The sequence below is a fragment of the Bacteroides sp. GM023 genome (genome assembly GCF_014750685.1).
Taxonomy (GTDB): domain Bacteria; phylum Bacteroidota; class Bacteroidia; order Bacteroidales; family Bacteroidaceae; genus Bacteroides.
Genome location: NZ_JAAXGE010000014.1, coordinates 288,357 through 346,027 on the forward strand (window position 1 = coordinate 288,357; position 57,671 = coordinate 346,027).

A 57,671-nucleotide genomic window follows, 5' to 3' on the forward strand; every position below is an offset into this window, starting at 1 on the left:
TGTGCAGTCTCCGATCCCCAATGAGGCTCTGTCGCCCAAAAAGGACGTTCTCCTATCAGAGACAATTCAAACCTTAACTTCTCAAAATAACGATGCTCCGGATAATAATGTGTGCCATAAATATCAATCCGATCTCCCCAGCCGCTATCAAGAAACTTTTTCCACCAACCATTTTCCACGTCTCCCATTGGCTCATACCGTTCCGGACCTACAATCAACGGCATCTTAAAATTCAGTTTCGTAGACTGCTCTTTCAGATAATCCACTATCTGCATATGTTTTTGAGGAGTTATATTTCCTTCATTGAAGTTAATCTCATTATCAATACCCAGCACATTGACTACGATATCTTGGTCTCTCATATATAAGATATAATCAACCAGCATCTGACCATATTTCTCGGGAATCACCCCATTCTTATCCTTTACCCAGTCTGGGAATGAGTTTTTCCCGTCCAGTTTTTTACTGGCAAAGATAGTCAGTCCCCTATCCCCTCTTGCTATTTTAGCCCTATTAATCGAAGCAATCATCTTTGTATAGTACGATTCCTCTATCTTTCCCGGTTCGGGATGAGCCGGTCTTGTCGCATCTCCATAAATAGAAATACGTACGCCATTCATATCATCTTCTATAAAAAATTCGTTAGCCTTGGCAAGGGTATTAATCGCGCCGGCATTTAACTTCAAATCGTAAAAGAAATCTTTGATTTGTCTCCCGTAATATTTTTCCGGTGAGATCACAGCATCTCCCAAGTCTTCCTCCTCTTTCTCATTATCCGCCAAAATAACGATGTAGAGCTGCTGTCTCCCGTTCTGAGTTATAATAAAACGTTCCTCATTTTGCCATTCATGAAGCCAAGTTTCAGGTTTGGGATAGACTGTTGCATTTTCCGCCAATTCATAATCAACTCCCACAATCAGACTACCATCCCGAATACCTTTTATTATTATTTCACCTGCTGATTCATCAATTGTACTACTTATATATTCATTGTCCACTTTCACTTGGAATGACTTTATTAAAGACTCGCGACGATTGTCGTCTTGACTACCGTCACAACCACATAAAGTTATAGACATAAGACACAAAATCAGTATCTTCCGAAATTCATCACAGAAACCAGGAAACTCTTTCATTATATAGCAATTTAAAGTTAATTATTCAAATAAAAAAGCGGGATAAACAATGTCTACTCCACAAAGTTCTATCCCGCTGTAGCCCTAAAACACTGTTCCTGACCCTAAATAATTCTAAAAACCAATCCTATACCTAAAACTAAACATTTGTTTCAATAGACTACGCAAAGTTCGGTTTTGTTTGTTCAAAAGAGGTATATAAATCATTCAAAGTATACCTAGAAATTGTTCATTATCGTGCTGGTAGGAAGTAATTGTTCACTTGTCAACCGTTTATAGTCATCCTGCAGTTCATTAAAGGATACCATGTGGTTCATTAAGAGATAGTATATAAATCCCGGTTAAATTGAATGTACGAGATGAGCATCCCGTACACCACCAGATGAGCATGTCATACATGACGGGATGAGCATCCCGTACATTCAATCTTATAATCATCGACATGTCATCTCTATATATTCCAATTGTTATGTCTTAATAGTCTGAACATTACATCTTAATATATGTGTACCAGTATATGTAAGTTCGAGTTGATTCTAAACCGTGGTTCAACGCTTGAGTGTTTTTCCTGTTATTCTATCTGAAGTATCTTGTTTCAATTTGCTTTCATCAAAAACATCACCAATGCTCATTTGCCAAGTTTCCAGAATCAGATTAAGTTTCTCTTTCATTTTTCTCATGGATTTTTTATTTGCTATATTATTCAAGCAATGTATATCTTTAATAGTATAAAAGAGTTCTTCTTCCGGACGTGGGGAGATAAAACAGTCTTGTTGAACAACAGGCAGTTCACCTTTTTCATAGGCTGACAACATCGTTTTATACGAAGGTTCGGTCATCACTTCGACCACAACAGGATTAGATAATTGTGGCAACCAATTTCGTATGTATATATATTCTTTAGTAATTAAAGCCCGTTCATAAGCTTTAAATACATGCCAATTATGTTCTGCAAAAGCGTATTTCCGAACTTCTGCTTCGGGTTCTTTCAATACAGGCAGTAAACTTACTCCTTGTAGTCCTGCTGCTCTTTTCACTTTTGCTATATCCAGTAGAGTAGGAGCAATATCGACCGCACTAGCCAAGCTCTCTGTCACTACGCCCTGTTTTATCAACGGAGGATAATATACTATAAAAGGTGACTTTATCCCTTGCATATTAACTCTTGTCTTCGATTGTTGAAAAGCACGACCATTATCTGACATTACAATAATAAATGTATTCTCCAATTCACCTTCTTCCCTCAATAGTTTCAATACTTGTCCCACATGATTATCAAAACGAGATATTTCATTGTAGTAGTCGGCAAGTTCTTCTCTCATCTCCGGCGAATCCTGCAAATAGGGAGGAACGACAACTTCATCGGGTAAATATGGTTTCTCATACTCTCCCTGTTTGAATGGTCTATGCGGATCAATAGAAGCGGCAAACATAAAGAAAGGTTTATCCTTAGGACGTTGTTTCAATGCATCTTTCCATAAATCAACCATTGTCCAAGGCTTAGACCAATCAATAAATGAACCATAATCAAAGCGTTTCTGTACAGCAGGCAAATTTGTACCGTGTGTTTTTCCTACAAGCATAGTGTAATACCCTTTCTCATGAAGTCTGTCAGGAAACATGTTTATATAGGCCGGCATATTTTCATGCAGATTTCTTGCTCCGGTACAACTAGGATACATTCCTGTAAAAATAGAAGAACGGCTTGGGCTACTGGAACTTGCTGTCAGATAGAAATTATCAAAACGCATTCCTTGAGAAGCCAACCAATCTATATTAGGTGTTTTCACAACAGGATGTCCGTATGCACCTACTTCTTCCCAACCTAAATCATCTGCTATAAATATCAATATATTCGGCTTCTTCTCATCAGCAGCCATTGAGAAAGTATTACTCATCAATAAGACACTGGAAGCTAAAATCAATGTATTCTGTTTCATTTTATTTCATTCTAGAAGTTATGTTTATGTCAATTGTGGCATTCTTTTCGAACAGGAATCCAAACTTTCATCTTGCAAGTATCACGATTAGCCCATAAGAAATAAGGAATCAATTTTAGTTCATCATTCTGCGACAACACCGGCATTTTAGGAACAATCGAAAAACCGGTAGTTATCGAATGACAAGAGAATGGTTCGGATAAAGATAATTCCAATTTATCCCAATCCGTTACATTGTCTATTTCTTCTGCACAATACACAAATGGACCATAAGTAAGTGCAGCACAATTCTCATTTTGTAAAACAGCAAAATGTGAAGCTATGCGCTGAGGCTGCATAAACAATTCCAACCTGATAACATCTCCTTTAGCCCACTTTCGGTTAATTCTAATATAACCTTTTTCAATTTGATAGTCAATTTCTTCTCCATTTACCCAAACATTCGGGCGTTCATTTGTTTTATCCTGTTCATATACACGATAAAGAGTTCCTGGAAGCGGCTGATTCAGACACCACCCCGGTATTCGTAGACATAAACTAAAAGTTTGTTTCTTATCCGGATTGATCGTCAGGCGAACATCACCTTCCCAAGGATAATCCGTTTCTTGCAGTAAATGCACGTTAGCCCCGTTCACCTCCATATCTGCCTGATTTTCCGCATACATATTTACATATAGCCTATCACCTTTCACACCATACACTCTACTTCCCATAGATGCAACATACCGAGCCAAATTAGGAGGACAACATGCACAACTGTTCCACTCTGTACGTTTTTTATTTCCTTTTGACTCTAAAGGATTCTTATAATAAAAATGTGTTCCATCCTGTGATATACCAGAAAGAATACCATTATAAGTTGCTCTCTCTATTACATCATAATATTTTGAATCTTGATCGAAAGCAAACATTCTTTCTGCCCAATACACCAAACCTATAGCAGCACAAGTTTCCGTATAGGCGTGAAGATTATCCAAATGATAGGGTAATCCAAAAGCCTCTCCTAATTGTTGATTACCAATACCACTGGTTATATAAATTTTCTTCTCCATTACATCACTCCAAATAGAGTCTAAAGCGAGCTTATATTTTTCGTTGTTGGTCAAGGTAACAATATCGGCCATAGCAGCATACATGTATACAGCTCTCACTGCATGCCCCACCGCCTCCCTCTGTTCCGAAACCGGGAGATGATCCTGATGATATTCTTTAAAAAATTCATCTGTATAAGGAAGACGTTCGGAATATTTTCCACGTGCTTCAAGAAAATAATAAGCCATCTCAAGATAAGATGGATTATTGGTTAACTTATATAATTTTATTAAAGCTAATTCTATTTCCTGATGTCCGGGAGGATAGGTCAGTTTCCCCTCGCCAAAAGTAGTAACAATTAAATCAGCAGCCTTTATTGCCACATTCAAGAAACGGTTGTTACCCGTCAACTCATAATGAGCAATGGCAGCTTCTATCATATGCCCCATATTATATAGTTCATGGCTGAAATGTCCCATATTTGTCCAGCGTTCTTCTCCCATAAATTTCATAACCCGGGGATGAGTCGCATGGGTGGTCCGTGCCGTATAAAGGTATCCATCTTTTTCTTGTGCTTTAATTATAGTATCGACAATAGAGTCTGTTTCCTGAAGTAGTTTTTCATTCGGATACTTCATCATTGAATAAAAAGCAGCTTCCAAAGCTTTATACATATCACTATCAAGCCATGTATTATCACTTAGATAATCACCACTAATTTGTCCTGCCGCTAACTGAAAGTTATGTAAACATCCCGATTTCGTACAACGTTCAACGCAATAAGGAACAGTCACCTTTGCATTCTGACCGGCATATTGACTCCAAAATCCTTTTTCAAACGTTACATTTCTCAAAGGTAGAGATGTATAGTCAAAAGCCTTTTCATTTTCCTGACAAGCCAAACAACTAAAAGCCAATACGATAAGAAGTAAAGAAATAGTCTTTTTATTCATTTTATTATGTTTTTTATATTTACGGCATAGACAAATTACCACATCTATGCCGTATTTAATTAAGTGTTCTTATTTTATTGCTCCTTGACCTGCAATGGTAGGCCATCCCGGATTCTGATAAATAGGAGAATCAGAATAATCACTAACACTGGAGGTCAATAAGAAATGATTAACTGCTATAGGATGCCAATAATGTGCCATAGCCCAGCGATAACCATTGTAAACCAGCTCCTTACCTGTACGGGAGAATGGGCGTAAATAGTCGGATTGAGCCGGATCAGACACGGTGGCAGTTGAACTTCCCCAAGTAAGATTAGAATTCCAATTCCCTGCTCCATCCTGATACCATGTTGAAATGGTCGAATTGTATAATTTAAACCCCTCAATATGGTATGGAATTTCAATCATTTGGTCTTTTGCTCTCCATCGTCCCAAATCCATATCTCTCAATCCTTCAGCCATTAGCTCACAACGACGTTCGCGACGGATATTATAAAGAGTAGGATCTATTAATCTCCCGGCAGAATATGCTCCCCAGTCTTTTAACGCTTCCTTTTCCATACGGGTAGCAGCTATCGTTTTATCATAATCCTCATCGACTTTCGCCCGATGCCTTATAGCTTTCCAATATTTATCGGCAGTAGCATCAATCACTCCATTCTTTTCATAAGAAGCTTCGATATAATTCAAATAAGCTTCAACAGCCCGGAATACTATTGAACCGACAGTAGAGATCCCATTACCAGACACTTGTAATCCATCAAAGCTTGTACCTTTACGTAATAAATATCCTGTTACAGAGCCTGATGTGCCTAACAAAATCTCAGGATACCCCTGAACTAGTTTAGCATGAGTCACAGCATCCATATTTATTAATATATTCTTCTGTCCTGGTACTCGCAAAAATAATCTCAAACGGCTATCTCTATCTTTCCTTTGACTTTCCAATTCATCATCTCCTCCCCAAAAAGCTTGGGAATCATAAATCGGCAGTCCATTTTGCATCAAAAAAGATTCCATTAATCCTCTTGTCGCTCCAGTATCTCCATTAGAACCGCTTGCCGCAACTTCAATTGCATGGGTTATTTTCAATCCCTGATCATATTTTCTCCATAGCAACACCTCCGGATATACAGACATATCAACACTACCAAACATCATTAAATAAGGATTTGGAGTTGCGTAATCTTCAGCCGTTTGTGGCAGAATACCGGTATTTTCCGTTAACGGAATTTTATCTGCAACAATCTTTGAGGCCGCCATACTTTGATCTAACAACCATTCTATTTCCTGTTCAATTCCTCCTGCCTGATATTGATAGCCTTGATTATAATCTTTCTTCTTTCCCGGCCAGTCAGCCCCATCAGGAACAAAAGCTGTGTTCTTAAAGTATTTCAACCAAGTAGCCTCATATAAAGCAACCCGGGATTTGAATAACAATGCACAAATCCCCGACAAGCGATTATTCTTACCATCAGGAGCATTTTCCATCATTAATTCAATAGCTCTATCCAAATCTTTCAAAATAAACCTGACAACTTCAGGATGAGGCATTCTTTTGCTAGCTTGTGTCAATATATCCCTGTCATTCGGGAAAGTCTCTGTTATTATCGGAAAATCACCCAAACTCATAACTCGGGTAAAATATTCATAAGCACGCAGCATATATACCTCACCCAAATAGTGCTTGATTTTTGTTATATCCCCTCTGATCTCTCCCTTTTCATATTTCTCCTGAACTATATTCAGGAAATAGTTACATTCAAAGATTTTCTCAAAATTCCATTCACCATCTTTGTCCGGAACGCGCCATTGACCGGGAGTATATTTTTCGGCAGCTAAAGTCCCTGCCTGGTTATCAGTATCTTTATCAAGACCAAAAGTCCCATATGAAAAGTTTTCATGGGTAGGAAATATTTCATATAAATTTATAGCATAACTTGCTAATTGAGACTCTTCCGTCAAATAATTGTCCGGAGTTAACTCAGCTTTCGGTTCTCTATCCAAAAAATTATCTAAACATGCTGTATTCAATAATAAAGAAAATGCAGCAATGACGTATATTTTATAGTTCATCATTCCATTATTTTAAAAGTTAACACTAATCCCCATTGATAAGGTCCTGGAAAGTGGGTAAGCGTTTCCATTATACCCTTTTCCTAAAAGTTCAGGATCAAATATGGAACTGAGTTTTGTTCCTGTCCATAAATTCTCTCCCGAAAAATAAACACGTAGATTCTGTATGTTGATTTTTTGAACAATACGGGCTGGAATAGTATATCCTATCTGCAAATTCTTTAGCCTAATATAAGAAGCATCCTGCAAATAACGACTTTGAACCTGTTTGTTCTTTTCTGTTCCAAAAATAGGACGGGGATAATATGACGTCAGATTCTGTCCTAAAGGATGACTTTCATCCAATCGAAAATAATCCTTATGTTCTGTGAAACCAGTAGACCACCATACATTCTTATCATTTCCCCAAAAATAATAACCATTCTGAAAATAATCCCGTTTCATTACTCCCTGGAAAAACACACGTATATCAAATCCTTTCCAATCCGCAGATAAATTAATTGCAAAATTGTATCGTGGCGTCTCATTTCCTATAATCATCAAATCTCCATGATTGGTTTCTGTGTTTGCTCCTGAATCAATTTTACCATCCCCATTCAAATCAGCATACATAATATCACCTGCATTCCAGTTATTTCCTAATGCATCTTGCCCGCCATGAGGTAATGAGGCTAAGTGTGTGTCCATTTCTTCCTGGCTTCTGGCAATTCCTATGGTTTTATATCCCCAAATTTCACCATACATTTGTCCGGTTCTATAAAGTTTTGAGTCCAGATTCAGTGCTTCATTAGGATAGGACAAGATCTTAGTTTTAGCATCCGACAAATGAAATGAAACGCTATAGCCCAAACCATTCCTCAAACGATCTCTCCATTTCAAACTCAGTTCCCAACCATAGGTGGATAAATCTGTATTATTTTCCATCGGGACATCTGTTCCTAACACAACAGGCAATTCACGGGCAGGCCCTACCATATCATAAGTAGAACGATTAAAATAATCAAAAGAACCTGTTAATCGATTTTCAAAACAACCAAAATCAACACCAATATTCCAGCTTTTTATCGTTTCCCATGTCAAATTACTGGACACCAAAGCCGGTGCAGAACTTATATTAGGCTTCAAACCACCCACCAACCAGTTACCAGCTCCCATTTCTGTATTCATAATCGGGAATGTAGGATAATAATTAGTTGTCAGTTGATTTCCCAGTGTACCATAAGAACCGCGTAATTTAAAGGAACCTATATATTTAGATAAATTACCCCAAAAGTTCTCATGAGCCAAGTTCCACCCTAAAGAAAAAGAAGGAAACAATGCCCATCGGTCATTAGCTCTAAAACGGGATGAGCCATCATAGCGCATATTAACCTCTGCCAGATATCGTCCCTCATAATCGTAGTTTATTCTTCCGAAAAAGCCGGCTGTAGCCCAATCGACAAAACCACCTCCGACCACCGGAGCAACAGCATTTCCATTGTAATCATATCCATTAGTTGTATCCAAATAAGGCGATTCGGGAACCATTATGCCATTTTTATATGCCTTGATATTTTTCTTATTTTCTTCTTCTATCTGAAAACCTACCATTAATTTCAGATTATGCTTTTTACTGATAGAAGTGGCATATTCTCCATATATATTCAGATTCATATAGTTCTCACGGTAATAACTTTCATTCAAACCCGAAACCTGCGAAAAAGCATAGGGTTCACCTTTCACATTGTGATTATAAGTAATCAGTTCCGAGTAATTTTCTTGAAAGTTCGTCGTACGATAATTAAATTCAGAGAAGATCTTAAATGACTTTACAGGTTCTATAGTCAATTGGATTTGATGATAATTCAAGTCGACTTGTCGATTTAAATCTCCGCCATCCCTGATATTTAATGCAGGCGATGGTGCCGCAAACATATAACCATTAGGATCATAGACTGGTAGGTTTGGCCATCCTTGGCGTGCCAACGCCTGAAAATAGTTATTATTCAGATAGGTAGGACGCTTGAATTCATTTCTTACAAATCTTTCATTCACCGACAGAGTCATCCAATCAGTTAACTTCGCAGAAAACTTGGCATTAAGTGAATATCGTTTTGAGAAATCTGCATTAAAGTTCATGAACCCATCCCTGTGATTATAATTCCCTGACGCATAATAATTAATTCTATCACTACCACCAGATACGCTTAAGTTGTGTTCCTGCGAAAAAGCAACATCTTTATACATGACATCGTACCAATCCACATTTGCATTAGCATCTTTATAGGATCCCCACACATTCGGATTTTTGGGGTCAGGTATTGTGGTTGTAGTTATTTTTCCGTTTTGATAATCCAATACCCGCTGAAGCACATCCTCTTGAAAAAAATTCCCCTTACCTTGATTTACCTGGGCATCATTCAAAAAAGTCATAAACGTATATGAATCCATCATTGATGGCAGGTTTGTAGGAGAACTCCAACGCAGATTGGCTGTATAATTTATATTAGTACGTCCTTGAGTTCCTTCCTTTGTTTTTATTAAAATCACACCAAAAGGAGCACGGGAACCATATATTGAAGAAGCCGCCGCATCTTTCAATACAGATACACTTTCTATGTCTTGTGGGTTAAGAGTATTTATATCCCCCTCCATTCCATCAATCAATACCAAGGGACTTCCTTCCGAACCTTTTCCAATCGTGCCAAGACCACGGATATTCAAATCCGGATTACTATCAAGACCACCGCCATTAGTATGCACATTTAACCCCGGAAGCTCCCCTTGTAACATCTCGGTGGCCGATGAATTTGCCCTTGAAATAAAGGCATCACTACTCACCATGGCTACCGCTCCTGTCAGATTCTCTTTCTTTTGAGTTCCAAAACCAACTACCACAACTTCTTCCAGGGCTTGAGTATCTTCTTTTAATACAATTCGATACTCAGAACTTGTTCCCACAATAAAGTCTGTTGTTTGATAACCAATATAAGAGATCTCTACTTTATTCCCCAAACTCACAGTTATAGTAAACTTTCCCTCGAAATCAGTAATTGTTCCGTGGTCAGCACCATACACTTTAACAGTTGCACCTATCACTCCAGTTCCAGTATTGTCGACAACAATACCGGTTATTCTTTTCGTTCTGGTCTGTAATATATTCTGTTTCAAAGGTCTTTTCATAATCATGATATTGTTACCTTCCATATCATAAATTAAGTCAGTACCATCAAAAGCTTCTTTAAGAACTGTGGAAACAGAATGATTTGAGCTGCTTATTTGTACTTTACGATTTATATCTATCTCATTTTTGTCATACACAAAAAGATACTTAGTCTGACTCTCGATCGTTCTAATCAGTTGCAACGTAGTCATACTACTTACGGGGATATTCACTTTTGCATTCTGTGAGTTTACATCATTAGCAAACAAACTTGAAGCAAACAAGATGGTTAACAATAAACATAGTTTCATAATTCGAAGAAAATATTTTAGATTATAAGGCACAGTACATATCTTGTACAAATTATTTTTCATATATTTGCAATGGTTTTAGTTTAGTACTTAGATTGTTAGTTGACTTCAAAGGCTATTCAAAACCTCTAAGCCGGAACAATGTTAGCGCATTAGCCGGCTTTTTTCATACATTTTTCATTTATCCATAGGCTATTTCTATTTAATGATGATGATTTTTTTATCAATAATATTCTGATAAGTGAATCGGTGCCTTAATTGGAGTACCTTTAAAATATGTTCCACTCCATCTATTGTTCTGAATTTACCTGTAAATTTATAATTCAGCAGTTCTTTGTTATAAACTTCGATCTTTATATTATAATACAACTCTAGTTTAGCAAAAATTTCATTAACAGTTTCATGATTAAAGCTCATAATTCCATCCTTCCACATAAAATGATCTATGTTTGCAATCATTCCTTTATAATTTTTTCCTTCTTTACTGTATATCCTCATTTTAGGCTTCAAAGCAACACGCTCCTTTGAGGGAGTTGTTACCATCACTTCACCTTTTAGCAAGGATGTCTCAAAAAAATCGGATTGGTTATAAGCGATTATATTAAATTCGGTACCTAACACTTCCACATTATATCCTTTAGCCTGTACTATAAAAGGATGTGTTTCATTCCGCGTTACAGAGAAAAAAGCCTCTCCTTCTAAAGTAACTATTCTATTTTTAGAGTCAAAATGAACAGGATAAGTCAAACGGGAATTTGCATTAAGCCACACACGGGTTCCGTCAGATAGTTTCAACTCGGCCCTTTGTCCTTCAGGCGTATAATAAGTCTGATATTCACTTTCCTTACTTGATGGATAATATTTTAAACTCAACAATGTAATAACTACAATCGCAGCTATCTTCAGGAATTCCAATACGATTTTCTTCATTGTACCTGCACGGTGAGCATTCATATGACCAACTGAAGATATTTCTTCCTTTTTTTTGTACCAAAGACTGAGGTCATGTAGTTTACGCAAAGCAAGAAACTCTTTCATATGATTAGGATCAGCTTCTAACCAACGGGTTATCTCCCCTTTCTCATCCAAAGAAACTTCTCCTTTAATATAGTTATATAATTTCTCCTTTTCCATTTTATCAGATTTAATATGTCTATCCTTCTTATATATAAAACGATTCATATCTTCAACACCCTAAACGAAAGAAGAAATTTATAACTTTTCCCCTCAAAAAATGTTTTCTTAGAATAGACTCATTATTATAATAAAAGGCAGATAGTCTTTCAAACTGATTCGAAGGGTTTTCAAAGACTTCGTAATATGATACTCAACTGATTTCACTGAAAGTTTCATACTAGATGCGATTTCCTGATTTGTTTTATTTGAAAAGCGGCTCAACTCAAAAATAATACGAGTTTGCTCAGGTAATGTTTGTAATGTTTTGGTTATAATGTCATGAATTTCCATAGATAATAACTCGTCAGAGTCACATGCTTCCAAAGTAGATATACGTATCTGAAGCTCCCTTTGGTAAACATCAGCCATATTTCTCAAAAAATCTTCTTTTACTATTGCATGTTTCAAGTAGTCCAGTGAACGGTTCTTAAGCATAGTCAACAACATTCCTTCAAAAGAATCAATGGAACGCTCCTTCAATATTTCCCATAGCTTTATCAATACATCTGAAACAATATCCTCCGCTATCATTTCATCATGTACATATGACTTTGTAAATAGAAAAGCCTTTTTATAATATGTAGTATATATACTATTAAAATCCATCCCTTCCAACTCACTTCCTGTTAGTATTCATACTTCAACATTCTAAAATCACCATTTGGTGGGATATAGTGAATGTCACGAATCTATTGCTATCTACCTTAGCTATTTTTTAGCTCCTGTTTGTACTATCAGGAGCATCATCAAGTAGAACTGGATCTCTTGAAAAAGAAGCGGGGTAACCATCTAAGAAATAGCAGTTGTATAAGCATGTGTATATTTATAAGTATCACTTACGTTTCTATCCACTCTACCCTTATTCTGCATCCACTAACCCTGCTCTCAAACAAACATTGACAAAAGCTGATGCAGACCAAAGTTGCCTTCCTGAGCCTCCTGGTTCTTTAGTTTTCCAATTCACAACTTCATGAAAAGATCCCCCTTTCACACAAGTACGAGCCAACAAGGCCGCATTTTGAGAAGCATAACTTTTATGTCCGGCAAGCTCCTTTGCCCACAAGAAGAAGGTATCTACAAATGGCCAAGATGTGTTATTATGATAACTTTTTGCCCATGGATAGAAAGGATGAAATAAAGGAACTCCTGCCCATGTTACCGGATAATCAGATAGGCATACTTTGGCATCTTTCCCTTTTACAATTCCAGTAATTACAGCCAATGCACTTCCAAGAGCATCTCGACGGGATTCCAGTTCACCATTCATGTATTTAAAATAAGAAAACGTACCATCCTTAAAACGAAGATTGGACAGAATGGAATTTTTTAAATGTTTAGCCCTCATCTCCCATTCTATTCCTTCCGTCTTTCTGCCTGTTTTCCGACAGGCCATAGCCATCGTCTGCAACCCTTCATAATATAAGCAATTAGTAGATAAGGCTTTAATAGATACACAATCGGCTATGGAAAAGTCTTGAGGATAGCCAGTTGCCTTTGATTGTTCAAAATGAATATCTATAAAAGAAGCCTGACCTCTATACAGACCATCTGATTCATCATAAAAAGGCGAATAAAGTTTATCAAAACATTTTTTCCCTACTTCATATAACCATTGCCATTCGGCCAAATTCTCATTTTTCTCAAATAAATCTCGTGTCGCCCACAGCCATACAACATCATCCGTTCTTCTCGTATATGAATTGGTATTATACTTATTCAGGTATGTTTTCTCATCAAACGATTCTTCCATCCAATCTCCACCTATTCCTGGGACAAGATAATCCTTAGCTACACGCAGCCCTAATTTTAACCGGACATCTCTACTCGTTTTCAATGAACTTAGCATTTCTTCCGGGTAAAGTACATTTAACCCCAGTATTCCTGAAAAACTTATATCCCTAGTATATATTCGTAATCCGAAATTTTTCCCGGCACCAAAGTATCTTCCATTATTTGTCTGAACAATATTAGATTCAATATCCGAAAGAGCTACCTTCCAAAGCTTATGCATTATCGGCGTACCTTTAGATAATTCAGTCATGTTAGCAGGCTCTACAGAAGGGAGCATTTGCATATCAATCGTACGTAAAGAATCCAAGACAAAACGCTCTGTTAATTTCAAATTAGCAGCTTCATAATATACCTTTTGAGCGCTGCATCCAATTGTCAATAAAAGACAACAAAACAATAACTTCAACAATTTATCCATTGTATAATATTTTAATATTTATATTTCATCAAGCTCTCCTTATCTGCCAAAATAACCTTTGGCTGACGCTTGTATGCATCTATTTTCATCCACCCAGCGACCACGATACCAAGAACAAGGCTTAAATTTATCATTCAGTTCTTTCATTTTAAAAGCCATTTGTTCTCTCTTTTCTATTAATGTTCTAGCAAATTTCGGTTCTGCAACCAAATTCCTAGTCTGCTTGGGATCATTTATGTTATCAAACAGAAGCTCTTTGCCATCTACTAAATATTTGGCATATGTATACTGTTTATCACGCACAGATCTCCATTCATGCCCGTCTTTCCATTGGAACGTATGTCCCATCCCTTGCATAAATGCAAAATCCGGTTCTTTACACTTTCTCCCAAAAGCCAAAGGAGACAGATCCATGCCTTCTACAGCTTCTGGAATCGGCAACTGCATCATGCCTAACAAAGTCGGCATAATATCCGGTGTATTCAAACAAGCTTCAATCTCCTGTCCTGGTAGTATTTTACCTTTCCAACGTATCATAAAAGGTACCTTAGCCGCACTATCATAAAATATCATTTTGAATATACGCCCGTTTTCTCCAAACATTTCTCCATGATCGGAAAAGAATACGATAATCGTATTTTCATCTAGTCCCAGTTTACTAACTTTATCCATCAACTCACCCATATAATCATCAATACTGGATACCATAGAATAATACACCCGTTTCATTTCAGGAATATTCTGCTTCCAATAAGTTATCCATTTTACAGGATTTGCATTCCGATCCATATATTTGTCGGGGACATCACTCCAATTGGAAGGTAATATAAAAGGAACTTCTTTGTATCGGTTATAATATTTCTCAGGCACATTATCTTTTGTCCATGGATCATGGGGAACCCCTATTGACAGAAACAATGCAAAAGGCTTCTTTTCTTTACAAAGACGTTCCAAAGAACAGCTTGCCATTTTAAATTGTTCTTCAGGTTCATATGTCCCTTCACCATAATAAATTTTCTCTTTTTTATCTTCATAGTAATAAGAATTCATATTGTTATGATGGAAGTTATACGCCTTCCACTCTCCATCAAACCCCAAACGATCGGGACCTTTCGGAATGAAGGCACACTCATCTTGATGGTGATCTGAACACGTTCCATACAAATGCCATTTACCGATATATGAAGTGTTGTAGCCATTTTCTGTCAAGACATGTCCCCAAGCACGTTGGTTTGGGTTTAACCGTAATTCATTAATCACCATCCCTGTACTTGAAGTATATTTTCCTGTAAAAAGAGACGCTCTTGCCGCAGCTGACACAGGAGTGACAGCGACAGCATTAGTAAAGTCCGCGCTTTCAGATTTAAAGCGGTCGATATTGGGTGTCCTCGCTATTTCGTCTCCACGACATCCGAATACATCATTCCTAAGCTGGTCCGTTATCACAAAAATCAGATTAGGATGTTTTTGTTGTTTTTCCCGGGCAGCCATTGGTAATGCAGTTATCAATGTCAAACCGATAATTATATTTTCTCTCATACTACAAATCTAAAGTTATCCATTTGTATTATAGTCAGTCGAACTCTCCTCTTTTTCCTTATATATCTTATCAGGTTCCTCTATCAATAAAAGAGCCATTGGTGAAGTTCCACGATTTTCCCACATAAAATATGGTACAGCCTTAAATTGAACATGCTCACCATCTAATAATCCTATGCCTTCCAATGTCATTATCCCCCCCAATATTTCTTTTGAATAAATGGCATTTACCTTACTTTCTACCGGCAACATCATAGAAAGAATGTCAAAAGCATTATCTATCCCTTCTAAACAGTATAATAAAGGCCCCCTCATCATCGCCACTCGTCCTTGATTTGCTTTAATTTTGTCATTCGTATATATCCTACGAATACTCATATCAAAAATTACATCTACCGTATCACCCTTTTTCCAATTTCGCTCCAAGGTAAGATATCCCTTCTTATTTGCTGGTACAACATACTCCTCACCATTGATCTGTAACACATACCCCTTTTGCATTTCATCGCCATAATAATAATAAGGAGAGTTCGGAATATGTTCCTTTGCCAACCATTGCGGAATACGGATATGTAGAGCAAAACAGCCACTCGTTTCTATTTGAAGTTTTGTTTTTCCCTGGTAAGCATAATCCGAAAATTGCCGTAAGCATACTGCTTTTCCTTTCAACTTCGTTTTCAGCTGACTTCCTATAAATTGATTAACATATATACCATTATCATCCTTAGCATATATCCAGCGCCCAATTCCCGTTATAAAACCGGGCAATTTTGAAGGGCAACAAAACAGGTAGGTTTCCCTAATCCCTGAATGCTTGTTTTTTCGTTTTCGATTGTTTATATTAATTTTATTTGAATAAAAAAACTTTTTTCCATCCAAACTGATACCTGATAAAGCACTGTTAAACATTTCCAATTCAACTAAGCCTGCATATCTGGCATCACCAGACAAAAGATTCAATCGATGATTCCATTGCGCCTGCGCAATATTCGCACAACACTCACTATAAGTAGGAAAAATAGGTAAATCATACATATCCCCATGCTGTTCCGCTTTAGTACCATTGCCTGTTCCACCATGTATGTACATTTTCCCTTTTACAATACTTTCCCAAAGTTTAAATAGGCTTTCTTTCAAATCTTCAGCACCAGTAGCACGTACCACATCTGTTGCACCAGTATATATATAGGCCGTCCGTACACAATGTCCAAACGCACAAGACTGCTTATGCAGAGGTTTGGAATTTTCCTCCTTATTAATATCTACCGGACGAGAGAAATTTATATATCGACTCATCAAGTCTGCCATATAAAGATATTTAGCATCCCCCGTTATCTCATATATTTTCATCAATCCAATTTCAACTTCCGGATGGTCAGCATACATTTTAATTTTATCCTCATCAAAATCTTTACAAATTAAATCTGCAAAACGGATTGCAGCATTTAGCAGCCTTTTTTTACCTGTCCCTCGATAATATGCGACTCCCGCCTCCATCATATGTCCTGCACAATAAAGTTGACTATAAGCAAAAGGCCAATTAGTTTTCAGAGATTTCCAACGATTAGAAGGACCAAAACCAAATGTATTGACATTAGGCAGATCTGGTTGCGGAGCTGCCGGATGAGCAAAATCAAGCATATACTGTGTGTGCAGGTATCCGGTGCTATCTTGCGCAGCAACGATATCATCAATTATAGAGTCACAAACAGTCTCCAAAGTCAGGTTACGACAGAAACTCATTGAATAGCCTGCCGCTTCCAATAATTTATAAACGTCTGAATCCGGAGCATTATAAAGCCTTAATTTTCCCTGTTTTCTACCGGAAACAATTCGAAAATTATCAATTTTTCCCTGTTTCTCCGCCAACTGGAATAACAAAGGAAGTGTCACATCCTGGATGACTTTAATACGTTCATTCCAAAAGGGATCATCTACCTTTACTTCATTAAATTCAACCGCAACCAAATCTGAATTAGGATAAGAACGATTCTTTGCGGACACACTTATGGAAGGTAACATATATAAAAATAGTATGCCACATAAATATTTCCATTTACAAACATGTTTTCTCACTGGTGTATAGCTTAAAATTATTAAAAGCAAAATTATGCCATTTCAGACCTATACACCGGATAAAAATCAGTCAAACACTGGGGAAAAATCAGTCATCGGATTAACGCCCTAACGATTCCATATACTTTGTGGGAGACATACCTTTTTCTTTTTTAAATATCAAACTAAAATATTTAGGGTCAGTAAATCCTACCATATACGCTACATCGGACACTTGTAAATCGGAACGTTGCAATAGCATACATGCTTTTTTTATTCGTACATCACGTATAAATTCATTCGGTGACATTCCTGTCAATGATTTCAGCTTCCTATATAAAGTAGACTGTGTCATATTCATCATGCGACAAAATACATCATTAGAAAATTCACTATCTTCCATTTGTTGCTCTACAATTGATATAGCTTTATCAAGAAACTCCTGGTCCAATTGAGAAAGCCCCAACTCCTGTACATTCAAATTGTCTTGCTGACGAAACTTTTGAACTAAAATCCTTCTATTGGTAATCAGCGCTTTTAACTGTGCAATCAATATTGCCATTTCTACAGGTTTAGTTATATAAACATCAGCCCCTGCATCATATCCTTCCAAATGATATTCAGCCTGCGTCTTGGCTGTCAGCATAACAACCGGCAAATGATTCAGAGCAATATCTTCCCTGATTTCCCGACATAATTCAATACCGTTCATCTCAGGCATTACATAATCAGTAACTACTATTTCTATCTGATCCGATTCTTTCAATACGGCTAACGCCTCTTTACCATTAACAGCTGTACTGATTCTAAAATGCTTCTCCAGCACCTTTGTCATCACAGTCAATAAGTCAATATCATCTTCCACCAGCAACACATGAATTTGCCTGTCAGGCATGTTGCTATTCACAGCATCCATACCAGCATTCTGATTTTCGTTCTCTGTTATTTCTGCCACATGAGCAGATTTATAAAGTTCTTTATTCTGTTCTTCTTGAGATTCAACTTCCTCATCCAGTTGTTCATCAGTATAGTTCTCTTTGTCTGCCGGAACAATGATTGTAAACAAGGTTGTTTCTCCCGGTATACTCTGTACGGTAATTGTCCCCTTATGCAACTCCACCAAATCCTTGGTTAAGGAAAGTCCTATGCCTGTTCCTTTTGTTTTAAATTTACGATAATCTCCTTCATAAAATCTTTTAAAAAGCAACGGTATTTTGTTTTCAGGTATTCCATCACCAGTATTTTCAACCTTTAACACCAAATATCTTTTTTCTTCTTGAACAACCTGAGCTACAGAAACCGATACCATACCATCCTGATAGTTATATTTCAATGCATTAGACAATAAATTATAAATAATCTTATCCAATTTGTCCACATCAAAATAAGCCATTATCACTTCTTCCTCCGCCTGAAACTTCAATGTTATATTTTTCGCTTGCAATAGAGGATAAAAATTCTCTTCGCATAGGTTTCTTACAAACACTACAATATTATTATAACTTACCTTCAATTTCAAGTTGCCACTCTCTGCTTTCCTAAACTCCATAATCTGTTGTAACAAACGTTGAAGTCTCTTTAAATTAATTTTCATTATATTCAACATTTGTCCATCCGTCTGCCCGTCTTGTTTAAGGCTTTCAATAGAACATTGTAGAACACTGAGAGGTGTAAACAGTTCATGAGAAATATTTGTAAAGAACTTCAGTTTTGCTTGGTTGACTTCTTCTGATTTCTTATGTTCAATCTGTTCTATTTTTAATGCATTCTGCAGAAGTATTCGCCGTCTGATAGTACGAATCACAATATACGTTCCTATAACAAACAATAATACATAAACCAAATATGCCCACCAAGTTAGCCAGGGAGCTGGCAATATAGCAATTTTCAGTTCTGTCGGGTCAGACCAAATACTATTCTCATTACAGGACTTCACTTGAAATATATAATTCCCTTTAGCCAAATTATTATAAGAAATATATCTTTTATTAGCATCTACGTATATCCATTCTTTATCGACTCCTATCATTCGGTAAGCATAACGATTAGCATAGGGATTAGAATACGAAATGCTACTAAAGTTAAGCATCACATTATTCTGATCATAGCCTAAAGTCAATTGTTTTGTATAAGGAGGAAGTTCACATTCTTTGATTTCCTTTTTATCTATTAATTCCTGCAAAGGTACATTCATAATTGACACATCCACAATCACCGTTTTAGGAGCAACAGAATCAATACGGTTTTGGTGAGGCACATAACAGTCTATCCCATTATATCCTCCAAAAAGTATTTCTGAATCAGAGAGTACGAGTGAAGCCCCCGTCACAAATTGAGTATTGACAATGCCATCACTCTGTGTATATAAAAGTACATGATCTTTTTGTTTCAAATTCATACGAACAAGTCCCTTGCCTGTAGCCAACCACAAGTTTTCTTGTTTATCCTCAACAATAGAGTAAATCGCATTATCTGAGAACATCCGGATAGCTTCCAACATTTCAAAGCTATCAGTTTGCTTATTATACCTGCTCAGCCCACCACCTTGAGTTCCAATCCATATTCTGCCTTTAGAGTCACGGCAAAAGCATAAGACGTTATCATAATTAAGTTTCTTATTTTCTAAATCATATTTAGTCAATTCTTCATTTGCCGACAAATGGAGAGCACCATAATTCTTTGTCCCTATCCATATGCCATCCTCATCATATAATAAGGTCTGTACGCATTCATTCATTATCTCGGCATTAACCTTTTCAACAGGTTCAATGCTATACTTTTCCTTATCAACGGATTTTCCAATAAATAATCCCTGCTCCGTGCCAATCCAGACTCTTCCAACCGAATCTTGTATCAAAACATTTATATTCTTCAACGTTGGATACTCATCCCGTAACCGCTTCAATGAAACAGCTTTTCCATCTTGATAATTAAGTACATATAATCCGTCATAACGAGTTCCTAACCAAATACTTCCAGTTATACGGTGCTTCATTATTGCCTGAATAGCATTACTCTCCCTATTCAAATCGCGAAGTATATCTATATCTTTATATGAATACTGCTTACCTGTTTTCCTGTCCCATAACAACAAAATATCCAAGCGTACTCCCATCCAAACGATAGCATCCGAATCTTCATACAAAGAAGTAACGATTCCACTTCCAGACCTTTTAATTGCTAATGGATTATGAACAAAAGAGACATATCTTCTCACCATTTTGTTTACACCTCCACCTAAAGCAGATGTCCAAATTATATTCTTGTCATTTCTAAACAAAGTCCAAATTTCACTACTGCCCAATACATCCGCCCCGTAAATGGTAAAACCTTCAGTATTTTCCAAATCATTCAAAACAGCTAATCCCTTGGCAGTACCAACCCAAATTTCATCATTTTCATCATCATAAATCAATTTATACAAGACTCCACTAGGCAAGCTACCTTCACGTTCAGACGATGGGTACAGTTTATAATTCTCAAATTTCTGTTCAAATGGTTTATCCAATCTCAACAGCCCACCACTATCCCAAGTAGCAATCCACATTCTATGCTTTTCATCCTCAACAAAGCTTGTTACGTTAAGAGGTTTTCCTTGAAAACTTGTGACTGATTCAATTATCTCCAAATTTTCCGGATTAAAAGTAAAAAAGCCACTTCCCCATGTTCCTGCCCAAATGATACCTCTAGAATCTTCATACAAAGAACGTACATAGGCTTTCTTTTGTAAAATAAACTCGTTTGAAACTATATTATATTTATAAATTCCACTAGTTGTACCTAAAAAAATTTCTCCTTTACGGGTAATCAATATACTTTTAATCTTATTCAATAGATTATTCTCTACGGGAACAGAAGTGGTGCGTCCTGTCATAGGATTAAATATAACCACTTCTTTGGTTGTAACAACCCACAAATTCCCATCGTTGTCTTTATCTAAAAGAAGAACATGATTCGAAACAAAAAGTGAAGGAAACAAATAGTCCGAACGGTAATTCTTAAATAGATAACCATCATAGCGACAAAGTCCATTTGTCGTACCAAACCACATAAATCCCAAATCATCTTGAATAATACAAGTGACTTCATTACTTGACAAACCTGAATTTACATTCAAATTTGTAATATCGACTTGCGGCTGAAATTTGCCTGTATTAGAAAAAACTTGTGAAGCTATAAAAAGCAATAAAGAAATAAGAATTGTGCGTTTCATATCATTAATTCATTTTTTGAAGTGATCTTTATGTCACACTCACCAAAAACGAAAGCAAATATAGAATTTATTCTAGAATATTCATCCCTTTGCAACAAGCTTAACACTCATAAACGAGTTAGCTTTCTCATAAATTCTACTTTTTTTTCAACAAAAAGCAAAATATAAGCAGATTAACATTTTACAATTCAAAAAGTTACATGCTTAGTTTTCCACTACTATTCATATTTACATAGTGCTAAAATTATAAGTAATCAGATACTAAGTTACACCGCTTTACAATTCTATTAGTTTATAGAAAGTATTGAGCAGAGCCCCCACTTTCTCTGATTATATCAGTTTCAATCCTACAATCGAAATAATCAAAGTCGTCATAAAGAACAATCGTCCCAAAGTGGCAGGTTCATGGAAGAACAGAATTCCGACCAACACTGTCCCCACTGCTCCTATACCTGTCCAAACAGGGTATGCAGTACCTATCGGTAATGTCTGTGTCGCCTTTGCCAAAAGCAACATACTCAATGTTACAGATACAACAAATCCTGTCCCCCACAAATAGTATTCAGGTCCCACTGTTCCTTTTATTTTACCCAGACAATAAGTAAAACAGACTTCAAACAGTCCGGCAATAATCAATATTATCCAATTCATATCTTCCTCCTTTTAAATTAGATTGCTAAATTAGTCCGATTGCCGGAGCTTTCACTTTACATTTGATAAGAAATGACTGCATAAGAGGATGAATTAATCTTCTTTTTCTATCGTAACTTTTCGTATTTTTGCAGAAAATGATTGGATGCTATTAATGATTGGATACAATTATGGATATACACGAAATTATAAATAAGATATACCTTATGCCGGAGACTTCTACGGATAAGTTGGTAGAACGTCTGTCAAGAGTGAATTATCCTAAAGGGTATCATATCTTGGAAGCCGGTAAAACCGAGACAAATATCTATTTCATTAGAAAGGGGATTGTCAGGGCTTATATTCCTGTGGATGGTAAAGAGGTTACCTTTTGGATTGGAAAGGAAGGTTCTACCATTGTCTCGTTAAAAAGTTATGTGAATAATCAACAAGGATATGAGTCTATGGAACTTATGGAAGACTCTGAGTTGTATCTATTAAAGCGTAAAGACTTACACGGATTATTTGAGAAAGATATTCATATTGCCAATTGGGGACGTAAGTTTGCAGAGTCAGAGTTTCTGCAAACAGAGGAAAGGCTTATCTCTCTACTGTTTACGACAGCATCGGAACGATACATGAAACTAATACAGGATAACCCTGAATTATTGCAGAGAATGCCACTTGAATGTCTTGCTTCTTATTTAGGAATGACTCCGGTAAGCCTGAGCCGGATAAGGGCGAAGTTGAAACGGATGCTTTGACAGCATAACTAAACTTCCCGTATAACCCGGCAAGGATTTCCGACTGCCAGGCTATTCGCCGGAATATCTTTAGTTACCACACTTCCGGCTCCAATAGTCACATTATCACCAATAGTAACTCCCGGCAAGACAACGGAGCTACCGCCAATCCATACGTTATTTCCTATTGTAACCGGAGCAGTGAGTGACTTCCAAAACTGGCTGTTTTGAGATAGTCGTTCCGTCGGATTCACAGGATGAGTGACTGCGTAGATGTGGACGCCAGGACCTATACCGCAATTGTCTCCAATCGTAATGCGATTGCAATCCAAAAAGACACAGTTCATATTTATCTCAACATGACTGCCTATATGTATATTCTCTCCATAATCGACAAAGAAGGGTGCCGAAATCCAAACATTATCTCCATGCGAGCCTAATAATTCATCCAAAATAGCAGATAATTCTTCACTGTTCCGGCTATCCGTATTATTATATCGGAGCTGAAGTTCCTTTGCATAATGCCAACGTTGGAGTAATTCCGAATCGCCGCAATCATATATTTCTCCGGCAAGCATTTTTTCTTTTTCTGTCATAAGATTAATCTTTTATATGTAGAAGAATTCTACTATCATGTATTTATAAATCCATCTATTCAAAATCAACGAATCAGTTTTTATAATTTCCACCCCGTTCTACTGTATATTCCTGTCCGGGTTCAGTCATTATATCATATTCATATACCTTATACAAAGCAGGGTATTGCGGGTTTATTTCTTTCGAGATTAACGGACTTTTGATAGTCGCTTCTTTATAAAGAGGATTCGGATTTTTCCCTTCCGCTTCCTTCAAGCCAACACCATGTAATGGAACGTAGGAACGTAAGCGCAAATTCCCTCCTAAACGGGAATGAATAACAGCCTTATTCAACTGTACGCCGTCCCATTCCATATCTACGACAAAACCGCCACGGGCTACTAATCCCTTTACGCTTCCCTTTGACCAAACATCCGGTAAAGCGGGTAATAGATGAACCGCTCCATCATGACTTTGGAGTAACATCTCTGCGACTCCGGCAGTATATCCGAAATTACCATCAATTTGGAAAGGCGGATGCGCATCAAATAGATTCGGATAAGTACGTCCTTGCGGATATTCTTTCCTTAAATCATCATTAGGCAACAGTTTCAACAGATTACTAATCATACGGAAAGCATGATTTCCATCCAACAATCTCGCCCAAAGATTGATTTTCCAGCCAATAGACCAACCTGTTGCTTCATCTCCGCGTTGCAACAATGTATTCCTGGCAGCCTGAAAAAGAAGGGGATGGGAATAAGGTGAAACCTGATTGCTTGGAAATAATCCATATACATGAGATATATGGCGATGATGGTCTTTCGGATTATCCATATCTTCCAGCCATTCCTGCAATTGGTTATACTTACCGATCTGCATAGGAGCCAAACGGTCAAGCATCGATTTCAAAGAATCCTGATAAGCAACCGGAGCATTTAATATTTTGGAAGCTTCCAAGGTATTGCTCAATACATCAAACACAATTTGATTATCCATCGTACATCCGGCAACAATGGTAGAAGCCTTTTGCGTATCTTCTCCACCCGGGCCATGCTCCGGTGACATGGAAGGCGCGCTTACCATCCATCCGTACTGAGGATGCTTCACTAAAAATGTAAGATAGAAATCTGCCGCACCTTTCAAAGCAGGATATACTTCAGCTAAAAATGCCTGATTGCCTGTGTATAAATAATGTTGCCACAAATGAGTTGTCAACCAGGCTCCGCCATTCGGCCATGTACCATAGAAAGCACTATCTACCGGCCCCGTAGCACGCCAAAGGTCTGTATTATGATGAGTTACCCATCCTTTTGCACCATACATTGTACGCGCTGTCTCCTGTCCGGTCACGGCCAGTTCTTTCACCATTTCAAATAAAGGTTGATGTGTTTCACTCAAATTAGTGACTTCAGCAGACCAGTAGTTCATTTCTGTGTTAATATTGATTGTGTATTTTCCATCCCAAGGAGCTAATAGTTTGTGATTCCATATGCCTTGAAGGTTGGCTGGTTGTCCACCCGGTTGTGAGGAAGAAATCAATAAGTAACGACCAAATTGGAACATCAATGCTGCCAAAGAAACATCTTTTCCTTCATTGAAGCGAGCCACACGTTCTGTGGTTTCATTCTCCGCAGCCTTACTTGTTCCTAAATCAAGTTTCACACGGTCGAACTGTTTTTTATATAATGCGGTATGTTCAGCCAGTGCTTTTTGATAAGGACGTTTCATTGCAGTTTTCAGATAGTTCGCAGCCCTCTTGCTTTCATTGGCTTTCACACTCTGATAATTTACAAAGTTGGTAGCAGCCGAAATATATAAAGTAGCAGTTGTTGCTCCTTCCACAACAATCCGTTGATTATCTACTGTCATTTTTCCACCTTCCACATCTGCCTGTGTTTGTGTTTCCATACAGATAGCTCCTTCGACACCTTCATGCGCCTGCCCGTTTCCTGTCAATATCAGTTTCTTTCCTTTCCGCACTACCCTATTCTCCAAAGGAGATTCATAGCTTGCCGTAAAGTTTAATCTCCCGGACTGGTCTGCCGTCAAACGGACAATTACTACATTATCAGCAAAAGAAGTGAAAACTTCCCGTTGAAAAGTTACGCCATCTACTTTATAGCGGGTAGTCGCCACAGCACGTTCTAGGTCCAAATCACGATAGTAATCTGTTACCTGATCATGCCCCGGACTACTAATTATCAGGCTTCCTATAGTTTGATATGGCATTCCGTTTTTTCCCGTGTAGAATGTCTTTTGGATAAGTTGCTGTGCATCCGCATTTCTGTTAGCAAATATCAATGCACGTACTTCTTCCAAATGTTTTAAAGCTTCGGGATTATCATTCCGGTAGGGACTACCTCCCCATACCGTTTCTTCGTTCAACTGCAATTCTTCACGAGCAGTGCCTCCGTAAACCATTACTCCCATCCGGGAGTTTCCTAATGGCAAGGCTTCCACCCAAGTTTTTGCCGGTTGTTTATACCAAAGTTTTAAATCATTCGCTCTTATCACGAAAGAGAAAGACAATAAAAGACCAAGCAGAAATACCTGTTTTCTCATAATATTATAATTTATATTGCCGGAATATAACCTTCATTCCGGCATGCATTTTATTGAACCAGTAGATTATACGGAGCAAACATACACAAAAATCTTCAAATTTTATGTATGTTTGTCTTTTGAAAAAGGATAAAGGGAGAAACCATGAATATCGAAGAATATAGAGAATATTGCTTATCAGTCAAGGGAGCAACAGAATGTATGCCATTTGGTGAAAACACTTTAGTTTTTAAAGTTATGGACAAAATGTTCACCTTTGCTACATTACGACCGAAGGATGGAAGATTTTGGGCTGACATGAAATGTGCTCCTGAAAAGTCAGAAGAATTAATAGAGCAATACGAGGACATTTTTTGGGGACCTTTTTCTGATAAGAAACATTGGATTACTGTTTATTTAGAAGGGGATGTATCTGATAAGCTTATAAAAGAGTTGATTAGTCATTCGGTAGAGGAAGTCATAAAAAAGCTACCTAAGAAAAAGCAGGAAGAATATCGCTCAATGATTTGACATTTTAACTACAACTATCCGGCTTCACAATCAGTATTGATAGCAAAGCCGGATAAGACATCTGTTCTTTAGAAACGTATATCCCAAATTCCACAAGACTTTTCAAGCTCTACCAATGACGTAACATATCCTTTCATTGTTTCAAGATACTCCTGTTGCACTTCATTATAGGTACGTTGCGCCACTAATACATCCAAAATATTAGTTTCGCCACGTTTGTATTTATATACCATTCCATCCAGTACCTTTTGAGAATCTTCAAGCATTCCCGATTTAAATTGAGCCACTTTCTTTTTCTCCGCTTCATAGCCGAACCATGCCTGAGTAATCTCCGCCTGTATTTGTAATTCCAAATCTTTTTCAATTATTTCAGATTGGGTAATACGAAATTTTGCTGCTTTGATAGCCCCCTTATTTATATTTGAAAAGGTGAGAGGAACAGATATTCCCGCAGTGGCAGAACGGGCCGGGGGAAGAAAACCGTTCCAGTCCCTTTCATAAGAGACAGACAGACCGATATTCGGACGACGTTCCGCCTTCGTCAACCTATACTCCCGGGTAGTGACTTCTGTACTTTTCTGAACAGCAAGTAAGTCTATGCGATTATTCAAACCGACTTTAACCAGTTCCGGCAAATCAAACTCACGGCTTAATTCATCCCAATTACCAAACGGAATATGGAGAGTATCCGCAGCAACTCCCATATGCCTGTTCAACATAACTAATGCAGATTGATACGCTGCTTCCTGTCCATAAACCGTATTGAGCAAAGTGACAGCTTCCAGTTTCGACTGGCGTGCGTCATTCTCCGTAATCTCTCCGGCCACATAACGCAAACTGTCCGACTGGCTCAATTTCAACATATATTCGTAGGAGCTTTGCTGTACTTTGAGTAGCTCCCTTTGTAGAATCGCTTCCAGGAAAAGATTGGCAGCCTCCGCCCTCAGCTCCTGGAATCCCTGTTCTAAAGTCAATTTTTCAAGCTCGGCCTGACTTCGTGCTAACTGGATACGTGCTCCCCGTTTATTTCCCAGTTCCAAGGAATAAGAAAGTCCCAATGAGAAAGTTTCATTACCGGCTTCAAATCCCAGTTCCGGGTCGGGGAATACTTTCTTAGCAACCATCTCCGCGTCGGCTATACTCACATTCAACTTTTCCGCCAAATAGTTCAGATTATTCTTCCCCACCCTGTTCAGATATTCTTCGAAAGAAATATCCTGGTGGGAAGTTTTCACAGGAAGTTGCGCAAAAGCAGAGATACACATTGCTTCCACAATCAACAAGAGAAATACAATATTAGAGCGTATATTCTTTTTCATCATCCTTCTTTTTATTTAAAACATTCTTCTCAATCAGATAATAGAAAACCGGAAGCACAAACATGGAAATGAGTGTTGAGAACATTAATCCATATACGATAACCGTCGCTAAAGGACGTTGTACGTCGCTGCCGATTCCGGTTGCCAAAGATGCAGGGAATAACCCAAGCGCTGTGGTGACGGAAGTCATCAGAATGGGACGGAAACGTTGGCGTGCCCCTTCAATAACAGACTTCTTCAGTTCCATTCCACCTTTACGTAAACTGTTTATTTGAGATACCATAATAATACCGTTCTGTATGGAAAGCCCGAACATTGCGATGAAACCGACCGCAGAAGATACATTCAATGTCATCCCGCGTACATTAAGGGCAAGCATCCCTCCGAAAAGAGCTAATGGCACAATGGATAATACCAACCCCGCCTGGCGGAACTTCCCGAATGTAGCATAGAGCAAGATAAACATACACATCAACGTCAAGGGAAGAATAATGGAAAGGCGGGTATAAGCCCTGTTCTGATTCTCAAAAGCTCCTCCCCATTTCACTGTATATTTACTTTTATCATAGTTCACCCTTTCATGGATAGCATTCTGCGCTTCTTTCAGGAAAGATGCCAGGTCGCGTCCACGCAAATTCAATTTTACCGTCAGATGACGCCTGTTCATTTCACGGGTAATCGTACTTTCGCCAACACTTAGTTTCACATCGGCAACCTGTGAAAGAGGAATTTTAGCTCCTGTAGAAGAAGTCAGCATCAGTCCGGCTATCTTTTCAGGAGTATCCCGTGCTTCTTCTTTATATTTACAGGTAATATCATACTGCCTATCTCCTTGATGAAGTTGCGCGATAGCCTTCCCACCGATTGCTACTTCTATCAAATCAGCGACATCCGACACATTCAGCCCGTACCGGGCAATCGCGTCCCGGTTCATGATAATTTGCAGTTGAGGTAATGGCGGTTCCTGGTCAATATCCAAATCAACAGCCCCTTTCACTGTTCCCAGTACTCGTGTTATTTCCTCTGCGATGCGGCGTGTTTCCCGGAAATCTTCTCCATACACTTTTACGACCAATTCACTATGTGCACCGGCAATCTTATCCATCACGCCGTCTATCATCGGTTGACTGAATCCTACTCTAAAGCCGGGCAGTGTCTTGTACTCTTCTTCCAGTTCATCAATCAAATTCTTCTTGGTCTTTCCTTTCGGCCATTCATCATAAGGCTTTATACCGATAGAAACTTCAAAATGCGAAGGGGTGAACGGGTCGGTACCATCATCATTTCTCCCTGCCTGAACCATGATATAAGTTACTTCGGGATATTTCATCGTGCGGGCACGAAGGGTATCGGACATCTCTCTCGATTTCTCCACGGAAATGCCGGGTGGAAGATTCACCTGCAACCAAATAGAACCTTCATCCAACTCCGGCAGAAAATCTTTCCCTACAACGGCACTCAATACGATGCCTGCTATCAGAACCAGGCTTGAAGGTACAATTGCCTTCATGGGGTTCTCTACCAATTTCGCTATCACACCGGTATACTTCTCTTTCAGTTTCTCCAGCCATTTATTCTTATAAATCTTGCGCGGCTTGCGATAAATAGCATAAGCAAGTCCCGGAATCAACAAAAGAGCAACCATCAGAGCGCCAATCATCGCATAACTCATCGTAAATGCCATTGGAGTGAAAAGTTTGCGCTCGACACGTTCGAAAGCGAATAAGGGCAAATAGGCTGTTATGATAACAATGGTTGAAAAAAGAATAGGGCGGCCTACTTCTTTGGCACGCTGCGCAATGCTTTTTTCTTCTATGTACTGTCCGGGATTATCTTCCCGTTTCTTGAGAATAGTCTCCAGCATAACGATAGCCCCATCTACAATTATTCCAAAGTCAATGGCTCCGAGCGACAAAAGATTGGCAGGAATATCCGTGAGATGCATAAGGATAAAAGCAATAAGCAAGGATACGGGAATCGTGACAGAAACCAGCAGTGCCCCACGCCAGTTACCCAAAAACAGGATAAGCACAATAATCACCAAAGCCATTCCCATCAGGAGAGTATGGGATACTGTATCCAAAGTTGTATCTACCAGGTTCGTACGGTCAAGAAAAGTATGTATTTGCACACCTTCCGGCAGGGTTTCATTATTCAATTCATCCACTGTCGCATGAATACCATCCAGCACTTTGGACGGATTTTCATGTTTCAGAAGAAGCACAATCCCTTCCAGGCTTTCGGAATAATTGCGGGTACGGTCTGTATATCCCAATACCCCTTTCCGTTCCAAATTACCGTACTTCAAAGAACCTATATCATTCAAAAAAACAGGAACACCAGACGTCGTGCTCACTACGATATGTCCTAAATCGTCCAAATTCTCAATCAATCCGATACCTCGTACCACATACCCCAAGTCTCCCCTGCTCAAAACACTACCACCTACATTGGCATTGTTATTTTCGATAGCTTCGATAACCTGGTTAAGCGACAGATTATATTGTTCCAGTTTATGGGGATTGATTTCCACCTGGAACTGTGTAGTGATGCCACCGAAATTTGTTACGTCCGCCACTCCCGACACTTCTTTGATACGGGGAATAATCACCCAGTTCTGAAGGTCTGTCAGTTCACGAAGCGAATGGCGGTCACTTTCTATAATATAACGGTAGACCTCTCCCACAGGTGAGGTTAGCGGGTCGAGCCCCGGAACCGCTCCATAAGGTAATTCTACTTCGTTCAGTCTTTCCTGTACCCGCTGGCGACTCCAATAATCTTCCGTTCCGTCCTTGAACACAATCGTAATCATAGACAGCCCGAATGTGCTTTTACTACGCATGACGTGCATACCCGGCAGACCGTTGATAGCACGTTCCAAAGGAATAGTAATCTGTTGTTCCACTTCTTCGGCGGCCAGTCCCGGCACCTGGGTGACAACCTGCGACGTGACATCTGCAATATCAGGATAGGCTTCTATGGAAAGCTGTGTCCATGAATAGTATCCGAAAATACTCATCATCACGAACAAACAAAGCATCACCCATCTTTTCTGTATAACTGAAAGCATTAAATCCTTCTTCATAATCTTCTACTTTAAATAATATCCACCTTCACTGATTACTTTGTCTCCCGGGTGCAACCCGCTACTGATTACAGCTATTCCGCCTTTGGTAGCTTCCACTTCCACCGCTGTTCTCACAAAGACTTCAGGAGCGACCCGCACATATACATAACTGGCTTTCTCTCCCTGCAACAAAGCCTTCTCCGAAATCTGTACCTGCTCAATGGGGGCACTAAGAAAATGTACAGTAGTGTACATACCCAATTTTAAATGTCTCTTCGAATTCTCACAAACAGAAAGTACCTTTATAGACCTGGTTTCTTCGTCAACTGCTTCCTCAACATGATAGACACTGCCTTTAATCACCGTGCCGGGCAATGCCGACACTTCAATATCCAGGCTACTACCCGCATTGATAAAACGAATATCTTTTTCTTTCACCTGCGCCGTAATCCAAACTTCGGACAAGTCGGCAACTATCGCGATAGGTTCGGCATCATCTTTCAGATATTGTCCGGTCACGATGTTATTCTCTATGATTTCTCCCGAAATAGGAGAACGAACCACAAGAGGTTGTCCGAGTGTCATATGCTCCGGCTGTTCCACCTGATATACTTCCAATGCGGCAGAAGCATTTTCAAACTCTTTATCAGCCATCAATAAAGCATTCTGCGCTTCTTCCAGTTCTTTCTGCGAGCTAACCCCGTTTCTTATCAAGTCTTCCTTACGTTTCAAATCCTTCTTAGCCAGTTCCCGTGACGAAAGAGCCTGGAAATAATCTTTTTGTGCCGTGGTAAAATCGGGTGAACTGATTTCAAACAAAGGAGTTCCCCGCTTCACCAACTGCCCGACTTGTATATATGATTTCATGACTCTTCCTGCAAAGGGCGGGGCAATATAAGCATAGCGCGTAGGAATAGGACGTACCATACCGGACGTTATCACTTCCTTGGAATAAGGTTCGAGTTTTGCATCCGCTATCTTTATCTTCTCTGATAAAATAGGGTCTGTGACATATACTGTGTCACCTTCCATACGGTAACCACTTTGCTGTTCTTCTCTCTGCTTACTCTTGCATGCAGTAATTAATAATACACTACAAATTAAGAGCATTTGTAATTCTCTTTTCTTCATCATAATTCCTAATAATATAGTTAGAACCGTTTTTCCGGTCGCAAAGGTAAGCGGATGCACTTCAGAAGACTGTTAGAGAATCGTTAGAACGCTATTAGAATTCCATTAGAGTTTTATAAAAACTATTTCAAGCTGTATTTTCTTTTTTTATGAATCTGTGTTATAAGGAAATGCCGTTTTTTCCCTACATTTGCCGAATCGAAAACTTAACTTATATATGAAAGTCATTTACCAATTCACAATCTTTGTTCCTCATTTGGAGCTCTCTTAGCTGGGCTTCCTATTCCCTATTTCTTTTCTCCGTCACAGGAAAACAGAGAATTATAAAGACTATTTCTCTTTATTAATTGTTTATTATTCAGGTATTACGGTATATCCCCTGCCATTTTCATATGCAGACAGGCAATACCCACTATCATCATCCATAATCAATGAAGTATTATGAATAATTGGAAAAAGAAATTTATCATTATATGGTCGGGACAACTGTTCTCTATTCTTAGCAGTTCTATTGCCCAGTTCGCCATTGTTCTGTGGATTAGTCTCGAGACTGGTTCTGCGGAAGTTCTTTCGCTTGCCACTATTGCCGCCTTGTTGCCTCAAGTTGTATTAGGTCCTTTTGCCGGAGTATTCGTTGACCGTTGGAGCCGGAAATGGACGATGATATTGGCGGATAGTTTCGTGGCACTCTGTTCGGCTGTCATAGCGTTGCTATTCTACTTGGATGTTATCGAAATTTGGCAGATTTATCTGTTGCTTATGCTCCGTTCTATCGGAAGCGCTTTTCATGCGCCTGCCATGAAATCATCCATACCATTGCTTGCACCGGAAAAAGAACTGACCCGTATTGCGAGTATCAATCAGACCATACAGGCATTATGCAATATCTGTGGCCCTGTACTGGGTGCTGCACTGATTGTCAGCACGAATATGAGCGTAGTTATGTTGCTCGATGTTGTTGGGGCAGCTATTGCCTGCACTTCACTGTTGTTTGTCTTCATCCCTAATCCGGAGAAAACAGAAACGGAAACGACGAATAATGTACTCCGCGACATGAAAGACGGTTTTATAGCGATTCGCAGCAACCGGGGGTTGAAATGGGTGACGGTGACCGAGATACTCATCACTTTCTTCATCATGCCCGTTGTTGCCCTGATTCCACTGATGACATTGAAAAATTTCTCGGGAACTGCCTATCAGGTCAGTCTGATAGAACTTCTTTTCGGTTCGGGAGCATTAGTGGGTGGTATTTTACTGGGGATATGGAATCCACGTGTCCGAAAGGTTGTGATGATAAATCTGTCTTATGTCATAGTGGGAGTTTCTATCTTTATTACCGGATTGCTTCCTCCTTCGGCATTTATTATTTATGCTATCATGGCGGTTGTACAGGGGATATCCATGCCCTTCTATTCCGGTCCGTTTACTGCTTTGCTACAGACACAAATTGAGGTATCTTTCCTGGGACGTGTCTTTTCTTTGTTTGACAGTATCAGTCTGCTACCTTCCATACTGGGATTACTGGCGACCGGATTTATAGCAGATGCCATCGGCATCGCCAACGTATTTGTCATATGCGGTATTGCCATTGTAATGACAGGATTACTTGCCTTCTTCATTCCGTCGATAATGAATTTGGAAAGGAAATAAGATTATCTATAAAAAATCCCGGTGCAAGCCATATATACACTTGCATCGGGATTTCACTCCTCTATCCAATTACAGATTATTTCTTTTCTGCTTTTTATTTCTTTTCTGTTTTCTGCGTATAAATCAAATTACCTCTTTGGTTGATTGTCCACAAACCATCCACCAAACGTACATTCTTTGTATCATCATCTTCTACATTCCATGCATAACCGCCCGAAGGTAAGCCACGTCTCTCCAAAATTTCATTGGCATGCCCGTCAGAGAAGAATAGTTCGGCACGAGTGGAATCCGGGCTGAAAACGATGAAAGCAGAGACATTATTTCCATCGACAGCTTCCGTACGAATCCCCTTTTCAAACAAACGGATACAATCTTTTTGTACCTCGCACCACACATAGCCGGCAGAGCCGATACATCCGTGTTCGTCCCGGTCGCCACCCAATTTTGCAGATTGCGGATACTGAACGAGTTTTGTAGCTTGCATCCCCGGAGTATATTTTCCGGCATAGAAGACTTCCAGTGTATCGTTCAGAAGCAAGCCGTTCACTTCTTCTTTATTCGCATCCATCGTACTGAATGAAAGCGTATCATTCTTATCTGTAACGATTGAAACCGTATTCATACTTGCATCACAAACGATGCCTTTTGAACTCGTCACTTCCGGCGTGCAACTTGCCATGAAACACAAGGTTCCTACTGCTAATAATGCTGTTTTCATTTTCTTAAAATTCTGTTTTGTTTTAAATTAATGCAAAGATAAAAGTTATATGGGAAAGAATAAAACAATATTTTATTAGTTATCGCTTTTTTAAAAGCATTTTTTTAAGTTATTTTGCGCAACAAATATCACGAACTCATCAAATTATGGATTGGATTGGCCTTGATTTAACATTCCCTATTACCGACCCTACATGGATATTTCTCCTTGTACTTCTCATCATACTGTTTGCCCCCATATTATTGAATAAGCTGCGTATCCCTCACATTATCGGCATGATTTTGGCAGGATTGGCGGTTGGCGAGCATGGATTCAATATTTTGGCACGCGACAGCAGCTTTGAACTTTTCGGAAAAGTCGGGCTTTATTATATCATGTTCCTGGCCGGACTTGAAATGAATATGGGGGATTTCAAAGAAACACGCAATAAGGCATTAGTTCTCGGATTGCTCGCTTTCGTCATCCCTATCGGAATTGGCTTCGTGGCAAATATATCCTATCTGAAATACAGTGTTGTCACTTCCGTACTGCTAGCCAGTATGTACGCTTCCCATACATTGGTGGCCTATCCCATCGTCACTCGTTTTGGCATATCACGCCATCGCAGCGTAAGCATAGCGGTAGGCGGAACAGCAGTGACAGATACGCTCACTTTGTTGGTACTGGCGGTTATAGGCGGTCTGTTCAAAGGAGAAACCGGCGGTTTCTTTTGGCTATGGTTGGTAGTAAAAGTCATCTTCCTGGGTGGATTCATCATCTATTTCTTCCCACGTATCGGTCGTTGGTTCTTCCATCGATATAATGACCACGTGATGCAGTTCATATTCGTTCTTGCCATGGTCTTTCTGGGCGCGGGGCTTATGGAGTTTGTGGGCATGGAAGGTATCTTAGGCGCCTTTCTCGCAGGGCTGGTGCTGAACCGGCTCATTCCACATGTTTCTCCATTGATGAACCATCTTGAATTCGTTGGTAACGCACTTTTCATTCCTTACTTTCTTATCGGAGTGGGAATGTTGATTAACTTGCGCGTTATCTTCGGGCATGGAGATGCGCTGAAAGTGGCTGCCGTTATGATTGTAATGGCATTGACTGGTAAATGGATTGCCTGCTGGCTCACACAAAAGATATACAAAATGTCCGTTCTTGAACGAAACCTGATGTACGGTCTGAGTAATGCACAGGCGGCAGCAACACTGGCAGCAGTGCTGGTCGGATATAACATATTCCTGCCCAACGGCGAACGCCTGCTGAATGATGATGTCTTGAATGGAACTGTCCTGCTGATACTGGTTACCTGCATAGTCAGCTCGCTGATAACCGAACGGGCAGCCAGGAAAATTGCCATGGACGACTCTGAACCGGAAAAGGAGTCTTCAACAGAAGCGGAAAAGATTCTGATTTCGCTTGCCAATCCGAATACGATTGAAGACATGATGAATCTTTCTTTAGTAATACGTGATACGAAACTAAAAGATAATCTACTGGCACTGAATGTTATCAATGATGATAATACGTCCGATAACCTAAGAGTACGGAGTAAACGTTACTTGGAAAAAGCAGCCATGACAACAACTGCTGCCAATGTACCGTTGAAACAGCTCACCCGTTATGACTTAAATATCGCTTCCGGCATTATCCATTCAGTGAAAGAAAATGAGGTGACGAGTATTATCACCGGTTTGCACCGCAAGGTCAACATCACCGATTCATACTTCGGAATGCTTACCGAAAACCTGCTGAAAGGATTGAACTGCGAAATAATTATCTCCAAATTCCTGATACCGGTCAATACAATCAAACGAATTGTCATTGCCGTCCCGCCCAAAGCAGAATATGAATCAGGTTTTCCACGATGGATGGAACATTTCTGCCGGATGGGAAGTACCCTCGGATGCCGCGTACACTTCTTCGCAAACGAAAAGACCACCATCCGCCTGCAAGCCTGGATAAAGAAACGACATAAACAAGTGCTGACCGACTTCTCTCCCCTGGAAGACTGGAACGATTTACTGGTCTTGACCGGACAAGTTAGTTACGACCATCTGTTAGTCATTATCAGTGCACGCCCCGGAACGCTTTCTTATGACAGTTCGTTTGAGAAACTACCGAGACAATTAGGAAAATACTTCTCTAATAATAGCCTGATTGTACTGTATCCCAATCAATCGGGGGAACCGCTGGACAGTTCTTTCTTCTCCAAGTTATATACCGATACCGAGACACAGCACTATGAGAAAGTAGGCAAATGGTTCTATAAATGGTTCAAGAAGAATTAATTCTTCATTGCAGAATCATTATTAAAATCCCATAGCTTCTTTCACCAAAGACATCTCACGATAAGAAGTCAACTTCTCCAATAGAAGCAAGGCAACGCCGTGGGCTGTCTGCGGACAATAAGACGTAATCACATTAGCATCCACTACAATCGGCTCATTGACAACCGTTGCTCCGAAATTCCGGAGCACTTTCTGTTTATGTGCACCGCCGAGATGATATGTGGTTGCTTTTCTGCCTTTCAACACTCCGCTCTTCCCAACAGGCAAAGCACCCACACATACCGTAGCAATCCATTTCTTTTGAGAGTCGAACAAGCGGATTAGCTCTAATAACTTTTCATTATATGCCTCTTCATAAAACCCGAAATCTTCAAAGCCACCGGGTATGGCAAGAGCGTCATAATCATCGACGACAATCTCGTCAATTGTTTTATCTACCAAAACGGGAACATTAAAAGCACTGACCACAGTCTTGCTCAAGCCACACGTCACAACATCGACATCACAACCGAAATCTGCCTTTGCCCATCCCATAACATCAATAAAGACACTGAATTCCATCGTCTCAAATCCTTTCGCCAAAAACACCAATAATTTCATAATCAAATACCATTATTAATTAAACAAATGATTAACGCCACAAAAGTAGGTATATTCAGAATTGTCTGAAATGACAATATTCCGTCAAAAACTGCCATATTTATCTTATCTTTGTGCATCTTAAAACAGAGACGGAACCGGATATGGATAGAACATACACGCATATAGCATTCCTCGTTGTCCCCAACGCCACATTGCTTGATATTACAGGGCCTTACGAAGCCTTCTCACTTGCTGCGCAATGTCTCCAATCTCATACAGGAAAACCCAACACGACGTATGTGCTCCATACACTATCAATAGATAAGAACAGAATCGTCCGAACTTCATCAGGACTTTGCCTGCAATGCGAAAGTTCTATTAAATCGTTGGATTATCAGATAGATACCTTATTTATTCCGGGTATTCCCGAAAACCTGGAAGATATGGTCAGCCCGAAAATACTTTCATGGATAAAGCAACAAGCTGTCAAAGTACGAAGAATCTGTTCTATCTGTACAGGAGCTTTTATCCTGGCAGAAGCATCTATCCTGAATAACAGAAGAGTAGCAACACATTGGAAATTATGTGACAAGCTGGCGAAAGATTACCCGTCTTTGGATGTAGACCGGGAATCCATCTTTGTCAAAGACGGACATGTTTATACATCAGCCGGGGTATCTTCCGGGATAGACCTGGCCTTAGCATTGATTGAAGAAGACTATGGAAGAACATTAGCCTTAGAAGTAGCAAGAGAGTTGGTTGTATATTTAAAACGTCCCGGCAATCAAGCCCAATTCAGCGTGACACTAAAACACCAGGACAGCGATTACAAACCAATTCAGGATATCAAAGACTGGCTGCCGGAACATTTAAAGGAAAGGATTACCGTAGAACAATTGGCAGAACAAGCGTTAATGAGCCCCAGGAACTTCGCGCGTGTATTTGCCAAAGAAACCGGAATAACTCCGGCAAAGTATATCGAAAAGTTAAGATTAGAAACCGCCTGTCGCTTTCTTACAGAAACACAACTGACATTAGAGACTATTGCGGACGAATGTGGATTGATAACAATAAACAATATGCGCAGGTTATTTCTGAAATACTTGAAGATAACACCGTCAGATTACAGGAAGTGCTTTAGGGCACAGATATAATAGATAAACTACTTAGAGAAGTTAGGGAAATCCCTATATGCAATTAGGAAGAATCACTCGTATAGAAGGTTTTCTTGCTCTACATTTGTGACATCAAGAAACACAAAACTATACTTAATATGAAAAAGAGTCAGACCTTTTTGCTTTTGCTACTGGCAATGTTATTCAGTAGTTGCTATACGACTAAAATCAGTTATAAGAACTTGGAGCGTATAGAACGAGGGATGTTTCCCAAAGAGGTGATAGCTATTTTGGGTGAGCCAAGTTATCGGGATTTTGATGATAAGGATGAAATACTGGAGTTCCGTTCTTCCGAATATGGTACGGCCAAGGTTGTAAGAATCCGGTTTGTGGATAATAGGGTGGTCGAGATGAAAAGCTATTTGGATAGCTATGATAGCTGTCGTGACAGAGACAAAACAACGAAAGAGAAGAAAGAAGAAAAATCTTCCGAAAAAGATACCAGTTCCAAAGTACGGGTATCAGCAGATGGGAAACATTTCCTACAGACAGGTTCAATCATAGTGACTCCTGAAGGTAAACATGAAATAGTAGTTAGTGACCAGGGCGGGTTAATTATCACTGCGTCCGGTGAGCACATACATGCATTGTAATATTCAAAAAGAATTGAAAAAGAGTTGGATAGAAAAAGTCCCTTTTTACTCGCAAATATTATGCAATTATTTATATTTGCATAATTAAGCAACTCGCAAGAAACATTTAAAGAAAGGGAAAGCCATGTCAAACTTCGATTTTTCCAAAGTTACAGAAGGGATTTATAATGTTATAAAAACCGAAGAACAAGTATTAATCAGCTTGCAAGAGGAAACGATTACATTGAAGCGTAATAAACAAAATCGTACAATTAAACAGATTCTCGGGCATCTGATTGACTCGGCATCAAACAATCATCAACGCATGATAAGACTACAATATTGCAAAGACTTGCTTTTCTTCCCTGATTATCGCCAAGACAATGATTTGTGGATAGCATTGCAAGATTATCAAAATGCGGACTGGAGTAATTTAATTCAATTATGGAAGTTCTTCAACCTGCATATTATCCAAGTAATAAAATCCGTAGACCAAACAAAATTGGACAGCTATTGGTGTGACTTTGAAGGAACAAAAGTCACTTTACAGGATATGATAGAGGGATATTTAGACCATTTACATCTACATATTAACGAGATTCATGAATTGATTAACTCTTAAACACACCGACATGTCAACTTACACTCACTTCGCAAAACAACCGGATGTTCTGAAACATCTGATACTCTGTGAAGCCCTTCGGAATGAAGCGCCACAAGTATATGTAGAGACCAATTCGGCATGCGCCATTTACACAATGACACATACTCCGGAACAGCAATATGGCATCTATCATTTTTTAGAAAATGCGGATAAAGATAAGTCCTTGACGGATTCCATTTATTACAAACTGGAAAGTGCAGAAATGGCAAAAGGGCATTATTTAGGTTCGCCTGCACTGGCTATGAATGTATCAGGGAAGCAAACACAAAGATTTGTATTCTTTGATTTGGAAAAGAGTGCATTGGATAATGTGGCTCTTTATACCAAACAAATAGGATTGAATACCTCTGTGGAAGTACATAATACCAATTCTTTGGAAGGGACGATGCAGCTATTACCCTCACTGCCCGAATCGTCATTCATCCATATCGACCCTTACGAAATAGATAAGAAAGGAGAATCAGGCTACACTTATCTTGATGTTCTGATAAAAGCAACTCAATTAGGGATGAAGTGTTTATTGTGGTATGGTTTCATAACTGAAGATGATAAAGAATCCCTGGAAAACTACATCACATCCAATCTGAAAAAAGAAGGTATCAAAAGCTACACGTGCGTAGAACTCACGATGAACTCAATAAGAAAAGATAGCATTTTATGCAATCCCGGCATTTTGGGAAGCGGCATCCTGGCAACAAACCTATCACAAGAATCTCAACAGATGATTCTTGATTATGGTAATAAGCTGGTAGACATATACAAAGATGCAAAATATAAGGAATATGATGGCAGTTTATACATTGATGCTTTTTCTCAAACATTCTCATGCCTATGAGAAAAAATACTCACTATAATGAGAAAAAATACTCATTGTATTGAGAATTAATTCTCATTATAGTGAGAATAATCCCCTCTTGTAATACTCTCAAACACGTATTTTATATACGAAAACATATAAAAGACAGCTATATTGGACAACTATCTATCGAAAAATCAGTCTATCTTTGTGATATTGATAATTGAAAGTAAATATAGATGCCATGAAAGAGACTTTGCAGATTCCCACTCCCGAAATGCTGGAAAACCTGATAGGTAAAGAACTTTATATTGTATGGACTTCGCTTTGCCAACTCATTGAACAGAAGTACAATATGGAGCAATTATGGAATTATGGCGGAAAAGCCTGGAAATACGAATATAAATATCGCAAAGGCGGAAAAACGCTTTGTGCCCTATACGCCAAAGAGCAAGCTCTTGGTTTCATGGTCATTTTTGGCAAAGACGAACGTGCCAGGTTTGAACTGCAACGAGAAGTTTTCTCCAACGAGACACTGAAGGTATATGATGGGGCGACTACTTATCATGATGGGAAGTGGATTATGTTCGAACTAAAAGATACCAGCTTATTCAGTGATATGGAACAACTTCTGTCTATCAAACGAAAACCAAACCGATAAATGATTGAATCAGAAATAAACAAGAAGTATTGTCAAAGTTGCGGGATGCCTTTACGATTTGATGTAGAGAAATACCTGGGTACTAACTCCGATGGTTCGCGAAGTGACGAATACTGCTATTATTGCCTGAAAGATGGAAAGTATATTGTTGATATTCCGATGTCGGAAATGATTAATATTTGGATAAAATACACCGACAAGTATAATGAATATGCAGACACCATGTACTCACCGGAAGAATTGAGAAATCTACTTAACGGACGATTACCCAAGTTAAAGCGATGGAAACAGAAATTGGAAACCAGTAACATTCATCATCAAAAGATTCAGGATATTATCGTTCATATCAATAATCATTTATTTGATTCTTTGGATACGGACAGGCTTAGTGATATGAGCGGACTTTCCAAATATTATTTCAGAAGGATCTTTCAGGCTGTTACCGGAGAGAATATAGGAATCTATATACAACGGTTGCGGCTTGAACATATAGCGCATCTGTTGGTATCCACCGATTTTACACTCAATCAGATATTGGAGCAGACAAGTTATCAGACCAAGTTTAGTCTAGCAAAAGCCTTCAAAAAGCATTTCGGAATACCGGCATCTCAATATAGGGAAAAATATAAGCCGATGTATGATGAACAGCACACGTCTCTCACTCCTGAAATTTGGTCAATTCAGCCAATGGAGATATTCTATATTGAAGTCGGTGAAAAGTATAAGGACGAGCTGCGATATAAACTCATATGGAACAGGCTTATAAATTATGCCAGGCAGTATAATGAAGGTAAATCGGATTGCAAATTCGTAAGCGTCAGTATGGACGACCCGTCCATCACACCCATGGAAAAATGCCGTTTCTATCTCGGAGTAACGATAGATAATAAGAAAGTAGATAACTCTCAACCAGGAGTGATGGAAATTCCCGGTGGTCGCTATGCGATATTCAGGCATACAGGAGATTATTCTTTATTACACAGATTCTACCGGAAAATTTATGAAGAATGGTTTCCGAAAAGTAAGTATCGGCCACAAAGTACCTTTAGTTTTGAGATGTATATGAATCAGCCTACTTCCACTCCTGAAACGGAACTGGTTACCGATATTTATATTCCGGTCGTAAAGAAACAATAGATTACCAACACTTTAAGAAACAATATATTATGGGAAAGATTTCAGAAATTATGCTATTGAAGCAACCACAGCAACCTGCCTTGGCTGTTGAAGTACAAACTGATATGAACGGAATGTCGAAAGCTATCGGAGAGAACTTTGTAGAAATAGACTCTTTATTCAAAAAACAAGGAGAAATTACAACAGATATTCCCTACGTTGAATATCCCAACTTTGAAAGCCTAACCGAACAAAATATCAGAATGATTATCGGTCTCAAATCATCCAGGGAATTACAAGGGGAAGGGGAAATTCAATCTATAATAATACCGGAAAGAAAGATAGTTTCCTGTTTGCATAAAGGAACCTATGCAGAACTGGCAACGCTATACAATGAGATGATGGAATGGATACAAGTCAATGGATATAAAGCTTCGGGAACATCTATAGAATATTATTACACCGGACCTGATGTGCCCGAAGAGGAACAAGTGACAAGGGTAGAAATGCCGCTATTATAAACGTATTGTTCCGGTCAAGCATTTTTTCTGTCACATAAAATAAATACCGCTATATTTTATGTACATTTGCAGGATACGGAATGAGCATGAAAAAAGAAACTCTATATCAGAAAATAGCCGGAACAATGGCACGGCAGATAAAAACAGGTATATGGAAAATGGGGGAGAAACTTCCTTCCCTGCGTACTATCAGCAATGAATATGGAGTGAGCCTGAATACCGCAATTCAGGCATACTATGAATTGGAAAAGGACGGATTTATTATTTCACTGCCCAAATCCGGTTATATTGTCAATTACAAACCGTTGCGTTTGTCCGCGCCGGCAACGACACAGCCTGCAATTAAGTTTACGGGAAAGGGGGATGAGGATTTAATAGCCGAAGTATACAGTTCGATAGAAGATACATCCATCACTCGTTTCTCCCTGGGAATACCGGAAGATGTTTTTCTGCCCATTGCCAAACTCAATAAAGAACTGACTAAAGCAATGCATTCGCTGCCGGGAAACGGGACGAGATATGAAGATGCGCAAGGAAACGCCCGGCTTAGAAAAGACGTAGCCCGTTTCACATATAGTTGGAATGGTAATTTAACGGAAGATGATATTGTTACGACAACAGGAGTGACTAACGCTATTTCTTTAGCTCTGTCCGTCGTTGCACAGAGAGGAGATACCATCGCTGTTGAAAGTCCGGTGTATTTCGGGATGTTGCAATTAGCCAATAGTATGGGACTTCGTGTGCTGGAACTACCGACAAATCCTGTTACGGGCATCGAACCTGACGCCCTGAGGAAGGTGTTACCGCAAATAAATGTGTGCCTGCTTATCAGTAATTTCAGCAATCCGATGGGTAGTTGTATGCCCGATGAACACAAAAAGGAGATTGTGTGCATGTTGGCAGAGTATGATATTCCTTTGATTGAGGATGATTTATATGGAGATGTTTTCTTCGGAAATTCACGTCCCAAACCATGTAAGGCTTTCGATGAAAAAGGACTTGTGCTATGGTGTGGTTCCGTGTCAAAGACGCTGGCTCCCGGATACCGGGTAGGCTGGATTGCACCCGGAAAATTCAAGGAAGCCGTGATTCGTCAGAAAAATATTCATTTCATATCTTCACCTACTCTTAACCAGGAAGCGATAGCCAATTTCATGGAGAACGGCAGGTATGAGAATCATTTGCGTAAGCTACGTCATGAGTTGCATGCGAACAGCCTGCATTTTGCACGTTCTATCATCGACTATTTCCCCGAAGATACTAAAATCATCACTCCGCAAGGCGGATTCATGCTTTGGGTAGAACTGGACGAAAAGATAGATACGACACAACTGTACTATAAAGCTATGCGGCATAAAATCAGTATTGCTCCCGGACGTATGTTTACGTTGCAGGAGCAATACAGAAATTGTATGCGTTTGAGTTACGGTCAGCAGTGGAGTCCTTTTATCGAAGAACGTCTGATGATATTAGGGAATATGATTAAAGAGTCACTTTGATTTGTGGATATATTCCGTCACGACTTCTCCCAATATCTGAAGCCCCTTCTCTATTCTGTCTTCCGGCATATTGGAATAGTTGATTCGAAGGGTGTTTTCCCTGTTTCCGTTGGGAAAGAAAGAACCGCCCGGAACGAAAGCAATCTTTTTCTCCAGGCATTTTTCTAGGATTTCACGTGCCGGAATTCCTTCGGGGAGTTCTATCCATGTAAATAATCCGCCTTCGGGATGAGTAAATTTGACTGTATCGGGAAAGTAACGCTCCATGCATTTCATGGCAATATCCCTGCGTTTCCTGTACACTTCGATTATTTTTGCAATATGTTTGTCGATATCATAATGTTTCAAGTATTCGGCGATAGTCATTTGGGCGATAGTATTACATTGCAAATCTGTGCCTTGTTTCACAAGAACGTATTTACGGATAATCTCCTTATCCCCTGCCATCCAGCCAATCCGGAAACCGGGGCAGAATATTTTGGAAAAGCTGCCTGTGCACAGGACATTGCCAACCTCATCAAAAGACTTGACAGATGGCAGGTGTTCTCCTTCGAATCTTAATTCACCATATGGGTTGTCTTCGACAACTGCGATATTGTATTTCGCGGACAATTCTGCCAGCTTTCTGCGTCTTTCCAAACTCCAGGTTCTTCCTGTCGGATTTTGAAAGGTAGGTATGACATATATCAGTTTTATGTTTTCCGTACTGTTCAAAACATCTTCCAGGACATTCATATCCATACCGTCTGCATCGGTCGGTATTTCAATGAAACGACATCCGTATGCTTTCAATGCACTGATGGCAGCCAGGTATGTAGGGCTTTCGCACAAGACTACATCGCCTTCGTCCAAAAAGACTTTTCCCGATAAATCCAGTCCTTGTTGGGAACCATGGGTAATCAGGATGTTGTCTTTATCGAAAGCTGTGCCCAGGCGGTTGTTCATCCGTTCGGCAATCCATTCTCTTAAAGGGGCGTAACCTTCTGTTGTAGTATATTGTAGTGCTTTTGTTCCCGCTTCTTCCAAAACAATCCGGGTTATTTCATTTATCTCATTCACTGGGAAAAGTTCCGGGGCGGGCAGACCTCCTGCAAAGGAAATTACATCGTCCTGTTCGGTTACCTTCAGTATTTCCCTTATCTCCGATGCCTTGATATAAGACATTCTTTTTGCGAAATTCAGCTTCATAATCATTAAATATTTAGGGAGATTAAAACAACGCTGCAAAGTAAAGCAAAAAAGGAAAATGAAAACAGATACAATTTTCTTTATATAAACGGATACAGATTTACGCGTTCTTCCCGCCGATAAACAGGCAAAGTTAGGCGCTTATATTACCGGTTTCGTCATGCATAATGGGGGGTGTTCGTCGAATAATTCTATTTCAGGACATTATTCGGCGTACCTTTGCACTATTCAACAACAAAAAAACAGTTTAGAACTATGGAAGAACAAATACTGATTTTCCGAACCTCTATCAAGAGCTCGCTGGATATAAAACATATCGCGGCTCTCTTTACCCTGTGTCCTCAAATCAACAAGTGGAATGTAGACCTTGAGGACTGGGAGAAAATACTAAGAATAGAATGTCAGGGGATAACCTCGACAGAAATTTCAAAGGCATTGCGTGCAATCAATATTTTTGCCCGGGAATTGGAGTGAAGTAAAAAGAGATGCCCCGTCACCTAATAACGGGGTACATCTTTTATTTCTTCATAATATTTCTCGATTCCGATTTCCCGCATCCGTTTGTTAATCGTCACAAACCTTTTGTATAAATGTTCGTCAAAACCTGTATGTTCACAAGGGAACTGACTGCATTGGAAACAGAACTCGACTTCTTTTTCCTCACTGCATGCACGGACATTGCAAGTTTTGAACAACTTGCACTTTTCTTTTCTACATCCCTGACAAGAAGCGACAGAGAAATAATCCAGCATTTCCTTAAAGTCAGGATACTTTGCAAAGACCGGCTCGTCAAGCATACCTACAAAACGCTGTGCATACACTTCAAAGTTACCCAGCGACTTTTTTAATTTTGTGCTATGACAGGATATGTCACCTTCAGTAAACGCAAAGCATTTTCCACAATGCAGGCCACATGGGGCAATGCGTTTCTTTATAAATTCACGTTCCACGTTTTCCATCATTTACTCTTCTAAAATTAATTCCATTTGTATGTCTCCCCTTTCGTAGGTGGTATGATATTCAGGAAGTTCCTTGAAACCCAACTTGCGATAAATATGAATGGCAGACTTTAAAAGCGTATTACTTTCTATAAAGACCTTCTTACCGCCAAGTTCCTTGGCCTTCTTTACAACAGCCTCACACAATAGCACCCCGATACCTTTTCCTTGCACCACAGGACTGACAGCAAGTTTGGCCAGTTCATAATCGTAAACCGGATTATTCAATTTGCACAAAGCACATACACCAACCGGTTCATCTTTATAAAGGGCTACAAAAATAAAGCCGCCTTTATCCAAGATATATTCCTGTGGATGTTCCAAGGCTTTATAATCGGCCTCTTCCATCCGGAAATAAGCAGTTATCCACGCTTCATTAAGAGCCCGGAAAGCGGACTGGTAGCAAGATTCATAAGGAACTATCCTTATATCCTTACTCACACGTTCTTTTTGGGCTTCTTTTACCCGTTCCAACAAAGACTTATCCGATAAGAGATTTTCCCATTCTTCAATAGCCCGCCAAAGGTCATTCCGTGTTTGCCGCGTGATTTGCTCAATAGCTGTCGTAACATCTATACACTGCTCCGCAAAAGAGTTGGACATTTTTTTTCCTTTGGCAGATAACATCACCACATTTCTTCTCCCGTCGGATTTATCTTTTGTCTCTTTCACTAATCCTTTAGCCACCATTTCTTTAATAATATTGCTCACTGAAGGATGAGAATGTCCAATCTCCTTTGCAATAGCCGTAATGGTTTTTGCCTCTCCTTGTGATAAAACAAAAAACACAGGAAACCACTTTGGTTTGAGATCTACTCCAAACATTTTATAGATTGCAGCTGCATCTACTGTTATTTTATCGGTCAGCATGCGTAATCTGCTACCGATAGCCAATTTGCCCGTCTGATTAAAAAAGTCCATATTTTTACTAGTTTCGTCATTAAATACGTAATTGATTACGCAAATATATCGGCTTTTAATCAAACATACAAATATTTCCCAATAAATATGTAACCAGTTACACATTTACAGTACGAACATATAATAAAAAGACTCTGCCGGAACAATGCTACCTGCATTTTGCCCGACAGAGTTTATCGCAAAACTACGCTAATTTTATCAAATAGCTTTATTGGGCAGATTGAAAGAGTAAAGTGGTTTTATCAGTATCCATCCATTCTGCCATCAGACGATAATATGCCGGATACTCTGCCGGAGTTATCAATTGTTTTTTCAGTTTTAAGGTACGGACAATCTCTATTTTATCCGCTGTTTTTTTCACTGCCACTTCTATCGTTCCAATCGCATTTTCAACCTTTTTATCGGTCGGTAAAACTACCGGTTTCATTTTATCTGCTATATTTATGACGCAGGTATAAGTCTCGTCGGGCAAATATCGCAGAAGCAGATTAACAGGACGAGTCGTATTCATGGTCGTAGCTCGTGCATCATAACCAGCCCATCCGCTACGGGCTTGTGGTAAGCTGAACATCTGATAACCATCGTTCAGACTCTTTCCTGCTTGCGAAGTCACGTTTAGCGTATCTGTTCGTGAAACAGCATGGAAAAGTGGTTTCAAGCTTATCGGTTGTGCATCCATATTGACAACGGAAACAAAATCCTGCATATCGGCAATCGTATGACTGTCTACAAATAATCCGCTGACAGCAGCGAGTCCTGCCGCATCTTTATCTTCTGTTTTAGGAAAAACTGCTTTTATTTCTGTTTGCACACCGATAGCTTCTTGCAAAGCGACTAATAAAGCGGCTTTCTCCGCTTCTGTCCCATAAGCCGAGCGAATGACTTCGGCAGCCGGGCGTAAACGATATCCGGTTTGTGATAATGACAAACGGCAGTTTCCCAGTCCTTGCACGTAGGCAGCAAGTATCTGTTTTTTCTGCTCCGTGTTTTTTGTATTGGCTGTCAACTTCTGCGCTAATTCGGTAATTTCCTCTCCATTATCTCCCATCTGCTGTTTAATCACTTTCAATGCATCGGCTTTGGAAGCATACGTGGAAGCTACAATAGCCTGCACATTGCCGGCAGGCAAAGAAACGTCAAGCATACGGGGACGCGGTTGCACGTTTCTCAATGTCCAGGTTACTGTTTTTACACCATCAGTCGTTTTCACTGCCGGGGCAGCTTTTCCATTCAACAATTCATAATGCAGAGGTTTGCTTTCGGGCACTGACAATGAAAAGGTGTATTCTTTAATTGGAGAAAATTCTTCTATCTGTTCGCAAACATCCAGTTCGGGCAGATATCCCGGACGGGTGATAACGGAGTAATCCAAATAAATGGTAGCTCCCAGTTCCAGTCCGGTGTGGACGACTACCATTTCTTTCAAACCATTATAGGCCGGAGCATCTGCCGCCGCAGAAGGAAGTACTTCTACAAATGCGTTGGCAGGAGTTTTTACGATAGTCCCGTCTTTTTGGCGGGTATAGGATTCGTGTATCTTCAATTCCTGAAACTCCGGATTGTAGATAATAAAACTCTCACCATACAAACTATTCATTGCCGCGTGGGTAAATAATGTCAGTTCTTTTTGTACACGCATCTCCTGACTGCCGTCAGTATGGATGGTATAGGACTTGTTTAATTTCCCGAACTCCGCTTCGGAAGCTGCCTGCATCGGTAATGCCATAGACAACAGCATTGCCAGGACAGCTATATAATAATGTATATTTTTCATTCTGCTTTACTTTTTAATCACTAAATAGTTATCATACGCCTTGTGGGCATTTACGGCATTGCGGAAACTTGTCCAATCAGAAGCTTCATAAACACGTTTTTTTAATGCGAGCCTGTTATGGAGCAACACTTTATTGCCTTTCTGCATCAATGAACCTTCGAAATCGGCTCCCGTACCTTGCATTGTTTCGTTTCTGCTGTCACTTACCAGTTGATAGCCTGCCGGAAGCTGAATGGTTTCATCCAGTTCGACCAAGCGTGAGCAACCGTCTTTGAAACCATACTTACGATTTTCTACCGAAGTGTCAATACGCAGATAGGAACGTACCTGATTATAAAGGTTATTCATTACCATCGGGCGGAAGAACATTTCTTTTTCTCCCTTCAATGCGTAATCGGGTATCTCATAGCGGAAAGTAATCTTAATGGGGGCTGACTGATAATCTTTAGGATTTTTACCATAATCCACACTCAACAGTCTGGCTTTCGGGGAGATGGCAAGTAGCTGACGTTCCATCGTATTTTTCCATTCGCTTTGGAATCCGGTGGTAAAGATACGACGGATATTGCTGTCGCTCTGTCCTTCGGCTGTAAGGGTAAAAGTGCCCCGCAATGTGCCATCCGCTTCCAGGCGATTGTCTGCTTTGATACGTACATAGTGATTTTCGGGGGCTGAAACCGGAGTGATACATAAATCAGAGCCTTCGGGTACGCCCGGCAGATAGTTTTGTTGCTGTTCGGCACTGCTCCACAGTTCGCGGCAGAAAGGAACCCATGTAGGGTCAAGGGGCATATAAGTCCCATTGGATAATTTCACCACTGCCACACAGTGATTAAAGTGGTCGGCAGGAATACTCTCTACCCGACTGCCCGCCATCGTCATAGCGGGATAGGCTTCGAAGCCTGCCATACGCAAAAATGAAATCAGGGTGCCTGCTATGTCTTTGCAAACTCCGCAACGGTCGGTATAGTTCATTTCCGTGTTATGGAGTGTATACCCTTCTCCTTTTCCCATTGAAATGCCTGAATAACGGATGTTATCAGCCACCCAATGAGTTAGCACGGCAATCTTTTCCATTTCGGTTTTCTTGCCTTTTATCAGTTCATCCACTTTTTTCTGTGCAGCGGGGAAGGGAGCAAAACTACCGTAGTCTTCATTCACTTTATTGAACCACAATGATTTATCTTCCCATTGAGGAGTAGAGGACATCATCAGTTTGGGAGCAGCATCGAAAAGGTCTACCATATTCGGCTCTTTCGCAAAGGGCATCATCTTCTCCATCACAAAGGTATATGCCTTGCGCCCGTCTTCATAGCGCATGGACGAAGTACATTCTCCCTGATAAAACTGAAATTGCATTTCTTTCTCCATCGGAATGGATACTTTATAAACTTTACATACAGTGGGAACGGTGCTCCAAAAAGGAACAATATCATAGAATTGCCCACGCATAGGCGGAATAAAACGGGAATCGTCTTCCTCACCGGCTCCAAGCAGTGCATAGGTAAAACCCTTTTTGGCAATTTCGTAATCTACGATGTCACCGGGCTGCAAAGCACCTACTTCAAGCATTATTTGTCTCGCTCCCCAATAAATCGCCCGTGCGGGAGCAGCATAATCACAAGTTTTCTTCACATCGAGTTCTTCTACCCGACCATCCGCACGATAAATGGTTGCATGTTTGAATTCGGCATAAGCAGTTAGCGGGTCATAGTCATATTTAATTATCCGGTTAGTCACCGCTCCTTTCGGAGTCTGTACCTTGATTACTTTACACACGGCAAAAGAGCCTTGCCCGGTAGGTTGGACAGATACCAGCGTGCTGTCCAATAATGTCACGCAATCGGATTTTCTGTAAGTCTTTTCCTTCGCAATCTTTTCATAAGGTTTCCAGCTTTGAGCGAACGCCGTAGCCGAAACAAAAAAGAAACAAGCGAATGTGACCGATAGTTGTTTTCTCATGTTTTCTACTTAGATTTTGTTTACAAGGGCAAATGTAAATAAAATCTTTGGTTTTGTAACAGTCTATCAGGTTCTTATAACAGCATCTCCCCTCAAATAACTAAATCATCATCGGCAATCGTAGCCAAATCAAAATATAGCAAACGGGTAGCAGCGTCAGCATCTTCTTCATTCAAAGGTATGAAACCATTCTTCTGATAAAAAGGGATAGCGTCGGCATAGGCATCTACAGTCAAGAAACGGCATCCAGTCTTATTGTCGATAATGAAATGACTTTTGATAAAGTCAAGCAGAAATGACCCCATATGTACGCCTTTTGTTCGCTTATCAACACCCAAGCGGCAGATTTTTACAGCAGGATAACTCTTCAAAGCGCTTTTCATTCACAAAACGGTGTTTACGGAATCGGTTGAACTCTGTTTTGCTTTCAAAATCATTCAAAGAAATCTTGTCGTTTGCCAAACTGAAATAGGCAGAAACGGGATGATTGTCTAGCTTTTCTTCTACCACATAGCTTACTGCCAGCAATGTCTTTCTATAAAAGAGAGATTCACTCAAAATAAAATCGTTCAAATCGGCATCACCGCAATCGAACGATTTTACAATTTCTTTCTTATTCAAACGACGTACCTCGTATATCGCATGAAATGTTTCTTCTGGCAATATCATAATGAATCAAACCTTAAATGCTTTCATCACGGCTCTATAATGTGCCAACCTTCTTTCCCGTTCTTCTTTCGTTTCTTTAGGAGGATTTTTCATCCTTTCCTCGAATCTGCGGGCATCTTCCCCAAAAAGTATAGGGGTTTCCTTAATCGGTCTTGCCATTTAGCTATCCTCCTTTCTACTGGTTTTGTTTTATGATACAAAGGTAAGCATTTTGGTATAGAAGAGCAATTATATGGCTGTTTTTCCTTAGTTTCAACACAATCCTTTTTCAAAAAAGTATTATAGAACCACTATATAAATGTGCTATTTTTAAGATTCCACAAGAAAACAATCCATTCAAAAATTATAAACCAAAGAAAAAACTGCATAAATTCGTGCAACAATATACAAAAAAAACAGTTATTATCGTATAAAGCTATATAGTATATGCACTTTTATCCACCGATAAAGCACCTGTTTGTTTAAAACCAACGGGGTGTTCCTCGGTGAGGAACGCTCTCTTCCTCACCGAGGAAGCTACCTTTCATCGGTGAGGAAGAAATTATAGAATGATTCCAACTCTAGTTTATTAAGAAATGATAGCTAAGCCAAAGTAACAATACAGACTACTATCATCAAAAGCACAGTCCAAATAGTAAGTAAAGCAAAGATTAGTAAAGCATTTTACTCATCATATTATTCAAACGGTAAAAAGACGAAAGTCACAAATGGCAAATGCAGGAGTTTTTATGCCCTCGTTCATAGGAAAACGAAACCACAAGCTTCCTTTACTGCTTAAATATTCGTTTTTTAAGAAAGGACGTTTTTTAATCAAACGATCCTTCTAATTCGCACGCAAAGAATTTCCCTTGATTTTTCCCAGTATTTTAGGGAACTGCCAAAAGAATAGCAAGGTACAACAGATGGCGGCCGTAGCATCGGAAATAGCTTCGGCTGCATAAACTCCGGTTACTCCCATAAAATGCGGCAATATTAATGCTAACGGAATCAGCAGGATTGCTTTGCGCAGCAAGGCTATGAAAATAGATATTTTTGCCTGTCCCAAGGCTACAAACATATTCTGACAGGCTCGCTGTAATCCGAAGATAGTCATACCGCCCAAGAAAACAGGCATTGTCCAGCGGACTGTTTCTATCAGTCGTTCATCACTTGTAAAGGCGGAAGCTACTGTTGAGGGGAATAGAATCATAAATAGCATCAATAACAGGTTGAATGAGAACATGGTTATCAATGCGACACGGAAACAGTCTTTGACACGTTGCTTATCACCGTGCCCGTAATTATAGCTCACAATAGGAACGAAACCTTGCGCAAATCCGGTTAACGGGACACTTGCAAATTGCATCGCACTTTGCAGGATGGTCAATGCGCTGACATAAATATCTCCAAAATCTTTCAGACTGCTGTTCAGAACAAAGCCGACCAAGCTTTCGGTACTTGCCATAATGAATGGTGATACGCCCAAAGCAAATATAGAAAGCAGAATCTTCCGGTTCAACGTCATGTAGCGTTTTTCCAAAGGGAGAGAAGCACGTCGGGAGAAAAGGAAAGTTAAAACCCATACGGCACTACATGCCTGGGAAAGTACTGTAGCCAGGGCTGCACCTTTCACTCCCATATCGAGCCAAAAGATAAAAATCGGGTCGAGGACGATATTCAGCAGTGCTCCTATTAATACCGAACACATGGCGATAGTAGGGCGTCCCTGTGCATTGATAAAAGAATTCAGACCTGTGGATATTTCTACGAAGATAGTTCCCAATAAATAGATAGAAAGATAGTCGACAGCATACTCCAATGTATTTTCCGAAGCTCCTGTAAAGAGTAGAATCGGTTCCATAAAGGTATATGCGATGAGAGAAGTAAACAAGGTGAATAGTATCAGCAGGATAAAACCATTACCCAGGATTTTTCCAGCGCGTGAACGGTCTCCCTGTCCAAGTGCGATAGCCGCTAACGGCGCACCGCCACCCCCTACTATCGCTGAAAAAGAAGAAATCAGTATAACAAGCGAAGTCGTTACTCCCACACCTGCCAATGCATCCGTACCAATTCCCGGGATATGACCAATATAAATACGGTCGACCATGCTATAAAGCAAATTAACAAATTGAGCCGCCACTGCCGGAAGTGCCATCTTAAAAACAAGCGGCAACATGCGCTCTGTCCCTAGCCGTGCTTCATATTTATTTATCATCTCGAATCTTCTTTTCTCTGTAATCGGCTGCAAAGTTACAAGAAAAAGAGGTTGGACGGCTTAGAAGATTGAATAAAATAGATATAATACTCTTCGCATAACAAGAAAAATCACGCCTGGTACGAATACTTATTTACCGGACACTATAAAATAATCTTAATATAAGCCGTAGCCCCATCAGTGGTGAAATTTACATTGTCATTTTGATGAATAACCTGTAAAGGTACGGTTTCATATCCTTCAACTTCCCAAGTCGTTTTGATTGTATGAAATTCATCATCACCATATAGCGCAGGGATTTTTATTTTAATAGTATATCCTCGGGTATGTTTCTTATTATATTGATTAAAGATGCTCATATCACTCCAATCAATGCTTAAAGCGCCTAAATTAGGAATATAATAGACACTAGCCTGTAGAGAAGCATCCGAAGCAGAAAGGTTCTCTATTTTCACTTCCAGTAAGTCTTTCCTTTGAGTTAAGTTCATTGATTCGGCGGATTCAGGCAGTTCCAACAATGTTTTAAACAAATTAAGACCTTCTTCATTCTCGTATGTCAACATTATATCCAACGGATGAATAGGGGGAGAGTCCTCTTTTGAATCAAAACAGGATGAAAACAGGAAAAACATACTTATCATAAAAAAGACCATCTTGTTCATTGCCGTATATCTTTTATCAGGATTTCTATCTTTAGAAGATACGTTTTTTCAACGCTGTCTTCTTTTGTCATTGTTATTTGTACGTGAATCTATCAGCATACTAATATATAAATGCAAATTTAGCAATAATACTGCATCCACTTATCGCACAAATTCATAAACATACCGATTTATGAGATTGTGTTGTTCTTTCGTTCCATTCTCTCCCATATTGGTATGCGTTACTCCATCCAATTTCACTACTTTCATATGAAATTGCTCCTGCTCTTGTTCAGTGGGTAGTACTCCTGCATCCGCATCATAATCGCATCCTCTTAATGTATACAACCGGGGCTTCTCCGTTCTAGGCATAATCATTCTGCGATGGTCCATAGATATGGCTTTATCTATTAACTGTTGATATTTTGTAGCAAACAACATGGTCATATCGCCACCATTAGAATGTCCTATCAGTATAAGTTTATCCCAGTCCAATTGTGGTTTCAACTTCTTAAACTCCTGAATGGTGAAATATATATTTGCCACTCCCCTTTCCCAATTCGGCATACGGGTTTGCATAAAATCACCTTCCATCGCCAAGAGAGAATCATTCGACAATTCATGTTGTATGCTTATTACATAAAAGCCTTTTTGTGATAAGAACCGTGCCAGATAAGAATAGGTCTGATTAGATTTGCTATTCTTATTTCCATCATAACCGTGATTGAATATAACAACTTTCGTTTTTGAGTTTACCTTCTGTGGCTGATAAACAGCTATGGGTATCACTCTGTTTCTTACCCCGTCAAACAAGCAAGTTGTAAATTCCGTTTGTGAGAAACAAGAGAATGTTGATAGTAACAGAATGAATATGATAGCCAGTTTCTTCATGTGGATTATGTGATTGTTTATTATGCTACAAAATTACATAGAATAAAAATATCCAAGCAACAATTCAAATGATTTTCTCGTATAACTTGAACCAGTCGAGTCCATATTTACCTAATCCCAAATCTACTGTATCAATAAATTCGAATCCACATTTCTCGTATAGAGAAATGGCAGGAAGATTCTTCTCGTAGACATCCAGGCGAACAGAACTCATTCCTAATCTTTGAGCCAATTCTAATGAATAATCCATTAGTGCACGTCCAACTCCCATTTGTAAAAAGGAAGGATGCACAACAAAAGTACGCACCACAAGAATGTGGCTATAATCTATGTCTATTTTCCATTTGATATTCGCATAAGCCTCTTCAGGCTGATGATTCAGAATGACTGAACCAGCAATTCTACCATCACATCGTGCTACAAAAAGACTGTTTTCACTCACACCGGCAACGGCATCTTCCCGAATCGGATAGATGCCTTTTATCCAACCAGGATAGTTAGTGGTAGCTGCCAGGTAATCATTCAGTTCATCATAGAGGTTCTCCAGTTCATTTATATCGGAAGAGGTTCCGGGTTCTATTACAAATTCCATATGTATATTGTTTATTTCTTCATTAGTTCTTCAATTTTTCCGTTCATGATGAAAGGGAGACATTCGGTTATCTTGCTGATACTCCAATCCCACCATTGCAGTTCCTGTAATTTGGCAATCGTATTCGTATCAAAACGTTTTCGGATTTCTTTGGCAGGTATGCCGCCTACTATCGTATAAGGGGGAACATCTTTCGTTACCACTGCCCGTGATGCGATAACTGCTCCATTCCCAATATGTACTCCTGCCATGATAACAGCTTCATAGCCTATCCAAACATCATTGCCAATTACGATATCACCTTTATTGTCCCAGGCGGAAGCAACTTCTTTTTTATCCAAATTCCATTCTTCGAAGAAGATGGGAAATGTATAGTTGGACAAAGATTTTAATGTATGGTTCGCACTGTTGAAAAGGAACTTAGCTCCGCAGGCAATAGAACAGAATTTTCCTATTATCAACCGGTCTTTGTTGATGGGATAATGATATAAAACGTTGTTCTTCTCAAAAAGAACCGGATCGTTTACAAAATCATTGTATATCGTATAATCACCAACTGTAATGGCAGGGTTCTTGATTACCGTATTCAGATAAATAGTCTGAGAATCATTGGTACGGGGATATATTTTCGTATTCATTGTGTAATAGCTTCTTTAAAAATGGTTTCAATATGGTTTCCCAAATAGAATAATGAAATAACTTGCGACTTATGTGAAGTCACAAAGAGTTGGGACAACAGACTTTTCCATTGTTCACAATCCATATGAGCGAAGCTATTTACAGAGTTGCCATTTCATTGCGTCAGAAGAATAGGATTTATATCACCTGACAAATGTACAAAATAAATTGTCTGATACTATTTTTTGATAGGACAAACAGAAGAAATCATACCGAATTTACCTCTATCATTCAGTTGCCATACCACTTTACCATTTGAATCAATCTCTACCAATTGAGGATGTTTACCCTTACCGGCTTCACGGTCATGTCCTTGCCAGTTGCAAATATAAAGTCCGCCTTTTTTCAAAGGGAAAAGTTGAGCTACAAAAAATAGTTGTAACCCGTCTATATCATTGGCATTTACCTGACGGATAATCTTGTTCGAGCTAGCATCCATCTGCACGAAACAGTGAGCATCCCCGCAAGCTACCAAATAGTCGCCATTTTTTAGGAAAGCAGTGGAGAAAGGAGTACCGGAGAGTTTTATGGTATTCAGCAGTTTACCGTCAGATGCAATTTCGCGCACTTCAGAAGTAGCAAATAAAGGAACAAGATAATTTCCCTT

44 protein-coding genes and 1 pseudogene (2 of these 45 cut by a window edge) are annotated in these 57,671 nt (G+C 39.4%); 13 read left to right on the forward strand and 32 right to left on the reverse strand.

Annotation, left to right across the window (positions count from 1 at the left end):
• From HC965_RS23765 to HC965_RS23820, 12 genes are all read right to left on the reverse strand, one after another.
• Positions 1-1,136: the 5' portion of a DUF4971 domain-containing protein gene (locus tag HC965_RS23765; RefSeq protein WP_191033807.1), read on the reverse strand. The gene continues 481 nt to the left of window position 1, outside the view; only the first 1,136 of its 1,617 coding nucleotides appear in the window; the start codon lies at positions 1,134-1,136; the stop codon falls past the left edge of the window.
• A gap of 548 nt (positions 1,137-1,684) precedes the next feature.
• Positions 1,685-3,076 (reverse strand): sulfatase, encoded by a 1,392-nt coding sequence (locus tag HC965_RS23770; RefSeq protein ID WP_191033808.1) that lies wholly within the window; start codon positions 3,074-3,076, stop codon positions 1,685-1,687.
• Positions 3,077-3,105: 29 nt separating this feature from the next.
• Positions 3,106-5,061 carry a glycoside hydrolase family 127 protein gene (locus HC965_RS23775; protein WP_191033809.1) on the reverse strand — a complete coding sequence of 652 codons (1,956 nt, stop codon included), beginning with the start codon at positions 5,059-5,061 and terminating at the stop codon, positions 3,106-3,108.
• Between the two features lie 69 nt (positions 5,062-5,130).
• Complete coding sequence (locus HC965_RS23780) at positions 5,131-7,137, reverse strand: RagB/SusD family nutrient uptake outer membrane protein (protein WP_191033898.1); 2,007 nt, start codon at positions 7,135-7,137, stop codon at positions 5,131-5,133.
• Positions 7,138-7,149: 12 nt separating this feature from the next.
• The gene (locus tag HC965_RS23785) at positions 7,150-10,590 is read right to left on the reverse strand and encodes a TonB-dependent receptor (RefSeq protein WP_223855002.1); all 3,441 of its coding nucleotides are present in this window, start codon (positions 10,588-10,590) and stop codon (positions 7,150-7,152) included.
• Positions 10,591-10,788: 198 nt separating this feature from the next.
• On the reverse strand, positions 10,789-11,724 hold the full coding sequence (locus HC965_RS23790; protein ID WP_191033811.1) for a FecR family protein: 936 nt from the start codon (positions 11,722-11,724) through the stop codon (positions 10,789-10,791).
• A gap of 108 nt (positions 11,725-11,832) precedes the next feature.
• Entirely contained in the window at positions 11,833-12,372 is a 540-nt protein-coding gene (locus HC965_RS23795) for an RNA polymerase sigma-70 factor (protein ID WP_191033812.1), read from the reverse strand.
• 253 nt (positions 12,373-12,625) lie between these two features.
• Positions 12,626-13,975, reverse strand: a complete 1,350-nt coding sequence (locus HC965_RS23800; RefSeq protein ID WP_191033813.1) for a hypothetical protein — start codon at positions 13,973-13,975, stop codon at positions 12,626-12,628.
• A 39-nt stretch (positions 13,976-14,014) separates the two neighbouring features.
• Positions 14,015-15,514, reverse strand: coding sequence for a sulfatase (locus HC965_RS23805; RefSeq protein WP_191033814.1), 1,500 nt, complete (start codon positions 15,512-15,514; stop codon positions 14,015-14,017).
• Between the two features lie 15 nt (positions 15,515-15,529).
• A complete protein-coding gene (locus HC965_RS23810) occupies positions 15,530-17,590 on the reverse strand; it encodes a beta-L-arabinofuranosidase domain-containing protein (protein WP_191033815.1) in 2,061 nt (686 codons plus the stop codon).
• Positions 17,591-17,690: 100 nt separating this feature from the next.
• A complete protein-coding gene (locus HC965_RS23815) occupies positions 17,691-21,782 on the reverse strand; it encodes a two-component regulator propeller domain-containing protein (RefSeq protein ID WP_191033816.1) in 4,092 nt (1,363 codons plus the stop codon).
• A gap of 330 nt (positions 21,783-22,112) precedes the next feature.
• Positions 22,113-22,433 carry a multidrug efflux SMR transporter gene (locus HC965_RS23820; RefSeq protein WP_191033817.1) on the reverse strand — a complete coding sequence of 107 codons (321 nt, stop codon included), beginning with the start codon at positions 22,431-22,433 and terminating at the stop codon, positions 22,113-22,115.
• 170 nt (positions 22,434-22,603) lie between these two features.
• On the opposite strand from HC965_RS23820, the gene HC965_RS23825 reads away from it, so the two are divergent.
• Complete coding sequence (locus HC965_RS23825; protein ID WP_191033818.1) at positions 22,604-23,176, forward strand: Crp/Fnr family transcriptional regulator; 573 nt, start codon at positions 22,604-22,606, stop codon at positions 23,174-23,176.
• A gap of 8 nt (positions 23,177-23,184) precedes the next feature.
• On the opposite strand, the gene HC965_RS23830 is transcribed toward HC965_RS23825, so the two are convergent.
• Positions 23,185-23,751: a sugar O-acetyltransferase gene (locus tag HC965_RS23830; RefSeq protein ID WP_223855003.1), complete on the reverse strand. Its 567-nt coding sequence runs from the start codon at positions 23,749-23,751 to the stop codon at positions 23,185-23,187.
• 73 nt (positions 23,752-23,824) lie between these two features.
• Complete coding sequence (locus HC965_RS23835) at positions 23,825-26,296, reverse strand: glycoside hydrolase N-terminal domain-containing protein (RefSeq protein WP_191033819.1); 2,472 nt, start codon at positions 26,294-26,296, stop codon at positions 23,825-23,827.
• A gap of 144 nt (positions 26,297-26,440) precedes the next feature.
• Here HC965_RS23835 and HC965_RS23840 point away from each other — a divergent pair, with 144 nt between their 5' ends.
• Positions 26,441-26,806, forward strand: coding sequence for an MmcQ/YjbR family DNA-binding protein (locus tag HC965_RS23840; protein WP_191033820.1), 366 nt, complete (start codon positions 26,441-26,443; stop codon positions 26,804-26,806).
• A 68-nt stretch (positions 26,807-26,874) separates the two neighbouring features.
• Here HC965_RS23840 and HC965_RS23845 read toward each other — a convergent pair whose 3' ends face one another.
• From HC965_RS23845 to HC965_RS23855, 3 genes are read right to left on the reverse strand one after another with little or no spacing between them, the layout of a single operon-like run.
• Positions 26,875-28,125 (reverse strand): TolC family protein, encoded by a 1,251-nt coding sequence (locus tag HC965_RS23845; protein ID WP_191033821.1) that lies wholly within the window; start codon positions 28,123-28,125, stop codon positions 26,875-26,877.
• The gene (locus HC965_RS23850; protein WP_191033822.1) at positions 28,103-31,210 is read right to left on the reverse strand and encodes an efflux RND transporter permease subunit; all 3,108 of its coding nucleotides are present in this window, start codon (positions 31,208-31,210) and stop codon (positions 28,103-28,105) included. The genes HC965_RS23845 and HC965_RS23850 overlap by 23 nt, the downstream gene beginning before the upstream one ends.
• Before the next feature lie 6 nt (positions 31,211-31,216).
• On the reverse strand, positions 31,217-32,326 hold the full coding sequence (locus HC965_RS23855) for an efflux RND transporter periplasmic adaptor subunit (RefSeq protein WP_191033823.1): 1,110 nt from the start codon (positions 32,324-32,326) through the stop codon (positions 31,217-31,219).
• Positions 32,327-32,764: 438 nt separating this feature from the next.
• Between HC965_RS23855 and HC965_RS23860 the strand changes: the two genes are divergently transcribed.
• A complete protein-coding gene (locus tag HC965_RS23860) occupies positions 32,765-33,973 on the forward strand; it encodes an MFS transporter (protein ID WP_191033824.1) in 1,209 nt (402 codons plus the stop codon).
• Between the two features lie 94 nt (positions 33,974-34,067).
• Here HC965_RS23860 and HC965_RS23865 read toward each other — a convergent pair whose 3' ends face one another.
• Positions 34,068-34,691 (reverse strand): hypothetical protein, encoded by a 624-nt coding sequence (locus HC965_RS23865; protein ID WP_191033825.1) that lies wholly within the window; start codon positions 34,689-34,691, stop codon positions 34,068-34,070.
• 146 nt (positions 34,692-34,837) lie between these two features.
• On the opposite strand from HC965_RS23865, the gene HC965_RS23870 reads away from it, so the two are divergent.
• Entirely contained in the window at positions 34,838-36,967 is a 2,130-nt protein-coding gene (locus HC965_RS23870; protein ID WP_191033826.1) for a cation:proton antiporter, read from the forward strand.
• 21 nt (positions 36,968-36,988) lie between these two features.
• Here HC965_RS23870 and HC965_RS23875 read toward each other — a convergent pair whose 3' ends face one another.
• On the reverse strand, positions 36,989-37,567 hold the full coding sequence (locus tag HC965_RS23875) for a DJ-1/PfpI family protein (protein ID WP_191033827.1): 579 nt from the start codon (positions 37,565-37,567) through the stop codon (positions 36,989-36,991).
• A 143-nt stretch (positions 37,568-37,710) separates the two neighbouring features.
• Between HC965_RS23875 and HC965_RS23880 the strand changes: the two genes are divergently transcribed.
• The 8 genes from HC965_RS23880 to HC965_RS23915 all read left to right on the forward strand — a co-directional run bounded on the left by HC965_RS23880 (position 37,711) and on the right by HC965_RS23915 (position 44,553).
• Positions 37,711-38,703 (forward strand): GlxA family transcriptional regulator, encoded by a 993-nt coding sequence (locus HC965_RS23880; protein WP_191033828.1) that lies wholly within the window; start codon positions 37,711-37,713, stop codon positions 38,701-38,703.
• Between the two features lie 119 nt (positions 38,704-38,822).
• Positions 38,823-39,317 (forward strand): hypothetical protein, encoded by a 495-nt coding sequence (locus tag HC965_RS23885; protein ID WP_191033829.1) that lies wholly within the window; start codon positions 38,823-38,825, stop codon positions 39,315-39,317.
• 124 nt (positions 39,318-39,441) lie between these two features.
• Positions 39,442-39,918 carry a DinB family protein gene (locus HC965_RS23890; RefSeq protein WP_191033830.1) on the forward strand — a complete coding sequence of 159 codons (477 nt, stop codon included), beginning with the start codon at positions 39,442-39,444 and terminating at the stop codon, positions 39,916-39,918.
• A gap of 10 nt (positions 39,919-39,928) precedes the next feature.
• Complete coding sequence (locus HC965_RS23895) at positions 39,929-40,795, forward strand: 23S rRNA (adenine(2030)-N(6))-methyltransferase RlmJ (protein ID WP_191033831.1); 867 nt, start codon at positions 39,929-39,931, stop codon at positions 40,793-40,795.
• A 205-nt stretch (positions 40,796-41,000) separates the two neighbouring features.
• Complete coding sequence (locus HC965_RS23900; RefSeq protein ID WP_191033832.1) at positions 41,001-41,417, forward strand: DUF3788 domain-containing protein; 417 nt, start codon at positions 41,001-41,003, stop codon at positions 41,415-41,417.
• The gene (locus tag HC965_RS23905; protein WP_191033833.1) at positions 41,418-42,554 is read left to right on the forward strand and encodes a GyrI-like domain-containing protein; all 1,137 of its coding nucleotides are present in this window, start codon (positions 41,418-41,420) and stop codon (positions 42,552-42,554) included.
• Between the two features lie 29 nt (positions 42,555-42,583).
• The gene (locus HC965_RS23910; protein ID WP_191033834.1) at positions 42,584-43,054 is read left to right on the forward strand and encodes a GyrI-like domain-containing protein; all 471 of its coding nucleotides are present in this window, start codon (positions 42,584-42,586) and stop codon (positions 43,052-43,054) included.
• 86 nt (positions 43,055-43,140) lie between these two features.
• On the forward strand, positions 43,141-44,553 hold the full coding sequence (locus tag HC965_RS23915) for a PLP-dependent aminotransferase family protein (RefSeq protein WP_191033835.1): 1,413 nt from the start codon (positions 43,141-43,143) through the stop codon (positions 44,551-44,553).
• Here the strand turns inward: HC965_RS23915 and HC965_RS23920 are convergent.
• A complete protein-coding gene (locus HC965_RS23920; protein WP_191033836.1) occupies positions 44,545-45,741 on the reverse strand; it encodes a PLP-dependent aminotransferase family protein in 1,197 nt (398 codons plus the stop codon). The two genes, HC965_RS23915 and HC965_RS23920, sit on opposite strands and share 9 nt — an antisense overlap.
• Positions 45,742-45,996: 255 nt before the next feature.
• Between HC965_RS23920 and HC965_RS23925 the strand changes: the two genes are divergently transcribed.
• Positions 45,997-46,215 (forward strand): hypothetical protein, encoded by a 219-nt coding sequence (locus HC965_RS23925; RefSeq protein WP_044653248.1) that lies wholly within the window; start codon positions 45,997-45,999, stop codon positions 46,213-46,215.
• A 23-nt stretch (positions 46,216-46,238) separates the two neighbouring features.
• Here HC965_RS23925 and HC965_RS23930 read toward each other — a convergent pair whose 3' ends face one another.
• The 12 genes and pseudogenes from HC965_RS23930 to HC965_RS23985 form a co-directional block, all read right to left on the reverse strand.
• Positions 46,239-46,703: a DUF3795 domain-containing protein gene (locus tag HC965_RS23930; RefSeq protein WP_223855004.1), complete on the reverse strand. Its 465-nt coding sequence runs from the start codon at positions 46,701-46,703 to the stop codon at positions 46,239-46,241.
• Complete coding sequence (locus HC965_RS23935; protein ID WP_191033838.1) at positions 46,704-47,660, reverse strand: GNAT family N-acetyltransferase; 957 nt, start codon at positions 47,658-47,660, stop codon at positions 46,704-46,706.
• 208 nt (positions 47,661-47,868) lie between these two features.
• Positions 47,869-49,434 carry a DUF3857 domain-containing protein gene (locus HC965_RS23940; RefSeq protein WP_191033839.1) on the reverse strand — a complete coding sequence of 522 codons (1,566 nt, stop codon included), beginning with the start codon at positions 49,432-49,434 and terminating at the stop codon, positions 47,869-47,871.
• A gap of 6 nt (positions 49,435-49,440) precedes the next feature.
• Entirely contained in the window at positions 49,441-51,396 is a 1,956-nt protein-coding gene (locus HC965_RS23945) for a DUF3857 domain-containing protein (RefSeq protein WP_191033840.1), read from the reverse strand.
• A gap of 92 nt (positions 51,397-51,488) precedes the next feature.
• Positions 51,489-52,065: pseudogene (locus tag HC965_RS23950) on the reverse strand (GNAT family N-acetyltransferase).
• A 6-nt stretch (positions 52,066-52,071) separates the two neighbouring features.
• Positions 52,072-52,224 carry a hypothetical protein gene (locus HC965_RS23955; protein WP_191033841.1) on the reverse strand — a complete coding sequence of 51 codons (153 nt, stop codon included), beginning with the start codon at positions 52,222-52,224 and terminating at the stop codon, positions 52,072-52,074.
• Positions 52,225-52,888: 664 nt separating this feature from the next.
• Positions 52,889-54,262, reverse strand: a complete 1,374-nt coding sequence (locus HC965_RS23960) for an MATE family efflux transporter (RefSeq protein ID WP_191033842.1) — start codon at positions 54,260-54,262, stop codon at positions 52,889-52,891.
• Positions 54,263-54,405: 143 nt separating this feature from the next.
• On the reverse strand, positions 54,406-54,903 hold the full coding sequence (locus HC965_RS23965; protein ID WP_191033843.1) for a hypothetical protein: 498 nt from the start codon (positions 54,901-54,903) through the stop codon (positions 54,406-54,408).
• Between the two features lie 162 nt (positions 54,904-55,065).
• Positions 55,066-55,794 (reverse strand): alpha/beta fold hydrolase, encoded by a 729-nt coding sequence (locus tag HC965_RS23970; RefSeq protein WP_191033844.1) that lies wholly within the window; start codon positions 55,792-55,794, stop codon positions 55,066-55,068.
• A 64-nt stretch (positions 55,795-55,858) separates the two neighbouring features.
• Positions 55,859-56,386, reverse strand: coding sequence for a GNAT family N-acetyltransferase (locus HC965_RS23975; RefSeq protein ID WP_191033845.1), 528 nt, complete (start codon positions 56,384-56,386; stop codon positions 55,859-55,861).
• Positions 56,387-56,397: 11 nt separating this feature from the next.
• Positions 56,398-57,024, reverse strand: coding sequence for a CatB-related O-acetyltransferase (locus tag HC965_RS23980; RefSeq protein ID WP_191033846.1), 627 nt, complete (start codon positions 57,022-57,024; stop codon positions 56,398-56,400).
• Positions 57,025-57,242: 218 nt separating this feature from the next.
• Positions 57,243-57,671 carry the end of a hypothetical protein gene (locus HC965_RS23985; protein ID WP_191033847.1) on the reverse strand. It continues 456 nt past the right edge of the window, so only the last 429 of its 885 coding nucleotides appear in the window; its start codon lies beyond the right edge, outside the window; the stop codon is at positions 57,243-57,245.

Bases quoted from the DNA above. Each gene is read 5' to 3' on its own strand.
- HC965_RS23910 (WP_191033834.1), top strand. From the start codon at position 42,584: ATGGGAAAGATTTCAGAAATTATGCTATTGAAGCAACCACAGCAACCT.
- HC965_RS23880 (WP_191033828.1), top strand. From the start codon at position 37,711: ATGGATAGAACATACACGCATATAGCATTCCTCGTTGTCCCCAACGCC.
- HC965_RS23820 (WP_191033817.1), bottom strand. From the start codon at position 22,433: ATGAATTGGATAATATTGATTATTGCCGGACTGTTTGAAGTCTGTTTT.
- HC965_RS23870 (WP_191033826.1), top strand. From the start codon at position 34,838: ATGGATTGGATTGGCCTTGATTTAACATTCCCTATTACCGACCCTACA.
- HC965_RS23865 (WP_191033825.1), bottom strand. From the start codon at position 34,691: ATGAAAACAGCATTATTAGCAGTAGGAACCTTGTGTTTCATGGCAAGT.
- HC965_RS23805 (WP_191033814.1), bottom strand. From the start codon at position 15,514: ATGAGAGAAAATATAATTATCGGTTTGACATTGATAACTGCATTACCA.
- HC965_RS23980 (WP_191033846.1), bottom strand. From the start codon at position 57,024: ATGAATACGAAAATATATCCCCGTACCAATGATTCTCAGACTATTTAT.
- HC965_RS23775 (WP_191033809.1), bottom strand. From the start codon at position 5,061: ATGAATAAAAAGACTATTTCTTTACTTCTTATCGTATTGGCTTTTAGT.
- HC965_RS23795 (WP_191033812.1), bottom strand. From the start codon at position 12,372: ATGGATTTTAATAGTATATATACTACATATTATAAAAAGGCTTTTCTA.
- HC965_RS23815 (WP_191033816.1), bottom strand. From the start codon at position 21,782: ATGAAACGCACAATTCTTATTTCTTTATTGCTTTTTATAGCTTCACAA.
- HC965_RS23935 (WP_191033838.1), bottom strand. From the start codon at position 47,660: ATGGACTTTTTTAATCAGACGGGCAAATTGGCTATCGGTAGCAGATTA.
- HC965_RS23930 (WP_223855004.1), bottom strand. From the start codon at position 46,703: ATGATGGAAAACGTGGAACGTGAATTTATAAAGAAACGCATTGCCCCA.
- HC965_RS23960 (WP_191033842.1), bottom strand. From the start codon at position 54,262: ATGATAAATAAATATGAAGCACGGCTAGGGACAGAGCGCATGTTGCCG.
- HC965_RS23915 (WP_191033835.1), top strand. From the start codon at position 43,141: ATGAAAAAAGAAACTCTATATCAGAAAATAGCCGGAACAATGGCACGG.
- HC965_RS23955 (WP_191033841.1), bottom strand. From the start codon at position 52,224: ATGGCAAGACCGATTAAGGAAACCCCTATACTTTTTGGGGAAGATGCC.
- HC965_RS23920 (WP_191033836.1), bottom strand. From the start codon at position 45,741: ATGAAGCTGAATTTCGCAAAAAGAATGTCTTATATCAAGGCATCGGAG.
- HC965_RS23975 (WP_191033845.1), bottom strand. From the start codon at position 56,386: ATGGAATTTGTAATAGAACCCGGAACCTCTTCCGATATAAATGAACTG.
- HC965_RS23855 (WP_191033823.1), bottom strand. From the start codon at position 32,326: ATGATGAAGAAAAGAGAATTACAAATGCTCTTAATTTGTAGTGTATTA.
- HC965_RS23840 (WP_191033820.1), top strand. From the start codon at position 26,441: ATGAATATCGAAGAATATAGAGAATATTGCTTATCAGTCAAGGGAGCA.
- HC965_RS23835 (WP_191033819.1), bottom strand. From the start codon at position 26,296: ATGAGAAAACAGGTATTTCTGCTTGGTCTTTTATTGTCTTTCTCTTTC.
- HC965_RS23925 (WP_044653248.1), top strand. From the start codon at position 45,997: ATGGAAGAACAAATACTGATTTTCCGAACCTCTATCAAGAGCTCGCTG.
- HC965_RS23825 (WP_191033818.1), top strand. From the start codon at position 22,604: ATGGATATACACGAAATTATAAATAAGATATACCTTATGCCGGAGACT.
- HC965_RS23905 (WP_191033833.1), top strand. From the start codon at position 41,418: ATGATTGAATCAGAAATAAACAAGAAGTATTGTCAAAGTTGCGGGATG.
- HC965_RS23860 (WP_191033824.1), top strand. From the start codon at position 32,765: ATGAATAATTGGAAAAAGAAATTTATCATTATATGGTCGGGACAACTG.
- HC965_RS23770 (WP_191033808.1), bottom strand. From the start codon at position 3,076: ATGAAACAGAATACATTGATTTTAGCTTCCAGTGTCTTATTGATGAGT.
- HC965_RS23970 (WP_191033844.1), bottom strand. From the start codon at position 55,794: ATGAAGAAACTGGCTATCATATTCATTCTGTTACTATCAACATTCTCT.
- HC965_RS23780 (WP_191033898.1), bottom strand. From the start codon at position 7,137: ATGAACTATAAAATATACGTCATTGCTGCATTTTCTTTATTATTGAAT.
- HC965_RS23790 (WP_191033811.1), bottom strand. From the start codon at position 11,724: ATGGAAAAGGAGAAATTATATAACTATATTAAAGGAGAAGTTTCTTTG.
- HC965_RS23800 (WP_191033813.1), bottom strand. From the start codon at position 13,975: ATGGATAAATTGTTGAAGTTATTGTTTTGTTGTCTTTTATTGACAATT.
- HC965_RS23875 (WP_191033827.1), bottom strand. From the start codon at position 37,567: ATGAAATTATTGGTGTTTTTGGCGAAAGGATTTGAGACGATGGAATTC.
- HC965_RS23850 (WP_191033822.1), bottom strand. From the start codon at position 31,210: ATGAAGAAGGATTTAATGCTTTCAGTTATACAGAAAAGATGGGTGATG.
- HC965_RS23965 (WP_191033843.1), bottom strand. From the start codon at position 54,903: ATGATAAGTATGTTTTTCCTGTTTTCATCCTGTTTTGATTCAAAAGAG.
- HC965_RS23900 (WP_191033832.1), top strand. From the start codon at position 41,001: ATGAAAGAGACTTTGCAGATTCCCACTCCCGAAATGCTGGAAAACCTG.
- HC965_RS23895 (WP_191033831.1), top strand. From the start codon at position 39,929: ATGTCAACTTACACTCACTTCGCAAAACAACCGGATGTTCTGAAACAT.
- HC965_RS23945 (WP_191033840.1), bottom strand. From the start codon at position 51,396: ATGAGAAAACAACTATCGGTCACATTCGCTTGTTTCTTTTTTGTTTCG.
- HC965_RS23885 (WP_191033829.1), top strand. From the start codon at position 38,823: ATGAAAAAGAGTCAGACCTTTTTGCTTTTGCTACTGGCAATGTTATTC.
- HC965_RS23890 (WP_191033830.1), top strand. From the start codon at position 39,442: ATGTCAAACTTCGATTTTTCCAAAGTTACAGAAGGGATTTATAATGTT.
- HC965_RS23940 (WP_191033839.1), bottom strand. From the start codon at position 49,434: ATGAAAAATATACATTATTATATAGCTGTCCTGGCAATGCTGTTGTCT.
- HC965_RS23785 (WP_223855002.1), bottom strand. From the start codon at position 10,590: ATGAAACTATGTTTATTGTTAACCATCTTGTTTGCTTCAAGTTTGTTT.
- HC965_RS23830 (WP_223855003.1), bottom strand. From the start codon at position 23,751: ATGACAGAAAAAGAAAAAATGCTTGCCGGAGAAATATATGATTGCGGC.
- HC965_RS23845 (WP_191033821.1), bottom strand. From the start codon at position 28,125: ATGAAAAAGAATATACGCTCTAATATTGTATTTCTCTTGTTGATTGTG.